Raw genomic sequence first — 57,671 nt, 5'->3', positions numbered from 1 at the left:
AGGAGATCATCCGCGCTGGGCGCATTCCGCGCGAACTGATCGAAAGGAACGACGCCTTCCTGCCCGAGATGATCGGCTTCCGTCCGCCCGGCGGCGTCTACACGCACATCGTCGGCACCGATATCGTGCGCACCGGCGAGGACGAGTTTTACGTCTTGGAGGACAACGCCCGCACCCCGTCCGGTGTCAGCTACATGCTGGAAAACCGCGAAACGATGATGCAGATGTTTCCGGAGCTTTTCCACGCCAATAAGGTCCGGCCGGTCGAGGACTATCCCTACCTGCTGCGTCAGAGCCTGGCGTCGCTCGCGCCTCCGGGCTGCAAAGGCAAGCCGCGCGTCGCCGTCCTTACGCCTGGCATCTACAATTCCGCCTATTACGAGCATTCCTTCCTGGCAGACACCATGGGCGTCGAGCTGGTCGAAGGCTCGGATCTGCGCGTCATCGACGGCAAGGTAAAGATGCGCACGACCCGCGGCTATGAAGCGATCGACGTGCTCTATCGCCGCGTCGACGACGACTTCTTAGATCCCCTTACCTTCCGCCCGGATTCGGCCCTTGGCATTCCTGGTATCATGGACGTCTACCGCTCCGGCAACATCACCATTGCCAACGCGCCGGGCACCGGCATATCGGACGACAAGGCGATTTATTCCTACATGCCCGAGATCGTCGAGTTCTACACTGGACGCAAACCGATCCTGGAAAACGTTCCGACCTGGCGCTGTTCCGAAACTCAGAGTCTCAAATACGTCCTCGAGCATATCGAAGAGCTCGTCATCAAGGAAGTACACGGCTCCGGCGGCTATGGCATGTTGGTAGGACCGACGGCGACCAAGAAGGAGCGCGCCGACTTTGCCGAAAAGCTGAGGGCGAAGCCGACAAACTATATCGCGCAGCCGACGCTTTCGCTCTCGACCGTGCCGATCCTCGTCAACAAGGGAATTGCGCCGCGTCACGTGGACTTGCGCCCCTATGTTCTCGTCTCCGACAAGGTGCAGATCATCCCTGGCGGCTTGACCCGTGTGGCCCTCAAGCAGGGCTCGCTTGTGGTCAATTCCAGCCAGGGCGGCGGCACTAAAGATACCTGGGTATTGGAGGACTGATGCTCGGAAGAACTGCAAACGGACTCTATTGGATGTTCCGTTATATCGAGCGCGCCGAGAACATCGCGCGCCTCATCGATGCCGGTCTGCGTATGTCTCTGACAAGAAGCGGAACCGGTGACGACGACTGGGATGGCGTCCTGCAGAGCGCGGGCGTGCGCGAGACCTACGACGAAGGCCACAGCAAGCTGACGAGCGCCGATGCGATCGACTACCTGCTGCGAGACCGCTCCAATCCCTCAAGTGTCATGTCCTGTGTCGATTACGGGCGAAACAACGCTCGCATGGTGCGCACGGCACTCACTCGAGAGACCTGGGAAGCGACGAATGAGTTCTGGATCGAGCTCAGGTCCCTTCTTTCGTCGCGCCTGAAGGCCGCGGAATTGCCGGAAGCGATTGACGCCATCAAGCATCGCGCCGGTCTGATCCGTGGCGCCTTCCACGGCTCCATGCTCAGAAACGAACTCTACAACTTCGCGCGGATCGGAACCTTTATCGAGCGCGCCGACAATACGAGCCGTATTCTGGACGTAAAATACTACGTGCTTCTGCCGTCAGTCTCCGCCGTGGGCACATCGATCGACAACATTCAGTGGGAGTCGATCCTGCGCTCGGTCTCCGCGCACCGCTCCTACAGCTGGGCTTATGACGGTGAGTATCGCGCGATGAATATCGCCGACTTCCTGATCCTCAACGGCCAGATGCCGCGCTCGCTCGCCTACTGCTACGAGAAGATCGTCAGCGAACTCGGCTATCTTGCCAAGGACTACGGCCAACGGTTGCCGGCACACGACACCGCAGATGCCATCCGCAAGACGCTCCAGACGCGCGCCATCAAGGAGATCATGGACCAGGGCCTGCACGAGTTTCTCGAGGATTTCGTTACGCGCAACAACCAGCTCGGCATGGAAATTTCCGACGGTTACCGGTTCTATGCATAGGCGGGCACGACATGAAACTTAAGATCAGCCACGTCACCGAATACCACTACGAGGAACCGTCCGCCTTCTCGCTGCAGCGGTTGCGCCTGACACCGAAAACCCTGCCAGGACAAACGATCCTCAATTGGTCACTGCATGTCGAGGGGGCCAGGCCGGAAGTCGAATACGACGATCAGTTCGGCAATCACATTAACCTGGTTTCGCTGGAAGGCGAGCAGCGCACGACCCGAATCGTCGCCGAAGGCGAAGTCGAAACCGAAGATCGAAACGGCGTTCTAGGTCCCCATGGGGGCTTTTGCCCGCTCTGGCTGTTCCTGCGCGAGACGCCAAGGACGAAACCTGGAAAGCTCGTCAAGGAACTGATCAAAAGCGTAAACAGCGACAACGAGCTCGCCCGCATGCATGCACTGATGTCGGGGATTCACGAGGCGGTGGCCTACCGGCCCGGAACCAGCAATACCGAGACGACAGCCGAGCAAGCGCTGGAGAAAAAGAGCGGTGTCTGCCAGGATCACGCCCATATCTTCGTCGCCGCCGCGCGCAGTCTCGGCGTACCGGCCCGCTACGTCTCGGGATACCTGATGATGGAAGAGAAGGCCGAGCAAGCGGCAACGCACGCATGGGGCGAGGCACATGTCCCGGGCCTTGGCTGGGTCGGCTTTGATCCAGCCAACAATATCTGCCCTGATGCACGCTATGTGCGCGTTGCCTCCGGCCTCTGCTACCGCGACGCGGCCCCCGTTTCAGGCATGCGCATCGGCACGCCGGGAGAAAGGCTCTCGGTCATCGTCAAGGTCGAAGATCGGGGTCAGATGCAGAGCCAAAGCCAGAGCCAGAGCTGAGGGACTGGCCCAGGAACAATTCGCATCGAGATATTGTCCGAGCCGCATAGCGGCTCGGATCGGTTTGGGGCATCGCTAGGCCAGCGTGTAGGCCGTCTTGACGCTCGTATAGAACTCAGCCGCGTACTTGCCCTGCTCGCGCGGACCGTAGGACGAGCCTTTGCGACCGCCGAACGGAACGTGGAAGTCGACGCCTGCGGTCGGCAGGTTGACCATGACCATACCCGCCTCTGAGTTGCGCTTGAAATGGGTCGCATGCTTGAGGCTTGTCGTGGCGATCCCGGCCGACAGGCCGAACGGCGTGTCGTTGGCGGTCGCCAGCGCGTCATCATAGTCCTTGACGCGGATGACCGAGACAACAGGACCGAAGATTTCCTCTCTGCTGATACGCATCTGGTTCGTGGCTTCTGTAAACAGCGTCGGCTGCAGATAAAAGCCGGGCGTCTCACGGGTGATGAGTTCGCCGCCGAAGGCGAGCTTGGCACCCTCTTTCCGGCCGATCTCGATGTAATCGGTATCCGTTTTCAACTGCTTTTCGTCGACGACAGGGCCGATATGCGTGCCTGGCTTCATCGCATTGTCGACCACCAGCGTATTCAGCTTTTCCGTCAGTGCGGCAACGAACCTGTCGTGAATGCCTTCAGTAACGATCAAGCGCGAAGACGCCGTGCAGCGCTGGCCGGTGGAGAAGAAGCCGGAATTGGCCGCTGCTTCGACAGCGACCGTGAGGTCGGCGTCATCGAGGACGACCATCGGGTTCTTGCCGCCCATTTCGAGCTGGAACTTGCGGTTATGCTCGATCGAGGCAGCTGCGACCCGGCGGCCAGTGCCGGTGGATCCGGTGAAGGTGATGCCGGTAACATCGGGACTGTCGAGCATTGCCTGGCCGACAACCGAGCCTTTTCCCATGACAAGGTTCAGCACGCCCTTCGGCAGGCCGGCACGGTGCAGGATGTCGACGATTGCCCAGGAGCACCCCGGAACAAGTTCGGCCGGCTTGAAGACCACGGTGTTGCCGTAGCAGAGTGCGGGCGCGATCTTCCAGGCGGGAATCGCGATGGGGAAGTTCCACGGCGTGATGATACCGATGACGCCCAGCGGGTCACGCGTGATCTCGACGCCGATGTTGGGGCGAACAGACGGGACGACCTCACCTGCAAGGCGCAGCGCTTCGCCAGCAAAGAATTCGAAGATCTGCGAGGCCCGGATTGTTTCGCCGATCGCCTCGGGAAGCGTCTTGCCCTCTTCGCGCGCGAGCAGCGCACCGAGCTCGTCCTTGCGCGCCATGATCTCGTCGCCGGCCTTCTTCAGGATGACGTGACGTTCCCAGATCCCAGAGCGCGACCAGGCCGGAAAGGCGGCCTTGGCGGCGGCAATCGCATTCTTCGTGTCTTCGGTTGAGCCGTCCGCATAAAGGCCAACGACTTCGTTCGTGTTCGACGGATTGATGTTCTTCGTCGCGTCCGATCCGACCCATTCGCCGGCAATGAGGTTTTGATAGATGGTCATGGCTGACTTAAGCCTCCTTCACCGTTTCTTGGAAACGGCCCGGCCGCCGAAGCGGCCGGGCCTTGCGAAATCAGAGCTGCTTGACGGCGATCTCTTCTTCGGCGGCAATCTTTAAAGGGTTGCGCAGCGGCAGGCCGAACTCGGCGACTTCGATTTCGAAGACGTCGCCTTCTTCGGCCTTGATGCCTTCCGCAAAGGAGAGCGTCGCGGTGCCGAACATATGAACGTGGACGTCGCCGGGCACGCGGAACAGGTCGTATTTGAAATGGTGGTACTCGAGGTTTGCGAAGGTGTGCGACATGTTCGCTTCACCCGAAAGGAAGGGCTTTTCGAAGATCACCTTCTCGCCGCGCTTAATGCGCGAGGTACCGCGGATATCGTTCGGCGCCACACCGATGCGGATTTCTGGGCCGAAGCTTGCCGGGCGCAGCTTCGAGTGCGCGAGGTAGAGATAGTTGATCCGTTCGGTGACGTGATCGGAGAACTCGTTCGACAGGGCAAACCCGATCCGGAAAGGCGTGCCGTCGTCAGCGATGACGTAGATGCCGGCCATTTCAGGTTCTTCGCCGCCGTCGAGGGCAAACGACGGGGACACGAGCGGTGCGCCGGGAGCCGCCGAACCATAGCCGTTGCCCTTGTAGAACCACTCGGGCTGAACGCCCTTTTCACCGGCCTTCGGTTTCCGTTTTCGAGGCCCATCTTGAACATCTTCATCGAGTCGGTGAGCGTGTCTTCAGCGGCCTCGGACGTTTTCTTGTGCATGGAGTCACGCGTAGCGGCGGAGCCGAGATGGGTCAGGCCGGTTCCTGTCAGATGCAGGTGCGCCGCATCGGGATGGGTCATCGGCGGCAGAAACTTGCCTTCAGCATAAGCCTTTTCGAGATCGACGGCATCGCCAAGGCCATGCGCTTCGATCACCTGTACCAGCGACTTGCCGCCGTTTGCAGCTTCCATGGCCAGCGCGTAGACGCTGCCGGCATTCTTGACGGCTTTCGCGGTACCGCTCGGCTCGCGCACGGCGACAATGATCTCTCCGTTCGAACCCTTGATCTGCGAAATGAGCACGGTCTTCATCCTTTTTTTCGATAGCGCGGGAAATGCTTCGCCAACCCGGCTCGGTTAAGAAGCCGGATTGGTACGTTCACATGACTGCGAATGCCTGGGCACGCCGGAGCGCTTAGCCCTTGTTTTTGTTATAGACGTCGAAGAAGACGGCAGCGAGAAGCACCAGTCCCTTGACCATCTGCTGGAAGTCGATGCCGAGACCGACGATCGACATGCCGTTGTTCATGACACCCATGATGAAGGCGCCGATGACGGCACCGGTGATCTTGCCAACGCCGCCCGATGCCGAAGCACCACCAATGAAGCAGGCAGCGATGACGTCGAGCTCGAAGCCGACGCCCGCTTTCGGGGTTGCTGAGTTCAGGCGCGCCGCGACGATCATGCCGGCGAGGCCAGCCAGGACACCCATATTGACGAAGGTGTAGAAGCTCAGCCGCTCAGTGTTGATACCGGAAAGCTTAGTCGCCTTTTCGTTGCCGCCCATTGCGTAAATGCGGCGGCCAATCGTCGTGCGACGCGTCACGAAGGTGTAGGCCGCGATCAGCACAAGCATCACAACCAGAACGTTCGGCAGGCCCCTATAGGTCGACAGCTGAAAGCCGAGGAACAGGACTGCCAGCGCGATGATAGCGTTCTGCGCAACGAAGAAACCAAACGGCTCGACGTCAATGCCGTGGCTCTCGTTCACCTTGCGGCGGCGCCAGGCAAGGAAAAACAGCACAACCGGGATGATGACGGTCAATACCAGCGAGGTAGAATGCAGCGGAATGCCGGCAATATCGATCATATCACCCGGCAGGAATCCCGTCGAAATGACTTGGAAGTCTTTCGGGAAGGGTCCGATGTTCTTGCCGCCGAGCACGAAGAGCGTCAGACCGCGGAAGACGAGCATGCCAGCGAGCGTGACGATGAAGGCCGGAATGCGGTGATAGGCGATCCAATAGCCCTGCGCAGCGCCGATTGCACCGCCAAGGACCAGGCAAAGAATGCCCGCCACGACGAAATTCATCTGCATATTGACGGTCAAAATAGCCGCGACCGCGCCGACAAACGCGACGATCGAGCCGACTGAAAGGTCAATATGGCCTGCCACGATGACGAGCAGCATGCCGAGCGCCATGATGACGATGAACGAGTTCTGCAGGACGAGGTTCGTGAGGTTGACGGGCTTGAAGAGAATACCGCCCGTATAGAACTGGAAGAATACCATGATCGCGACGAGCGCAATGAGCATGCCGTATTCGCGAATGTTGCTTCGGATATAGTCCGCAACGGAAACGACGTTGCTTTCCTCGGTGGCTGAAGGGTTGACCGGAGTCATTGTTTCTTCTCCCCTGAGCGCATGATAGCGCGCATGATGGTTTCTTGGCTCGCCTCTCCCTTTGGCAGTTCCGCAACGATACGTCCTTCATTCATGACGTAGATGCGGTCGCACGTGCCAAGCAGTTCGGGCATTTCCGATGAGATCATCAGAACACCTTTGCCGTCGGCGGCGAGCTGGTTGATGATAGTATAGATTTCGTATTTGGCACCGACATCGATACCGCGAGTGGGTTCGTCGAGGATCAGAACGTCGGGATCGGAAAACAGCCACTTCGACAGCACAACCTTTTGCTGGTTGCCGCCCGAAAGATTGACCGTCTCCTGGAAGATGCTCGAACTGCGGATGCGCAGCTTCGAGCGGTAGTCCGATGCGACCTTCGATTCCTTGATAGTGTCGATAACGGTGGCGCTCGAGACGCCGGCCAGATTGGCAAGCGTCGTGTTGTGAACGATGTTCTCGCCGAGCACGAGCCCCAGATGCTTACGGTCTTCGGTCACATAGGCAAGGCCTGCATCGATTGCCTTGCGAACGGTGCTGACATCCACCGGTTTGCCGTGCATGGACACGTCGCCATGGATCCTGTGTCCATAGGATTTGCCGAACAGGCTCATTGCAAATTCGGTGCGACCGGCGCCCATCAGGCCCGCGATACCGACCACTTCGCCCTTGCGAACGGTGACGTTGATGTCGTGCAGGACCTGGCGATCACGGTGATGCTGGTGATAGGCGTTCCAGTTCTTCACCTCAAGGATCGTCTCGCCGATCGGCACGGAGCGCGGCGGGTAACGATCAGCAAGCTCACGGCCCACCATATTCTTGATGATAATGTCTTCGCTGATCTCTTCGGTCTGACAGTCGAGCGTCTTGACCGTCATGCCGTCGCGCAGGACCGTGATCTGGTCAGCGACCTTGCGCACTTCGTTGAGCTTGTGCGTGATGATGATCGACGTCAGGCCCTGGTTGCGGAACTCGATCAGGAGCTCAAGCAGCGCATCGGAATCCTTTTCGTTGAGCGAAGCCGTCGGCTCGTCGAGGATCAACAACTTCACGCTCTTCGACAGCGCCTTGGCGATTTCGACCAGCTGCTGCTTGCCGACGCCGATATCGGTGACGAGCGTCTCCGGCGACTCCTTGAGGCCAACCTTGCTCAGCAGCTCTTTCGTGCGCCTGAAGGCTTCCTGCCATTTGATGATGCCGCTCTGGGCGACTTCGTTGCCGAGAAAGATGTTTTCGGCGATCGACAGGAGCGGCACGAGCGCCAGTTCCTGGTGAATGATGACGATGCCGATTTCCTCGGAATCCTTGAGTGCCTTGAAATGACGGACGTCGCCTTCGTAGACAATGTCGCCGTCGTAGGTTCCGGCCGGGTAAACGCCGGAGAGAACTTTCATCAGGGTCGACTTGCCGGCCCCGTTTTCACCCACCAATGCGTGGATCTCACCTTGTCGAACCTTGAGGTTCACATTCTCAAGCGCCTTTACGCCTGGGAACGTCTTGGTGATGTTCCGCATTTCGAGGATTGTATTGTCCATGGTCATAATCCAGCGCCAGCAGCCAAAGGGGCGCGGCGATCATAAAATTGAAGACCGGAACCCGCAAGCAGCGGGTTCCGGCCAACGTGGTACAATTATTACTTCAGCTGCTCAGCCTTGTAGTAACCGCCTTCGACGAGAACCTTCTCGTAGTTGGTCTTGTCAACTGCGACCGGAGTCAGCAGGTAGGACGGAACAACCTTCACACCGTTGTCGTAGGTCTTGGTGTCGTTGACTTCAGGCTCCTTGCCTTCCATCAGAGCGTTGACCATGCCGACAGTAACCTTTGCGAGGTCACGGGTGTCCTTGAAGATCGTGGAGTGCTGCTCGCCAGCGATGATCGACTTGACCGACGGAACTTCTGCGTCCTGGCCGGTAACGACCGGGAGCGGCTGATCCGGGGTGCCGTAGCCAACGCCCTTCAGCGACGAGATGATGCCGATGGACAGACCGTCGTAAGGCGACAGAACTGCATTGACCTTCGCGTCGGTGTAGTTAGCCGAGAGCAGGTTGTCCATACGAGCCTGGGCCGTTGCCGGGTCCCAACGCAGCGTACCGACCTTGTCCATGCCGGTCTGGCCGGACTTCACGACCAGCTTGCCGCTGTCGATGTAAGGCTGCAGGACAGACATTGCGCCGTCGTAGAAGAAGAAGGCGTTGTTGTCGTCAGGCGAACCACCGAAGAGCTCGATGTTGAACGGACCCTTGCCATCCTTGAGGCCGAGGGCATCAACGATGGACGTTGCCTGCAGAACGCCGACCTTGAAGTTGTCGAAGGTCGCGTAGTAGTCGACGTTAGCGGAGTCACGGATCAGACGGTCATAGGCGATAACCTTGATGCCTGCGTCGTGAGCCTTCTGGAGAACGTCGGAAAGCGTCGTGCCGTCGATAGCGGCGATGACGAGAACCTTAACGCCCTTCGTGACCATGTTCTCAATTTGAGACAGCTGGTTCGGAATGTCGTCGTCAGCGTATTGCAGGTCGGTGCTGTAGCCAGCTTCCTGGAGCTGCTTGACGATGTTGTTACCGTCATCGATCCAGCGAGCGGACGACTTCGTGGGCATTGCAATGCCGACAGTTCCCTTGTCGGCTGCCATAGCCGGCATTACGAACGAAGCGACGCCAAAGGCCGCCGCTGCCATCAACGAGATAATGGATTTCATATCTCTCTCTCCCTTAGTTAATAAACGCACGGACGAAAAATCGCCCGCTCCGAAACTGTGGCAGGTTCCGTCTTGGATAATACTTCAGATGGTGAGAAACGAAGTAGGTCTCCTCCACGCTCTCACACGTGTTGAGTGCCAACCAGCACACGGCGGCAAACTGGTATGGAATCCTATAACTGTCAAATAGAATAACTGGCAAAGTGCATAACAATTTTGGTATATCGTTAAAAAGTATTACTTTTGATGGAACGCGGTTGGGAGGCCGCAACCATGGCGTTTATTTCAGACCTGCAGACCGATGCCCATGTGGATATTCAAACGGATATCTTCGGTGACGACGCCCTTTTAAGATCGGGGCTTAAACTGAATCACCTGCGAATGATCGTCGCAATCGAAGATAGCGGGCAAATTTCAGCCGCTGCCGAGGTGCTGAACATTTCGCAGCCGGCGGCATCGCGAATCCTGTCGGAAATGGAGTCGATCGTTAAGATGCCGCTCTATGAACGCGTGGCCCGCGGCGTCGTTCTGACGACCTTCGGACAGGCGCTTGCCAGGCGGGCGCGCAAGATCATGCTGGAGCTGCGCGAGGCCGGCCGCGAGATTGCCGAACTGAAGACCGGAAAGGGCGGCGCCGTCTTTATCGGCGCGGTGACTGCTCCGGCCATGAGCCTTGTGGTGCCAGCGATCAAGCGGGTTAGAACAGCCCTGCCGAGCATCGAGGTGACCATTCAGGTAGAGACGAGCAACGTGCTCGCGCGCGAATTGCTTGCCGCCCGGCACGACTTCATCATCAGCCGCATTCCCGACGATCTCAATCCACGTTTATTCCAGGTCCAGGAGATCGGTGTCGAAAAGGCCTGCCTTATCGTGCGGGGTGGCCATCCGCTACTGAAGAAGGAGATCGTCTCTCTTGACGACCTTCCGCAATATGATTGGGTCTTCCAGCCTGCAGGGACGCTGCTGCGCCGGACGATCGAGGACCTGTTCCTCTCTCGAGCCGTGCCGCTACCGGAAAATATCGTCAACACCTCGTCGCTACTTCTCACCTGCGCGACAGTCTGCCAGACAGATGCAATCGCTCCGATCGCACTTGACGTCGCGCAGTTCCTGGCAACCCACAAGGCGAAGGCGTCCGATGTGCGGGTGTTGCCGATCGATTTCGAGATCAATGTCAGACCTTACAGCCTGATCACTGTGAAGGAGCGGGCACTCCCCCCGAGCGCCCGGCTGCTCTACGACCTGGTGCTGGACGAAAGCAAGAAGGCCGCTGCCTGACAAGCCTTGCACCATTTTACTCGCATCTAATGCCAGCCTGCAATGGAGGGCAATCATGCTGTTCGGCCAATCGGTATTCCAGTCCGTGCTCGACCGCTTGAAGGCGGAGGACGAGACTGTCGAAGAAAACGCACCGGCTTCGGCCCGTGTGAGTGGCCTCAATAGCGGACTGGCTTTCAACGTCATGGAAGGAGTCTCGGCATCGTCAGCACGGCCCGATCGGGCATACTTCGAGACCATGGAGTTCGCCCATGAGAAGACAGCCGCCGCGCCCCTGACGCCTCCCGAGCCGGAGCCCGAGCCGGTGATGCCGGATTATCTGGCACACATCACGGCAGACGACATCGCTGCCGAACTGGACATTTCAGCGCTCGATACGGTGCAAAGTCTCAGCCTGAAACGCCGCGCCTTTGCCAAGAAGAACCATCCTGACCGCGTTGATCCGCGGTTCCGTGCGAACGCCACGACGCGGATGACGACAGCCAACCTGTTGATCGACAAGGCGCTGCGTCGCCTCGCCCGCTAGCTTAAGCTAGTCCGCGTCCTTGTTGTCTTCCGTTTCTTCCTCGTTATCGGGCGATGGCGGCGTGGCGGTCTCCAACGATTGCGGTTTGTAGGTCCAAAACAGCATATAGGCCGCGTAGACGCCGGCGCCGCCCGACAACACTGCCCAGAACGGATCGCCGGTGATGATTTCGACCACCGCCCAGCCGAAACAAACGGCCACAATCAGAATGCGGGCCCAAAGCGGGCGATAGGCCGGATGTTGTGGATCAATCAGTTGCATGTCGTTCCCATAGCTAAATTGTCACACGTCTTTAAGGTGGATTTTGAAAATGTGAAAGAGCGCCGGCTTGACGCGGCGGACATAAAATGGAATGAAAATTCCACATTTGATGCAATTCGGTTCGTTTGTTCCGAGTCCAAGGGAGGTTCTCATGACAGTCAGATTTGGTCTTCTCGGCGCCGGCCGTATCGGCAAGGTTCATGCGAAGGCGGTCAGTGGCGATGCAAACGCCAGGCTCGTCGCCGTCGCTGACGCCTTTCCACAGGCCGCCGAAGCGATCGCGTCGGCCTATGGCTGCGAGGTTCGCACGATCGAGGCGATCGAAGCCGCCAAGGACATCGACGCCGTCGTCATTTGCACACCGACCGACACTCACGCTGATCTGATCGAGCGCTTCGCGCGCGCCGGCAAGGCGATCTTCTGCGAAAAGCCGATCGATCTCGACGTTGCCCGCGTCAAAGCTTGTATCAAGGTCGTAGAAGAGACCAACGCCAAATTGATGGTTGGTTTCAACCGCCGTTTCGACCCGCATTTCATGGCCGTTCGCAAGACGATCGACGACGGCCGAATCGGCGACGTCGAAATGGTGACGATCACCTCACGCGATCCGGGTGCTCCGCCGGTCGACTACATCAAACGTTCCGGCGGCATCTTCCGCGATATGACCATCCATGATTTCGACATGGCCCGCTTCCTGCTCGGCGAGGAACCGGTTGTCGTCAGCGCTACCGCGGCGGTTCTTGTCGACAAGGCGATTGGCGACGCCGGTGACTACGACAGCGTTTCGGTGATCCTGCAGACGAAGTCCGGTAAGCAGGCAATCATCTCCAACTCCCGCCGCGCGACCTACGGCTACGACCAGCGCATCGAAGTGCATGGTTCGAAGGGCATGGTCGCAGCGGAGAACCAGCGCCCGGTCTCGATCGAGGTCGCCAATGGCGATGGTTACACCCGCCCGCCGCTGCACGACTTCTTCATGACCCGCTACACCGAAGCCTACGCTAACGAGATCGCGAGCTTCATAGCTGCAATCGAGAAGGGCACGAAGATTGCGCCGTCCGGCGCCGACGGCCTGGCGGCTCTGGCACTTGCCGATGCTGCCGTGCAGTCCGTCAAGGAAGGCAAGCTCATCAAGATTGGCTGACGGCCTTCTCCCGACCGAAAGCCACCTGTGAAATGGCCGGGTCCTGCCCGGCCATTTCTCGTTTCATCGGCACCCGCAGCGGCCCGCGCGTCAATCCATCCCCTGAATGCCGGACATAACCAGTTCCTGATCGATCACGGACAATGCCCTGTCCAGATGTCCCTCAAAGACGAGGATCGGCTCGTCAGGCACGACGCGGATCTCCGGCATCCCTTCCATCCGCACGACGTGCGACTGACCAAGCCCTTCCTCGATCCCCTGTCGCAACAGATCGTAGTAGCGCGTGCCCGGACCCGTGATTGCAATGGGCATGCGCTCCGTGAGGCTGAGGAGACGCGAAAGTCCGTTTCCAAGTGCGATACCGGCCTGCCTGAATGCAAAGGCAGACATCCGATGCCCATGACGAGCCTGCGCAGCGATCTTGTCGAGTTCAGCGACTGGCACGAACTTGGCCGGGATCGTATCGAGCGGCACCTCGAAGGCCATGCGCAGAATAGCGTAGAAGCCCGCGTAGGCCTCGATGCACCCCTTACTGCCACAGCGACAAAGGCCGCCATTCGCCATGTGGAGCATATGTCCGAAATTCGGAGCCGAGATTTCGCGCTCCCCCTGCCCCGTGCGCCTGACAATGCCAAGCCCGATGCTGTGTCCGAGCGACAACGCGGCAAGCGACCGGAAATCGGCCGGCCTCGTGGTCTCTTCGTGCGCGCCCAGTGCGGCTGCAACAAGCTGCGTCTCATTGCCCAGGAGGATTCTCGCCTGCCAGTCCGGTCGCAAAGCCGATTCGAAGTCGATCTGATTGCTGCCGAAAATCGGTGACCAAACCAGGACAGGGTCCGTGGCATGCACGAGACCCTTGCTGCTGATCGATATCAGCAGCACCTTTTCCTGAGGAACCTTTGAACGTGAAAGAATGCGTGCAAGCCCCTCCTTGATAGAGGCTATAAATCGCTCGGCGCCGGCGGGATCACGCGACCTCTCTTCGCTGAACCGGTCGATGAGCTTACCGGCATAGTCGACCAACGAATATTGCACGCCATCAGATGAAATAATCACGACGACGAGGTAACCACAGTCGCGCCTTTGCCGGAACAGCACGCGCGGGCGCCCTCTTCCGCTCGTTGCCTGGTGCTCGGATTTCTCGATGATTTGCGCTTTCTCGAGGTCAGCGGTGATGGCGGAAATCGTCGCCGAGGAAAGCTTCGTAAAGTCGGAAATCTCCGTATGCGCCAAGGCGCCATGTCTTCGAAGCGCGGCGAGCACGAGCACGCTATTTCGCTGCCGGACCAACTCCGTACTCGACTTGGTCAGCATAGATGCCGGCCCCTTCCCCCTCGCATTCCCCCTCGTTCACACTGCATCTCCATCACTTTTCCACTCGGAAAATAGCCGGTAGTGCGGTGTTGACAGTTGAAAAAATCTCTGACACTAAATTTCTCGACTGTCGAGAAAATAATTTGAACCTTTCTCGCCAGCGAACCGCGGCGGCCGGAGGACCACAGGCTGGGGCTGGCCGCTATTCACTCGGGAGGATCTAATGAAATCTATGTTGAAGCTGATGGCCGGGGCGGCCATCTTGGTGTCGGTGCATACCGCCGCGATGGCTGCTGACCTCGTCGTTGGCGTTTCCTGGTCGAACTTCCAGGAAGAGCGTTGGAAGACTGACGAAGCCGCCATCAAGAAGGCCCTGGAAGCCAAGGGCGCCAAGTACATTTCCGCTGATGCGCAGTCTTCTGCCGCAAAACAGCTCACCGACGTTGAGTCGCTGATTTCGCAGGGCGCGAACGCACTCATCATCCTCGCTCAGGACTCCGACGCAATCGGCCCGGCCATCGAAAAGGCCGCCGCTGAAGGTATCCCGGTCGTTGGCTATGACCGCCTTATCGAAAATCCGGCTGCTTTCTATATCACCTTCGACAACAAGGAAGTCGGCCGTCTCCAGGCTGAAGGCGTGTTCAAGGTCAAACCGGAAGGCAACTACGTCTTCATCAAGGGCTCTTCGTCAGACCCGAACGCGGACTTCCTGTTCTCGGGCCAGATGGAAGTGCTGAAGGCTGCCGTCGATGCCGGCAAGATCAAGAACGTCGGCGAAGCCTACACGGATGGCTGGCTGCCGGAGAATGCACAGCGCAACATGGAGCAGTTCCTGACCGCGAACAACAACAAGGTTGACGCCGTTGTTGCTTCGAACGACGGCACCGCCGGTGGCGCCATCGCAGCCCTCGACGCACAGGGCCTCGCCGGCTCCGTCCCGGTTTCCGGTCAGGACGCCGATAAGGCCGCTCTGAACCGCGTCGCGCTCGGCACGCAGACGGTCTCCGTCTGGAAGGACTCGCGCGAACTAGGCAAGCGCGCTGCAGAAGTTGCACTTGACCTTGCTGCCGGCAAGAAGATGAACGAAATCGAAGGCGTTCAGACCTTCAAGGGCGGCGCCAAGGGCGTTCCGATGGAATCGGTATTCCTTAAGCCTCTTCCGATCACCAAGGACAACCTGAACGTCGTCATCGACGCCGGCTGGATCTCCAAGGCTGAAGCTTGCCAGGGCGTCAAGGCCGGCAGCGTCAAGGCTTGCAACTAATCTACGGCCGCAAAGGCATAGATTGCCGGCGCCGCAGCGGCTGAGACCGTTGCGGCGCCGGACGCGGATTTTGAACCGTCGCTCGACGGAAATTTCCGCATCACCCAACCATCGCGGCGTTGATTCCCTGCCGGTTTCATGTCGCGGGACTGAGCGACCGAAATTCGGATGCACGGCGATGGTCAGTACAAGAACGGGGACGAAGGCGCAGGCTTCAACGCGACGCCCGACCATGTCCAAACAGTGGGGGAACGGCAAACCCATGGCCGAAATGGTAAAATCCACAACATCGAGCGGACCGACCGTGGCAGAGGGCAATCTCGTCAGCCGCTTCTTCCGCGCAACCGAAATCGATACGCGCCTTCTCGGCATGATCGGCGCGCTCGTGATCATCTGGATCGGTTTTCACATCATCACCGGCGGACTGTTTCTGACGCCACGAAATCTCTGGAACCTTTCGGTTCAGACGACCGATATCGCGGTCATGACGACAGGCATGGTCTTGATCATCGTGACGCGCAACATCGACCTCTCCGTCGGCTCCGTGCTCGGCCTCTGTGCCATGATCATGGGCGTGACGCAGGCGAAGATCCTGCCGGAATTCATCGGCTTCGACAGCCCCTTCACTTGGATCATCACGCTGATTGTCGGCCTGCTCGCCGGTGCACTGATCGGCACGTTTCAGGGCCTCATCATCGCCTTCCTGAACGTCCCCTCCTTCATCGTGACGCTCGGCGGCCTGCTCGTCTGGCGTGGTGTGACCTGGCTCGTCACCAGCGGTCAGACCGTTGCCCCGATGGACCAGACCTTCCGCATCATGGGCGGTGGCGCCGAAGGCTCGATCGGCGCGACCTGGAGCTGGATCGTCGGCGTCCTCGCCTGCCTTTTCGTTATCGGCAGCATCCTGAACTCGCGCCGCCAGCGCAAACGCTTCGGCTTCCCACGGCGCCCGATATGGGCCGAGTACTTCCTGTCGGCACTCTCCTGCGTCCTGATCCTCGGTGCGGTTTGGATCGCCAACAGCTACTACTGGCCGATCAACATCGCCAAGAAATACGCAGAGACAAACAATATTCCTTGGCCCGAAACCGGCCTGGATATCCCCTACGGCATTGCCGTGCCGGTTCTGATCGCCATTGTGGTTGGCATCATGATGACGTTCATCGCCACCCGCCTGCGCTTTGGCCGCTACGTCTTTGCGATCGGCGGTAACCCTGAGGCGGCAGAACTTGCAGGTATCAAGACCCGCTGGGTCACCGTCCGCATCTTTGCGTTGATGGGCATGCTCGCCGCGGTCGCTGCTGCCATCTCGACGGCGCGCCTCAATGCAGCCACCAACGCTCAAGGCACCCTCGACGAGCTCTACACCATCGCTGCGGCCGTGATCGGCGGCACGTCGCTTGCCGGCGGTACCGGCACGATCGCGGGCGCCATGCTCGGCGCGCTGGTCATGCAGTCGCTGCAGTCGGGCATGGTGCTTGCCCATGTCGACACGCCGCTGCAGAGCGTCGTCGTTGGCGCGGTGCTCGTCGTCGCCGTCTGGCTCGACACTGTCTATCGTTCGCGTGCCAAGTAAGAGGAGTCCCAGATATGACTGATCAACGCACTCCCCAGAACGCTCCTCTCGTCGAACTGAAGAACATCTCGATCTCCTTTGGTGGTATTCACGCCGTGGACAATGCTTCGGTCGATCTCTACCCGGGTGAAGTCGTCGCCCTGCTCGGCCACAACGGCGCCGGCAAGTCGACGCTCATCAAGATTCTCTCCGGCGCCTACAAGCGCGACAGCGGCGAGATCCTGATCAACGGCGAGCCGGCTGACATCCGCAATCCGCGCGATGCGAAGAAGTATGGCATCGAAACGATCTACCAGACTCTTGCCGTCGCCGATAATGTTGATGCCGCCGCCAACCTCTATCTCGGCCGCGAGCTGCGCACCCCCTGGGGCACGCTGGACGATGTCGCCATGGAGGCCTCGGCGCGCGAAGTGATGGGGCGCCTGAACCCGAACTTCCGCCGCTTCAAGGAGCCGGTGAAAGCGCTTTCCGGCGGCCAGCGGCAATCGGTGGCGATCGCCCGCGCGATCCTCTTCAACGCCCGCATCCTGATCATGGACGAGCCGACGGCCGCCCTTGGTCCGCAGGAAACAGCGCAGGTCGGCGAGCTGATCAAACAACTGAAGAAGGAAGGCATCGGCATCTTCCTGATCAGCCACGACATCCACGACGTCTTCGACCTCGCCGACCGCGTCTCCGTGATGAAGAACGGCCAGGTCGTCGGCCACGCCCGCACCGAGGACGTTACCAAGGACGAAGTGCTCGGCATGATCATCCTCGGCAAGGTACCACCTAAGGCCATTCCCGGCCCGGGCGCCATGCAGGTGTAATCCGGCAGATGTGAGACATAAAAGTCCGTCGCTCGCAAGAACGGCGGACTTTTCATTTTGTAGATTGATGCCGGCGAGAAGCTAGGCTAAGAACCACCCATCGGACAGGGCGATTCAAAGGCCTGCGGCATGCACCCGTAGCTCAGCTGGATAGAGTGTTGGATTCCGATTCCAAAGGTCACAGGTTCGAATCCTGTCGGGTGCGCCATTCAATTTCATTCTTGATCGCCACATAAACGCGGACTAGGTGCCACTAAGCGCGGACTGTGAAAACATAATTGCGGATTCTATATCCGCGGATGAGGCCGGGCTGTCCACAGACAGAGCCGACTTTTCGAAGGTCGCAATCGTTCCGCGTGGTACTGTCCAAAGGAGTTTAGACCCCCACTTGGTGTCGACAGCATCACAGCGCCGCACCCTCCCCGCAAAAGACATCATTGTCCGTTGACCTCGCCTATTCTGGCGCGACGAACCAAGACAGTGGCGGTTCCGGCCAATGCTTCCATCCCGCCGCAGTGCGATTTTGCAGGCCTTTCCACGAAGAAGGAACTGCATCATGTCGGAAAAAATCTGGTTTATAACTGGGGCCTCTCGCGGCTTCGGACGCGTCTGGACCGAAGCCGCACTTGCGCGTGGCGACAGGGTCGCGGCCACCGCCCGGGACGCTTCGAGCATTGCGGATCTGTCTGAACGATATGGCGATGCGATCCTGCCGCTGCAGCTCGACGTCACGGACGGGGCCGCCGTACGTAGGGCAGTCGACGAGGCGCATCGTCGCTTCAGCCGCCTGGACGTGGTCTTGAACAATGCGGGCTATGCTCTGGTCGGCGCGATCGAGGAAATTGGCGAGGACGATCTTCAGGCGGAATTCGACACCAACGTCTTCGGGATGCTGCGCGTCATTCAGGCCGCGCTTCCATATCTTCGCGAGCAGGAACGCGGCCGTATCGTCAGCGTTTCCAGCGTGGCTGGCCTTGTCGCTAACCCCATCGCCGGCGCATACAACATGTCGAAATGGGCGGTCGAAGCGATGCACGAGGCACTCGCCTCCGAAGTTATGAGCTTCGGCGTCAGAGTGACGCTGGTCGAGCCGGGAGCGTATGCCACCGACTTCGCAAGCGCGACTTCGCTGAAGATCTCCGAAGGGATCAACGCCTACGCCGAGCTCCGCCAGCACGCTTTCGCGGCGGGAGCGAAGATGAGCTTCGGCGATCCGCAGGCCACGCCCGAGGCCCTCTTCGCGATAGTCGACTCCCCCGAGCCTCCGCTGCGGTTCTTCCTGGGCACGGAGGGCATGCCTGTCGTCGGAGCGGCATATGCTGCAAGGCTAGCCGAGTGGGCGGCCTGGAAGGAACTGTCCGATGCCGCGCAGGGCGTCCCGTCGGCTCGCCAAATGGCATCACCATGACTGCTTCGCGTTGCCCGCTCACGCCGTCGCTATTCGACGGCCCGACGGCGCCCCCGCAAGGCGATCTGGCGACGTTTCTGAAGTCCTGGGCGCGGAATCCGCTCCAGGTCGCCGCGATCGCGCCATCGGGCCGTGCGCTAGCCAAACTGATGACGCGAGACATCGGTCCCAGGACGGGACGGGTGATCGAGATAGGACCCGGCACCGGAGCGTTCACCAGAGCTATCCTCGCCCGCGGCGTCGCGCCGGAAGCCCTGACACTGGTAGAGTACGATCCGGACTTCGTCCGGCTCCTGGGATCGCGGTTTCCTGAAGTCCGCATCATCCAGATGGACGCGGCGCGTCTCAAGGCAGTCGCCGTCGACGACCTTCGAACGGTCGGGGCGGTCGTGAGCGGGCTCCCCCTCCTGAGCATGTCGCTTCGGAAGGTGATGTCGATCCTCACGGGCGCGTTCGCGCATCTTGGACCAGGCGGCGCGTTCTATCAGTTCACCTATGGTCCGCAATGCCCCGTCGCACGCCCGGTGTTGGACCGGCTAGGATTAAAGGCGACGCACGTCGGAGGGACGATGCTGAACATTCCGCCCGCGTCGGTCTACCGAATCTCACGCCGGAGATCGCGTACGACCGCGGCGGCGGAATAGGCATTCGCGCGGAGCGGCGGCGCAAAGGCTGGGCGTCCTTCTGCGAATACATTGGCGCAATCGGCAAGTCATATGGCATATTGCGCCAATGCAGGGAGGGCTAACCATCGATAGTCTGAGTTTCATAAGGACGGCCTCGAGTGGCCGTTTCAACGCGAAGCCAGAAGGAACTGATCGCATGGCCGCCAGAGTCGCACTCGTTACCGGCGCCTCCTCAGGCATTGGGGAAGCCACCGCCCTTGAACTTAAAAGCAGGGGCTTCGTAGTCTACGGCGTCGCGCGCCGCGTCGACCGCATGCGTCACCTGGCAAGATCCGGTATCAAAGTCCTTTCGATGGACGTGACCGACGAAGACTCGATGCAGGCGACAGTCGACGCTATCGTCGCTGAAGCAGGCGCCATCGATGTACTGGTGAACAACGCCGGCTATGGGTCCTACGGCGCGGTCGAGGACGTGCCCATGGACGAAGCGCGAGCACAGTTCGACGTCAACGTCTTCGGAGCGGTGCGACTCATACAGCTCGCCCTGCCGCACATGCGGTTGCGCCGATCGGGTACGATCGTCAACATCACCTCCATGGGTGGAAAGATCCACACGCCGCTCGGCGCCTGGTACCACGGAACAAAGTTCGCGCTCGAAGCCATCAGCGACTGCCTACGCGTGGAACTGCGGCCTTTCGGCATCGAAGTCGTCGTGATAGAGCCGGGTGGCATCAGGACCGAGTGGGCAGGCATCGCCGCAGACAAGCTGCGCCAGACCTCTGGTCACGGTCCGTATGCGGTTCAGGCGAACGCCATGGCTCAATCGATGGTGGGCGAGGCAAGTGTCAAGCGCCAGTCTCCGCCCCAGCTCATCGCCGACACGATCGCGAAGGCCGTCACTGCGGCGAAGCCGAAGACGCGCTATGCGGTCGGGTTCGGGGCAAAGCCGATGATCTTCATGCGGAGCATCCTCTCCGACCGCGGCTTCGACGGAATGATGCGGATGGCCACGGGAATTTCGAAGGCTCTGAAAGCTCGGAGCGCCTAGGAGAAGCGGAAGATGGCGCAGGCCGACAAGTGCAAGATCCCCCAAGCGTTCTGGAGAGCTGCGGAGCGGTTCGGCATCCTGCCTGCCGCGTTGCTCCGGCAGGCCCGGCTGCCAGCCGCGCTGCATCTGGGCGACCAGACCTTCGTGACGACGAGCCAGTACTTCGCGCTCATGCAGGCTCTGACCGACCTCTCCGGCGATCCCGCCCTTGGCATCCGCATGGTGCAGACGGTCGACACTTCGGTCCATCCACCCTCCAGCCTCGCCGCCTTTTATGCACGCGACTATCGCGACGGGCTGACGCGGCTCGCGCGCTTCAAGCGGCTCTGCACCCCCGAGCAACTGCAGCTAGCCGAGGCTGGCGGCGACTGCATGATCCATATCGAATGGCCCTTCGCCCCCGGCGTCGAGCCCGCCATATCGATCGACATCACTTTCGCGACGCTCGTTGAATTGGGGCGGCGCGCCACGGGACAGGAGATTAAGCCGCGCAGGCTCGAACTGACCCGCAGCGGGCCTGTCACGACGACGCACGCGGAATACTTCGGATGCCCTATCCGGACAGGAGCGGCCCGTGACGTGCTCGTTCTTGATGCCTTCGACCTCGACAGGCCGTTTCCCGGTCACAACCCCGAGATGCTCGACATGCTGACCCCGGCACTAAGTTCGGCGCTCGGTGAAATCGAGGCGCATAGCTCGGTCGCCGAACAGGTGAAGATCGTGCTGAAGCGAAGCCTCGCGAGCGGCCAGCCCAGTCTCTCCGACGTGGCCCGGCAGCTTGGGATGAGCGACCGCACTCTGCAGCGCCGCATAACCGAGGAAGGATCCACCTTCCGGGAGCTGCTGTCCGACGCACGACGTGATCTCGGGCGCTACCTGCTGGCCGATCCGACGACCGACATCCAGGAAGTTGCATGTCTCCTTGGATATCAAGACACGACGTCCTTCTACCGGGCGTTCCGCGAATGGGAGGGGATGCCGCCCAACCGATGGCGCGAGATGAATATGGCCAGCCGTGAGGTCGCCGCGGCAAGCGGCCTTCATTGATAGGAAGCTCCGGCGGCGAGCGCGAATACTGCGGGTGCGACAGCACCATCGCCTACAGGAACCCCACGGCTCGCCAGCCGAGGTGCCTGGAATCTTGCCGAGAACGACACCTCCGACCACTACCTCCTGGAGCGCGAGTGGAACGAATGCGCGGCGATGAACATGGCGACGGCCGACCTGCAATAGACTTCGATCTCGTTGTCGTCCTCTGCTTTAGCCTCATCGAAGCGTGCGATAAGCAGTAGATCGGAACCTTTGAAAAGCGCGGCAAACAAGCGAGCAGACCGGGGCGGATCGGGCACGTTAAGAAGTGCCTTCGCGTGCAACTGGCGCAACAGGGCCTCGACCTGGGCAATGATATGAGCGGGCCCGGCTTCGTAATGGAGCTTGCTCAACGACATCTGGCTAGTGATGTCGGCCATGACCATGGCTTCGACACCGCGCACGTCCGGGCGCAGGAGCGTGCGAAGCAGCGACGATCCCACGGCCATGAGCTGATCTTCCGCCGAGCCGTCGATGCCTTCAAAAAGGGCCTGCGGTATTAGCTGCTGGCATCGGGCCGAAAACGCCGCCGCGAACAGGGCCTCCTTGTTCTCGAAGTGCCGATAGATGCTGAGCTTAGATATCTTCGCTCGCTGGGCGACCTTTTCCAAAGTCGTCGCTTGAAATCCCAATTCCGCAAAGAGTTCGCCCGCGGCGTCGACAATCGTTTGGCCAAGCGCCTCATTGGCAGGTCGGCCGCGCCGTGCGCGGATGTTCTCTTCGGGCACGATAATTATGATCCTTGACAGTATCGTTATTTCTTAATTACGATACTACAGAGTTACATAAATTGAAAGCGTGCGTTTCGTCGTGTTCGCCAAATCAGCTTTCTAATCCACGCACAGCGATATCGAATGCGTCTCACTGAACGGTATCGCGCGCCAGACCCAGCCCAATCACCTGCAGACAGGAGCCCTCTACCATGGATGACGTCATAATCATCGGCGGCAGCTTTGCTGGCCTAGCCGCCGCCCTTCAGCTCGGACGTGCCCGTCGCAAGGTCAGCGTTCTCGATACCGGCCTGCCGCGCAATCGCTTCGCCAGCCACTCGCATGGCCTGCTCGGCCACGATCACAAGCCACCGCTGGACATCCTGGCCGAGGCGCGGCAGCAACTGGCGCGTTATCCCACGGTCAGGCTGGTCAATGCGCGAGCAGACAGCATCTCCGGGACCATCGACAATTTCTCGGTCCTCACTGGCGGTGGCGAGAGCGTCGGCGCGCGCCGCGTGATCCTGAGCTACGGCGTTGTTGACCAAATGCCTGACGTTCTGGGTTTCGCCGAGAACTGGGGCACATCCGTCATCTCATGTCCCTACTGCGACGGCTTCGAAGTCGCTGACCAGCATTGGGGCCTCGTCTGGTCTGGCCCGCAGTCGATGAACCAAGTTAGGCTGTTTCACGATTGGACCGACAGGTTGACCGTCTTCGGCAATGGTCACGACATCACCCCCGACATCCGGGCCGATCTGGCGGGCCGCCAAGTACCTCTCGTGGATGGCCGGATCACCGGGATCGGACGTCACGGGAGCCATGGTGCCACCATCAAGCTCGATACCAGCCCCGATGTCGCGGTCGACATCCTCTTCGCACACCCGCGCAACAAGCCGTCCGCAAGCCTTCATGACGCACTGAGCCTCGCTACGGTAAATACGCCAACAGGCATCGCCCTCAGGACGGACGAGCGCCGCGAAACGAGCGTACCAGGCATCTACGCCGCCGGTGACCTTGCCAACCCCGGCATCCCCTCGGTCACAACGGCGATATGGCAGGGCGCGATGTCGGGGATCTTTGCCCAGCAGTCGATGTTGATTTGATAGCTCAAACACGTAGTTCTACGTCTATCTGGCAGACGGGGCGGGTTTTTTTGAAAGACTCCGCCAATTCAAGGACTCGATGGGGTATTATGGTTATTTAAACGTAATCAGCAGGAAGATTCCTCGCTTACCTACAATTGCGTGTTCCAGCAGCGGCTCCGATGCGGCTTCGTCCAGATTGCAGTTCTCAAGAAGGCGAAGCCAGCCGACCTGGAAAAGAAGCTCGCTGAAGCCAACAAGAAGTATCCGGCTGCCCGTCGGCGACGCTGATCACCAGCCGCAGGCATCACAGCACGGAACCGATTCTACGTGATGTTACGGGCCAAGAACTGGTTCGAATGTTATGCTACGGCCGTTTGTGAGAGAGGCCGCCATGACCAGTTCTGAAGCTCCGCATCATCCAAGGGTCCGTACGGCTTGTTCAATGTCATTAATCAGTCCACGGGCCTACCCGTGGAAGTGGAGCAACCGCAATACTTCTGGGAAAGTATCGAGGATATAGGAGGAGAATATGAAAAGAATTGCCGCTGCGTCACTTGCCTTTCTAACGATTGGATTTACGGCGCCGCCCATGGATACCGCAAATGCTGTCGTCTATTGTCAATATATCAGTTATCCGGCGGGCTGCGTCGTAAGACCCGGGGTGGTGCTGAGGCCGCGCCCGGTTGCTCGTGCAGCGCGTGGTACAGTGACGCACGGAACTGCTGTAAATCAAGGTGGTCCAGTTAACCGCGTCGGTCGTCGCTAGTTGTCGATTTCGACGCCATCGACGCGGTCATCGATCGATCAAGGGCTGCGATCAATCAGGCAAAAGCATCGCCGGCGCACCCGACATTGCGCTCCCGGATCCGTCCCCAAGCAATCGGCGGCGCCATGCGATGTAGGAATTTCGCACCAATCCATGAGCAGCCAGATAGATGTTACGCGATGCTACAGGCTTCGACGTGCGCTGCCTGCTAGCCTGTAGCAATGAGATGCCCATTTTTCCGTGGGGATAATCGGAATGCAAATGCTGAAACCTAGTGTCATCTCTGCTCCTCCTCTTTTGACACGTGCGGTCATCCGGCTGGGGTCAAAAGGGCATCTGCACCACGCTCGCAGCGTCGGCGGCAATCATCGAGAAGCCGCACCTCACCAGCACGTCGCAGACCCTGATGCAATAGGATAAGCAAGATGAAATGGATTGTGTCTGTTATCGCCGGACTTGTCTTCGCATTCAACGCCATGGCGCAATCGCCGACGGCCGCACCGCAGCAAAAGATCGATGAGCTCCTCCGCCTCCTTCAGGATCCGGACGTCAAGGCTTGGCTCAACAGCCGAAAGGAAGCTGTGCCTCCGGCTCCGGGCGACACCGCCGCAGCGGGCTCGAACGATCTCGTCAAATGGGAGACAGCAGCCCGCACACGCGTTCATGAGGTGTTCAGCGCCATTCCCGCGATACCGGCGGAAGCGGTGGCCGCCGCCAGCCGAACACGTCAGCAGGCCATCAGCATGGGCTATGCGCCGGTGTTCGTTATATTCAGCGGGCTTGTCGCTCTTGGTCTTCTCGTGGAGGGACTGTACCGCAGACGAGTCGGTCCGCGTGAAACGCTTTTCGGAAGACTGGCCCCGGTCGGCATCTTTGCAGGGACCACGGCGATCGTCTTCTTTGCGGTGGAGTGGCCGCCTCTCGCCAGCGTTGCACTGCTCGCCTATCTCTCTGCCTTCGTGGCGTTCCGCGTCGTAGTGGCACTTCTGTCTGTCGCGGCGATTGCGAGGCCATTGCGTGTCCGCATAAAGATCATCATCGGCCTGATTTGCTTTGCCATTGCCACTGCCACGATTGGGGAGCCGCTCGGCATGCCGCCCCTCGCCAGGGAGGCGCTCAGTTACTGCTTTTCAGTCGTCGGGCTCCTTCTGGTCATCGAAACTGTGTGGAATACGTCGTCGCGAGCCCGTTCTTGGAAGGCGGCCGTGACGGCATTCCTTGTCGCCTTGTGGCTTGTCTGGTGCCTCAACATGCGGGGCCTGTTTTGGATCGGCGTTTATGCGCTTGTTCTTCCCTCGATTCTCAACACCGTCGGCCGCATCGCCGGAACGTTCACGAATGACCCGGCCAGCCTTCGTGGCATCTTGATCGTCCGGGGCGCACGCGCGACGGTAATCGCGGCCGCAGTTGCCTGGCTTGCACTGGTCTGGCGTCTCAATCCGGATACGCTGGGTCAGCGCGACCCCATCGTAGCGGCATTGTTCTACGGCGCCTTGAAAAGCGTTCTCATCCTCGTTTGCGCCGACCTGCTTTGGCAACTGACGAAGGGGTGGATTGATCGAACACTACGCGGGTCGGCGGAAACAGCGTCTCTTCCACCTGCCGATGCCGCCCGGCGGGCGCGGTTCCGCACGCTTTTGCCGATCTTCCGCAATGCCCTGGCGGTCGTGGTGGCCGTCATGGCAGCATTGATTGTGCTTGCTCAGCTCGGCGTGCAGATCGGACCATTGATTGCTGGCGCCGGCATCTTCGGCGTCGCCATTGGCTTTGGCTCGCAGACGCTCGTCAAGGATGTCATCAGCGGGGTGTTCTATATGTTGGATGATGCCTTTCGCGTGGGAGAATACATACAGGCCAAGGACTACAAGGGAACCGTCGAGGGGTTCAGCCTGCGTTCCGTTCGCCTGCGTCATCACCGCGGGCCGGTCTTCACGGTGCCGTTCGGCGATCTGGGCGCCGTCCAGAACATGAGCCGCGATTGGGTTATTGACAAGTTCAGGATCACCGTCGGCTTCAATACCGATATCGACAAGGCCCGCAAGCTGACCAAGAAGGTTGGAGCAGAACTCAAGGAGGACGCGGAACTGGGGCCGCTCTTCATCGAGCCCTTGAAGATGAAGGGCGTCGAGGAATTCGCCGACTACGGCATTGTGTTGAGTTTTGCGATGACTACCGTTCCTGGCATGCAGACCTACATCCGTCGCAAAGCCTACGCCAAGATCCGTGAGTTGTTTCTGGCAAACGGAATTACGTTTGCGCAGCCGACTGTGCAGGTCGGAGGTGACGAGAAGGACGGTGGAGGCGCGGCCGCGGCCGCGCAGGCTATCCGGACGCAACAGGCCTCTGCCGCCACGCCAACCACCTAACGATTCTTGTGCTTCAGGTGCCGAACGGGTTGTCGATGGTTTGCAAAGTCCTCTGCTCCAGGTCGATATATCCGAGATCATAGTGCATGAAGCTGACGTGCCAAATACCGTCGTCGACCTGCTTGAGGCCGAGCCTCTGACCGGCCATGACGGTTGAGATGTTGATCTTCTTGCGATGGATGCACAGACGGCCGCAGTTGGTGACGATGGCATCGCGGTCGTGGAAGGGATAGCTGATCTCGGGCGGGCGAATGGCAAGCCATGTTTCTAAGCCCAGATGGCTCCGCTGCGCACAATGTCGCCCGCCGAACTGATTTAGCTGCTCGAGCTTGAAGCGTTGCTGGAAGGGAAGTCAGCGCAGCCAGATGGCCGTCATTGACCGAAAACATCCAAAGGCTCACATTTCCCAGCGGCGCATCCCTCCCCGGCCAAGATCGAAAGATGTTCGGAAATAAGTGGAGCAATCGACTGAACGACAAAATCGTGTCGCCGATTATTAAGGGTTACCAGTCGCATATTTACGTTTTGAAATGCATGATGGCAAAGTGCCAATCCGTGCGTAAGTGGCACGACTTGATCTCCGATATCGTGCGCGATCGTCCACGGAATCGTAATGAGCCGAGCTTTGGGAGCTGCTTCAAATCGATCTGTAACGAAGCGGCGGATATAGGCGGGCACAAATGCTATGACGGACGCGACAGCATTGACCGTAACCAGACCGGCGATGTCTCGATCTCTTTCGGCGGCAAGCTGGATGGCAATGTTACCTCCAAGAGAATGACCTACAAGTAGAACAGGCAAGTTCGAGACGGCTGTCGCATGTCTATAAAAGGCCCGCGCATCGTGCATCAGCCCTTCTTCCGAGGGAAGCCCCTCGTTTCCACCGTAACCGCGGTATTCCGCAACAATAATTTGGGCACCAAGTTGGTAAAGCGGTGCAACGAGGGTAGCGCATTGAGCTGCACTCCCGCCATTTCCATGGAAAAAGACGATGCAGCATTTGGCGTCGAGAGGCGCTTGCGTCGCCAGTCCCGAAATCGACAAACCGTCTGCGGTTGTGACAGTGATGGTATGGAAGCATACGCCATCGTGTTGACAGTCCGCTGGCGGCACATTTTCGGGATAGTAAAGTCGGGCGCTAACCCTCTTGTTTATCCCCGGTATCAATTTGCTCAAGAACATGTGCGGTTACCCATTTTCCAATGCGTCCTCGAAACGGCCAGGAAGCCCTGGCGGTTTCTCTAGGTCTTCCCACATAAACCAGAATTCAGGATTTTCTATCAGGAGATCCTGAAGGCACCCGGCGCAAAAAGAGTTGCAGGCTTCGACGAAATCTCTGGCGTGCAGAAATCCATAGGGATCAACAACGCCATGTATTTTCATATGATTCCGATAAATGCTCATCGGCCGGCTTTGAAACAGTATTGCGAACCCGCGGTTGAGGACCCGATATATACTCAATTGGTACTGTTATATCAGTGCATGTGATTGGTGAATGGAGGAAGCGAGCTCGACGAGCAGATCGCGCATCCATTGCTGCACCGGGTGAACCTCATTTCGACGGTGCCAAGACATGACGAACGGGACCGGAGGCAACGATAGAGGCAGCAGGATAGGCTCGTTCTTGAAGCCGGAGCGGGTGACCACGCCTTCCATAATCGTCGCGATCAGGTCCGACCGGGCGACCATCAACGGTGCGGCGTACATCTGCGGGAGAGAGACGGCAATGCGACGACGATGCCCGCTCGCCGCCAGCGCCGCATCGACCTGCCCAAAACCGCTCGCCCTCGGCGGCGTTGGCAGCTTCGCCATCCAGTTCGCCCGGGCCGCTGGCGCGCGCGTCATCACCACCGCCTCGGGTGACGGCATCACCATCGCCGACGAGGCGCTTGCCAAGGCGCACGGCGTGTCGGCAGCCTTCGTCTTCCACTCCTCGGATGCTCGCCGCCTTGCCGCTGTGATCGATAAGGTCGCCGGCGGAGTTCAGGTCCTGATCGACCGGGTGATCGATCTGAACGATGGGTCGGCTGGCTTCGCCCGGCAGGCATCGGGCCGCGCTCGCGGCAAGATTATTGTGAGCCCGGAAGCGGCCAATAGCCGAATGGTCCCCTGAGGAAGCTCAACCACACGAGCGTAACTTTGAGGGGCGCGTGTTTGGACTGAGCTCGTTCATCTTGCCGTAATAGAGCCCCCGGCCGTTCCGCCGGGGTTCTGCTTTTGGGGTTCCAGTCCAAAAGGAGGCCCCAACGCAGGACGGAGTGCGCGGGGCCAAGGCTGACAACACGGCTGCTTTGGGGTTGACGCTGCCCAAAGCCTGCGATGACTCTAATCCTTATTTTTAGTGCTGCTAATATATTCTTTCGGCGCATCTGGACGAACGCGAATTGGTCGCCATTTTCTGATTCCTGCTTTGTCAAGGGTGCAGCCATGAATGAAGACCTTCCCGTCCTAATCAAGCCACTCGAAGTGGAACTAAACGGAGTCGGCCAATATCAGCACGCCGAGACAGTGCAGGATTTGGTGAAGATGCTGATGGGCGGGAAATGGCCGGGAGGCGGAAGGAAGTACCATAACGCACTGTGGCGATCGATGGAGGCTATCGACTGGTATATCGATGCCAGTACGGCACGCGCGGCTTTCGTCGATGCGGCGCATGAAGCGGGAATGCACGTTCTCCCTGATGATATGGCCCAAACAGTTATACTCGGAGATAACGCACTGAAAGATCGAACACTCGCCAAGGCATGACGGGGCGCGCTAGTCGGCGGAAAGCTTCATACTTGGCCTCCAGCTTGCGAAGCTTGCCTGCGGCCCTGCCGGTCGATTCTCGTCGGTTGTGTTTCATGTACATAATGTGTGCAAGCCACGCCTCCCGACCCTACGAATGATCATATCACAGCCTTGGATGTGAAGAAGCGTTCCAGCTCCTCGGCAAGCGCTTCTGGGGCCTCCTCCGCCATATGGTGTCCGCAGTCGATGCCGGCCCCTGTTACCGGCCGTGCCGCCCATGGCTGCCACACAGAAACCACATCGCCGTAGAGCTCTTCCATATCGTCCCTTCGAGACCACAGGACATGAACCGGACATTGGAGCTTGCGGCCGGCTGCGCGATCCTCCCGGTCATGCAGAGGATCGACGCGGATACCGGCGCGATAGTCGCCAAGCATTCCTTTGATCGTTTCGGGATCATGGATGGCCGCCCGAAAATCTCTGTAATTCTCAGAGCCCATTGCCTCTGCCGAGCCGCCGTACCAGGCATCGGGATCGGCGAGGATCGCCTGCTCGGGCTTGCGAGGTTGGGCAAAGAAGAACCAGTGCCACCACCTGGATGCAAAATTCGCGTCACATCGTTCGAGCGCTTCCAGGATCGGCACGCTGTCGAGCACTGCAAGTTTCGACACGCTGGACGGATGGTCCATCGCGGTGCGGAAAGCCGTGTTGCTTCCGCGGTCATGGCCTGCCAGATGGAAGCGGTCGAAGCCGAAATGCTTCATGAGAGCCACGCAATCGCGGGCCTTTGCCCGTTTCGACGATGCCTCGTCATTGTCAGCGTCGATCGGCTTGCTAGATTGACCGAAACCGCGCAAATCCGGACAAACCACAGTAAAGCGCCGGACAAGCAGTGGCGCGACCCTGTGCCAGGTCGTATGCGTTCTCGGATGTCCGTGCAACAGCAGAATGGGCGGACCGGAACCGCCGTGGCGCACGCGAAGCGTCGCCTCCGGCAATTGAATCATGTCGAGCTCGAAACCTGCAAACATCGCGCCTCCTGCCTTTGAACAGGTGGAGCAACGTCCATCTTCGTGCTTCGTTCCCCGGTTTAGAGCTTAGGTTCCTGGCCCGAAGGAAAAATGCAATGGCAGACGACAAATCAAAGCGCGGCGCGGCTGATCGCGGCCGGGTTTCAGCGAGCGAACGTTACAAGGCCGCCTATTTCGTGACGAAATAGATGGAAACCGCAAAGCCACTAACGCGGCGGCAACCAAAAAGAAGCCCCGCTGAACAAGAGCAGGGCTTAGTTTGGTGTACTGGAAAGGTCAGAACACGAACGAGAACGTTCAGTATTCCGAGCATAAAAAACGCTTTACCAATTCTGCGGTTCCCGTTCGATAGCATACAAAAAACCCCGCAGACGCGGCTGCGGGGAATTTTGCATTGAAACAGCTTTGCCGGGGATTTTGCAAAGCCAGCGACAAACCCAAAAGCGCCGCCGTTTGCTCCAACTCCTTTTGGATGATGCCTTGACCGGGTCGCGCCGCGCCGCATTTCCAAGCCATTGCCGAGGACACGGCAAAGAAACCGATGCCATCCATATGAACCACTACTGCTCTGTAACCGCGTGCGGGAAATGGGGGCGGTCTCGGTTTTGCCTCATCCAAGACAATCGAAACCCGCTGGTGGTGCCATGTACACTACCTGCAATGGGAAGACATTAAGGCCCGCGGTCAGAGCCGCGCCCGAAGTCCCGCTTGACAGCAACTTCGAGGGGAAGAAGATACCGCAAAGCCCCACCGCAAACGGGTCCGCTGACTCCCCAACGTAACGATCTCGTCTAGGCAGACAGCTCTTTGGCTTGCGCATTGATCTTCCCGTAGGCATCCTCGAACGGATCGCTCATTGGCATCAAAGGCGAGGCTCCAAGAAGAAGAAGGGCTTTCAGATGCTGCCAGCCGCCTTCCTCGCCGAGAACCGTTGCATAGGATGTCATCGGCTCGCGTAGCTCACCGGCATACAGGCGCTCGTAGTCCACGAAATTTGCGAAATTTTCGCAATTGCTGTCCGAGGGGTGGAAGGTCTCTGCCGCCGCACCTTCGGCAATGATTACTTGATGCGTCGCGAGCAGGACGGCGTAATACTCAATCGTCATATCGTCGCGCGGTGCGATCGGCGCAATTGTTGTCCCGTTTACGAGATCCTTCACGCGGATGAGTACGCCATTGAGGAACAGAGCGTGACCGGGTGACAGGTAGAGATCGGAATGTGGCGTGCCGTTGCCGAGCGCATGACGTGCCACTCGAATTGGTACGACGCCTTCCTGCCAGCACCCGCCTTGCTTGGTAAATGCCTGCCGACCGACCCACTTGATGGGGCTGGTTTCTCCTTCCAGAAGGACAACGCCATCTCCAGTCTGAAGATCCTCGACACGCTTTTCGCCGCAATCCGTGAGGATTGACGTCCCACGCAGAAAGCATTGTGCACCGGGCTTGCCATTCCCACCGGCGTTGCCGTTGCCGTTACCCCATCCCAAATGCAGGCCCGCTGCTCTCACCGGCAAAGACGACGTTGCCATTACAAGAGCCGCCATGCTTGCGACCCGAGCAGCGGCAGCGGCCGCCACTCCCAGAAAACGTCGGCGCGCGGTGTTGCGTGGCAGATTTGGATCTTCGCGATTAGGCATCGTGATGCTCCCATTCACAGGGATGGAACTATCGATGGACGGATTAAAAATATACGCCTCCGACCGTTTCTCCCTCAGCTAGCAGAAAGGCTTAGTACGAAACCGTACGGCGAATGAAAAACCCGCAGTCGTCGGCGCAGGATTAAAGGAGAGCATTGAAGCTTCGAGGGGGCATTCGGCAAATAAACGCTAACGACGACGCTGCGCTTCGGTTCCGTTCGCTAGCGAACAAGCGTCGTAGTAGATTGATGTTTGCTGCGACTAAGAACCCGCAATCGATTGCCGGGAAGAAGTTCGACTGCCCTCTCAGTGCCAAGAAGCGTACATTGGCAGCCACAATCGTAGTGGCCGCCAGGATCGTGGATCTTCAGTAGCGCCCCTCTCGGCGTCAGGCGGCAGGGCGAATGTTATGGTTCATCCGGAACAGGTTGCTTCCGTCGTATTTCTTTTTCAGTCGAACGAGACCCTCGTAGTTGTCGCCGTACGTGGCCTTTAGGCGCACATCGCCTTCGTCGTCCATCATGAAGTTCGGGTAAGCGCCGCTAAGATCAAACGGATGGACCGCCTGCCAATAGTCGGTCGCCCATTTCTTCAACGTCCCCGCCTGCCGCGGATCGGCGTCAACACCGGCAATAACCATCGACCACGTAGCATCCCGGCAACTCCATGCCGTTTCATCGCTTGCCTTGCGATGGACAGCGGCATCGATCGGGTAGAGGTGCATGCACGAGGGTTCGCTGGGTGCCTTGGCGACCTGTTCGATGTGCGCTTCGATCGCCGCATCGGGAAGCGTCTTCACGAAATCGCCCTTCCAGTACCATTGAAGGCCTTTCGGATAGAGCCCGTCGAACATGCCTTGAAGTGCCGGGTAAGGTATCGGACCTGCAAAATCGACAATCGGAACCGGAAGCGCCTTGCGAATAGCATTGACTGCCTTCTCCCCGTTGGCGACCGCTCCATTGTAGGAAACGAGAAGCACGCAGATCTTCTTGCCACGATGCTCGACTGGGAACGGATCGGCGGAGGGAACCGTCTGCAGTCCAAGAAAGACGTAAAACTCGTCCGGCGCGGTTGCCAAAAACTCGCGGTACCAGCGCATCACCGTCCCGGCATCCTTCAACTCCCAGAAGATCGGACCGGCATAAACCGTGTCCGCAGGGTGCGCCTCGAACAGAAAACTGGTGACCACGCCAAAGTTGCCACCGCCGCCGCGCAGCCCCCAGAACAGATCCGGGCGCTCGGCCTTGCTGGCGGTGACGAACGTGCCATCCGCCAGCACGACGTCGGCCTCGATCAGATTGTCGATTGCAAGCCCATATTGGCGAGTGAGGTATCCGTGGCCACCGTTCAGCGTCAGGCCCGCCACGCCTGTGGTCGAGACGACACCAAAGGGGATTGCAAGCCCAAAGGCGTGGGTGGCATGGTCGACCTCGCCAGTCGTACACCCGGCACCTACACGAACTGTCCGCTTTACCGGGTCGACGCGCACACCCCGCAGCAGCGACAGATCGATGACGATGCCGTCGTCGACGCTGGCAAACCCAGCTCCGTTGTGGCCACCCCCGCGGACGGCGATTGGAAGCTCGTTGTCGCGGCCGAAGTTCACGGCGGCAATCACGTCTGCAGCATCCGAACACTTTGCGATCAAAAGCGGCCGCTTGTCGATCATGGCATTGTAAAGCCTGCGGGCGTCCTCGTAGTCGGCATGGTCGCGTCCGATAAGAGTACCGCGGAGATTCTGTGTGAGCTTCCCGATGTTTTCGCTGTTCATTACACCCTCCTGAAGCCGAGCCTGAAGCTCCTGACGTCGAATCGAACGCTGACTAGATGCGTTCATGGAACGATGCACTGACGACTTAATTCGCTTCCCACAGCGGTCGATTTCGGTTTCAGAGAATGCGCCGAAAGATGCAAATAGTCCATAATTCAAGGCTAAGGCCCAAAGACTGCGACTGATCAGCAACCGAAATAGGTTTCGCAAATCCATTGGTCAGCAACCTGACGATCAGCGGGGATCTTCGTAAACTCTCGGTCCGCGCAACGGCGTGCAGACGACCGTCGTTCGTGGTATTTTTCAGCAATGGTTGAGCGGATTGAAAGTCGATGCAGACGATTGAGGATTGGCTGGCCCAACTCGGTCTCGGCAAGTACGCCGCGGCCTTCATCGAAAATGACGTTGATCTGCGAGCGCTCCCTCATGTCGCGGAATCCGACCTCCGTGAACTCGGCGTCTCGCTTGGCCACCGGAAGATTATTCTGGCCGCGATAAACGGACTTGCGCACCAACCTTCGGACGAACAGCAACCTGCTCCCAACGCGACGGACGCTGCGGCTGACCGAAGGATACTCAGCGTGCTCTTCTGCGACCTCGTAGGGTCGACTGCATTGTCGGAGCAGCTCGACCCTGAAGACATGCACGAGTTGATCCGCCGTTATCAGGATAGCGTCGCGGGCGCAGTCACGCGGTTCGGAGGTTATGTCGCCAAGTATCTCGGAGATGGCGTGCTTGCCTATTTTGGGTGGCCGATGGCGTACGAGGACCACGCCGAGCGCGCGATCCGGGCCGGTCTCGAGGCGATGGTCGCAGTCGATGCGCTGCAATCGCCCAACCAGCGGGGACTGCAGGCTCGGATCGGCATTGCATCGGGGCACGTGGTCGTTGGCGACACTGACGGCAGCGCGAAGGAGCGTGGATCGATCGCGGGAGACACACCCAATCTGGCAGCACGCCTGCAGGGGGCGGCCGCCCCGGGCCAGATCGTGGTCTCGAACAGCACCCGCCGCCTCGCCGGGAGGTCGTTCGAAATCGCCAGCCTCGGCGAGCGGAAGCTCAGAGGATTCACCTCGCCCATTGCGCTGTTCGAAGTCCGCGGCGAGCGAGAGGTGGACAGCCGTTTCGAAGCCGCGCATTCCAGAAAGCTTTCGAAATTTATCGGACGCGCCAGCGAGATCGGCCTGCTGCTCGAACGGTGGGAGCTGGCAAAGGCCGGCCAAGGACAAATGGTGTTTTTGTCGGGGGAAGCGGGCATCGGAAAATCCCGCCTTGTCGAAGCCTTGGAAGAGCACTTGCACGAAACAGAGCATGAACTGATACGATTGCAGTGCTCACCCTATCACGCCACGTCGGCATTCTACCCAATCGTCGAGCGACTAAGCCGGCTCGCGATGTTTACCCCGACAGACGACCGAAACACGCGGCTCGAGAAGTTTCGCACCCTGGTCAGCCGCTACGGCGAAAGGCCCTCGGACGTTGGCGCGATCTATGCGGAGCTACTATCGTTGGATGTCGGTGACGAGTTCAAGCCGCTAAATCTCTCCCCCCATCAGCGCAAGGAACTTCTCGTCCGCACTCTTGCGAACCGCCTGCTGCTTGCGACCAGAATCGCACCGGTGCTCATGGTCGCAGAAGATGCACACTGGATGGATCCCTCAACCATCGAAGTGCTACAAGAACTCGTCGGCCGACTTCACGGCACGGCCGCCCTTGTCGTCGTGACCCATAGACCGGAATGGAGCGCGGACTGGGCCAGCGGATTGGCGCAATCGACAACACTCTCCCTTGGACGCCTGACCAGGCAACAGATGCACGAGCTCATCGGATCGATGGACTGCGACATTCCCGAACAAGTTGCGGAAATGATCGCAGAGCGAGCGGACGGCGTGCCGCTGTTCATCGAGGAGTTGACCCGCTCAATCATCGAGACCGGAACGTCAACGTCGCCCAACGTAGAGATCCCGGACAGCCTGCAGGGTTCTTTGATGGCTCGTCTCGATCATCTAGCAGCAACCGCCAAGGAGATCGCCCAGATTGCCGCTGTAATTGGCAGGGAATTCGACCGTGGCCTCCTTTCGAAGATTGCAGGCCTCGATGATCGGATCCTTGGGAAGGCACTGCACCAGCTTGTTTCCAGCCAGATCGTCGTCGGAGGCGGTGTCTTGAACGATACCCTTGTTTTCCGTCATGCGCTCATTCAGGATGCCGCCTATAAATCCCTCCTTAACCGACGGCGGCGACACTTCCACGAGGAGATCGCCAAGGTTCTCGTCGACCAGTATGCCGATGTCGCTGCCACACAGCCTGAACTGATCGCCCAACACTACGAGAAAGCGCAGCGGGTCGAACTCGCGCTCCCATACTGGATGAAAGCCGGAGAACGAGCGCTTGCACGATCCGCCAATTACGAGGCGGTCGACCATTTCCAGAACGCACTGTCGATCGCGGAACACTTGCCCAAGGAGCCCGGCCAGCAAATGGACGTTCTCGAAGCAGTCCTGAAACTAGGCGACGCCCTGTACGCTGCGGGCCGTATGACGGATTCGCTGGCGAAATACAGGCTGGCCGCCCCATTGGCACGCAAAGCGGCAGACACGCAGGGCTTCGTTCGCGCAGTGATCGGGCTTGACAGCTCCCAATTTCTCTCTTCGAATTCGCTTGCCGAAACCTTACCTCTTCTCGAGGAGGCCCTGGCGATGGTCGAACCAGCGGACAAGAGGTCTCGATCCCAGCTTTTCAGCCACCTTGCGCGGGCATACGCCTACCTGAGTGACAGCGAGAAGGCAGCAACATGCCATAGCGTAGGAATAGAACTCGCCCGGCAGGTTGGCGACAAGACCTCGCTTGTGGAGCTCTCAGTTCTCCCCCTCCTGACGGCCTCGCCGGTCAAATCCGCCACGGAAAAACGCGAACGGATCGCCCGCGTAGATGAAATACTGCGCCTCGCGGGTGAGATAGACGATGACGACGTGCTAACCAGGGCGCTTTCCATTGAAACCTACGTCTCAACTGAACTGGGCGATCGCGAACGAGCTGATCGGGCGGTCGACGCCCTGGAGGACCTTGGCACCAAGCGGCAGCATCTCAACGTCCAGTTCTACGCCCGGATCGCAAGAGCGATGATGGCTATCCTCGATGGAAGGTTCACCGCCGCTGAGGAGCTCGCCGAAGAAGCGCTGAAGCTCGGCAAGCACACTCTTGGCGTGGCGCCCGAAGGTGTCTACGGCATGCAAATGTTTGCGATCCGCCGGGAGCAGAGCCGTCTCTCGGAGGTCGCGCCTATCATTAAGTTGCTGATCGAGGAAAATCCGCAAGAAACGACCTGGCTACCGGGTTTCGCGTTAATTGCCTTTGACCTGGGCTATCGGGAAGCGGCCCAGCGGAGATTGACTGAGCTTGCCCGCACCCGATTCACCGTTCCGCTTGATGGAAAGCGAAGCGCGTCGCTGTCGTTCCTGGCGGAGGTCGCCGCCGGTCTCGGCGACACGAAAGCGGCCCAGGCTCTCTACAACCTAATGCTCGACTACAAGGAGATGACCGTCACGATAGGAATGGCGACTGTCTGCTTCGGTGCCGCAAGCCGGTATCTCGGCATGTTATCTGCCGCGCTGGGTGAGTTCGACCGTGCGTCCAAACACTATGAGCATGCTTTAGAGATGAACGCGGCAATCGGCTCGCGACTGTGGCTCGCGCACACGCAGGCGGAATATTCAGACTTGCTAATGAAAACAGGTAGCCGATCCACGATAAAGAGAGCAATGTCGCTATCCGAGCATGCCCGGTCAACTGCCGACGAACTGGGAATGGTCAGGCTGCAACAACGCCTGAAGCAGACCATTCACTAGGCCAACAGTTCGCTGCTTACGTGGGAAGAGGGTCTCGTCATGCCACGCTATATCATTGAGAGAAACTTTGCCGAACAACTCAACTTATCGAAGGAGGGAGTTGAAGAAATCAATCTGATCAACGACGAGGAGGGAGTAAAGTGGATCTTTTCATTCCTCAGCGCCGACAGGAAAAAGACCTACTGCCTTTACGAAGCGCCAAATCCTGAAGCCATTCGCGCTGCGGCAAGGAGGAACAATGTCCCCGCGGATGTAATCATCGAAGTTGGCGGGGAGATCGGCCCCAATATGTTCGCGTAGCCACTGCCAAAGCGCCCTCCTGGCTGCACCAGCTTGGATGAAAGGGCTGCTCGTGGCTTGGATCGCCAAGGCGAAGTGCGACGGCAAAACCACGAAAGCATCCTTTATTAGCGGCTTCCTGCATGAAGGCGCGAATTCGCCACGTGGTAATGAGAAGTCGTATTTCCTCCCACTCGTACCATTAAAGAGTGATGGAAGCTCGTCCACAGAAGCTGGTCGGTACCAAACCCAATTATATCGGCGGGAACCCTGCTTCGTTTCGCCCTCGGATCCAGGGACGAGATATCCAAGAGCTGGACGCCTTTCCTCACATGAAGTGAAAAGCGGTCGAGCAGGATCGACGCGTCGGGCGGAAGATCGCTTTCCGGGATGATGCCCCCGCCAAGCGGCATAACCCGCGAACTCGTTCGCGTCGTTGACGTTGACGATGCTTCGCACACGCGACGCCAGTCCATCTGCACCAATGACGGGGTCAAAGTCGACGGTATGCCCATCTGCGAAACTGATTGCCACATGGTCTACGAACTCCTCGACATGCATGACCGGCATTCCCGCACGATAGCGTTCGGTCGGCAGCTTCGAAGCGATCGTTGCGTAAAGAGTATCCCAGGAGATCTGGGTTTGCGGCGTTTCGATGCGTTTCGCGATGCGACCCTCGGCGTCGAGGTATATCCGCTCCCGCGCGACGACCCTACTCGGGCTACATGCTCGCATCCAATGGCACGCAGCATTCGGAAAAGATCACTTTGCCCGACCAGTCCGGCGCCCCGCCCGGCCAAGCCGTGGGCGGAGCGCTCGAAAACGGTGACATCGTGACCGTCGCCATGGAGAATTATCGCGGAAAACAAGCCCGCAAGTGAACCACCGACAATCCCAATCTTCAACGGTTGCATGTCAACATCCTACTTGGCGTGAGCAGCATTTGCTTTGTTGCCATGGCCCAAGGCTTTGAGAGCGAGAGCAGCCAAAGGCAGGACACCCCCAACAATGCTCACTGCGCTCCAAGCCCCTTTGTCCCAAGCAGCGGATGCAATAGCTGAACCGGCGGCACCACCAAGGAACATCCCCGTCATGAAGATGGTGTTCAGTCGGCTACGTGCCTCTGGGTTGAGCGCGTAAATGATGTGTTGATTAGAGACCAGGGCGCTCTGAATGCCAAAGTCCAAAATGAACACTCCGACAACCAGAGCAACGAGCGACGCCCATGCCCCGAAGATCGCCCAAGAGATGACGGTGAGGATCGCGCCAAGCCATACGACGAAGTGCGGTCCACGCTTGTCAGCGATTCTACCCGCAACTGGAGCCGCGAAGACGCCGACCGCGCCAACAATTCCGAACAGGCCTGCAACATCGGCACCAAGTTTGAAGTCAGGGCCTTGGAGGTACAGGGCCAGGATCGTCCAGAAGGTCGTGAACGATGCAAATAGTGCGGCCTGCACAACCGTTGCGGTTCTCAACGATCGTTCGCTCTTCCACAGATGGGCAAGCGACTTTATCGCGTTGTGGTACCGCATCCGAGAAGCCGGCGCATGATCCGGAAGAGTAACGAACATCAGAGCGGCGGCGGTCAGCGCCATAGGAACGCCGATCCAGAACATCTCCCGCCATCCCGCGTGTTCGCCGACAAACCCAGAAAGAGTTCGGCTGAACAGGATGCCTGACAAGACACCGGCCATCACAGTACCGATGGTGGCCCCGCGTTTTTCAGGCGGCGCTAGCGAGGCAGCCAACGGCACGATTTGTTGCGCGACGGTCGAGCTTGCTCCGACGAGCAGCGAACTCGCCACCAGCATCCACGCCGACGATGACACCGCGGCAAGCGACAGCGCGATCGCCAGGATTATGAACTGTCCGATTATGAGCTTTCGACGGTGAACCAGATCACCGAGCGGTAACAGCAGAAATAGGCCCAAGGCGTACCCCAACTGCGTCGCCGTCGGGACCAATCCAGTTGCGGATTGGCCCGGAAAGTTCGCTTCGATTATGCCCAGCATTGGCTGGTTGTAGTAGATGTTGGCGACCGCGATACCGCTGGCCGACGCCATTGCCAGCAAAGCCGTTCTACTGACGCCCACCGTCGTTTTGTGATTGAATGTCGCAATTGTCATTGTCTCTGCCTTTCAAGCTATGAGATGGCAATTGATGTAGCATTTGATCAAAACTCGGTTTAGTATTGGATGATGTTCAGCCCGTTTATCGAATTCCGTTATAATGAACACTGACGACCTTGCCGTCTTTGTGGGAGCAGCCTCTTCAGGGAGCATTTCCGAAGCCGGTCGCCGACTTGGTTTGGTTCCTATGGCGGCCACACGCCGCCTAGCCTCTTTGGAAGCCAGTCTTGGTGTCCGGCTGCTTCACCGAACCACGAGGTCCCTTTCACTTACCCCCGAGGGTGAAGCTTTCCTGCCTTTCGCCATGGCCATCGTCGAAAATGAACAGCAGGGGCGAGCGCGGGTGAGAGCAGACATGCTGGGCGCCGCCGGTCTTCTGCGCGTCTCGGTACCGATAGCCTTTGGCATGAAGATAGTCGCGCCGTTGCTCCCCGGCATTCTGGCAGCGAACCCCGAAATGCAGATCGCAATGGACATGAACGACCGCCTTCCCGACCTCACTGCCACCGGCACCGATCTGGCTATCCGTATCGCGCGTCTGCGCGACAGCAGCCTGATAGCGCAGAAGTTGGCCGACAACCCGCGCACCTTGGTTGCCTCTCCGAATTACCTCCAGCGGCACGCCCCCCCGAAGCGTCTGGATGAACTCGCTCATCACCAGTGCCTTCCAATGACAGGGGTCACACACTGGACGTTCGTGCGAGGCGATGTGGAAACGCATGTTCGTATCGCTCCTCGCTTCTCGTCCAGTAGCATCGCTGGATGCCAGGCTGCATGTGTAGCCGGATGTGGCATTGCTCTACTGTCGGAATGGGCAATAGCCGACGACCTTCAGACCGGTCGTTTGCAGCGCGTTGTCCTTGAAGATTGCGCTCCAGAGGAGATCAGCATTTGGGCCGTCTATCCGACGACCCGAAATGTATTGCCCAAAGTACGAACCTTCGTCTCTGCGGTACGCGCAGCCCTGCAAGCAGGAGCAACAGGGATCTAGAGGTTAAAGGTAGGCGCTCCCAGAATGTCTGCCGTTATTTAATCGATTAAATGCTTTGCTGCTGGCATATTCCGGGTCAAGGACCAAGAATACAGAGTCTCGTTGTATACTCGACGTCGGGCGTTGTAGTATTGGCGGAGTCTTGGCGGGGTGCATGTGATGTCGTACGCGCAAATGCTTCCGGTATACGTTTCCGTTCTGGTGACGGGTCTTTGGGCTCCTCTGTCGTTGTCGGCTGCAGAAACGTCCGCGGCGAAGTCTCCGCACATCCAATCTATATCCCTCTTGGTTAGGACGGATCTGGAGCAGGGAGTACTTTCGGCACCTGCAACCTCAATTGATTGGTGGCTGCGGGAAGACATCGTGCACACCTCGCAGATGACGGAGAAAACGGCGAATGTCTTCAACCGGAACTGGTTGAAGGACGATCAGCTCCGCGGATCTCGATAATCCTGGCGGGCCGGGCCCAATGAACAGGCTCGCCGTCTCCGATCATTGACAAGGCGCGCTCGAAATCAGCGAAAAAAGAGCTGCCTACAACCACCCGCCGGTGAAGCCCGCCCGGCGCAATCCGGAAACGACAGGTTCGCAGTCGCGCATCAGATTCCACAGGAAGCCCGTTCGATAGTTCTCGATCATCAGCGCCACAGGCCCCTGATCGATCCCGAAATGGTAGGGACTGATCCACCAGCCTGTCGGGCTAGTCGCATCCTTGAAGGTTTGATTGAACGAAGGCTTAAACCCGTAAAGCCGGGTCATCCCCAAGTTCATCCGCGCGAAGCTGCGAACGGTCGGAATGACGATCTCAGGCGCAAAAGGTAGTGATGCCACGACAACCCAAGGACATACGGTCCCGTCATCCGGCCCGAACGGCGCGCCGCGAGCAATATAATCGAAAAACTCACGGCGCACGCCACCGATTTCCGCCGTATGCCAGCCGGGGCCGTCGCTTGCGGTAAATCCCCAGCAATGCTCGCCATAGCCTTCAAAACCCATCGGATTTCGGATCGCATATTCCTGCTGCACGAAAGTCGCCTGTCGGCTGTTCTGGAAATAGTCGCTGTTATGCTCGCGCATGAATTCATCGCGAATGCCGCGGAAATCGATCCACATGTGCGACAACTGATGCGTAAAGAGCGGGCCGGAATAGAGCAGCTCGCGCCCGAAGATGTTTCGCCACTCGTAGCTCTCGGTATAGGCCGCATAGCTTTCCGGTGGTAGCGGATGCGTCGGCGAGCCTAGCCCCAGTATATAGAGAAGTAGACCTTCGTCGTAACCGCGCCAGCGATAAGGGATGAAGCCGGACTCCGGCCTCCAGCCGTGCGTCAGTGTCGCACCCTGATCGCGCGCCCAGTTCCAGTCCGCCCGCTCGTACAGCGACGTCGCAAGCGTCCTGATCTTGACCTCGTCGGCCGTGTCTGCATCAAAATAGGTGGCAACAGTCAGGGCACCGGCAAACAGAAACGCCGAGTCGATGGTCGACAATTCGCATTCCCACACCCGGCGGCCGGTCTCAATATCAAGGAAATGATAGAAAAAGCCCTTGTAGCCGGAGGCATCTGGCTCCGGTCCCTGGTGGCATTGCATCAGAAATTCGAGCCGCCGTCGGGTGATCTTGGCGGCAAACTCGCGGATGATGACGCCGCGGTTCACAACCACGGGTATCGTTGCAAGCGCCATACCGATCGCCGCAATACTCGCCGGTGCCCCGTCTTGTGTCTTGTCGCGAACGAGCCCGTTGTCGGGGTTCGTGCAATGCAGATAATAAAGCAGCGTCGTAAACTGCAATCGCGCGAAATCCTCATCACTGACGGTGAACTCTGGATCCGGTGCGGTTGATACCTCGATCATGGCTCCCCCATTCCCAACAGCTTTGCGGTTACTTGGCCGTGGGTGCCGTCTTCGTTCCGACCCGCAAATCACCCTCTGCGCGTCTGCAGGGGCGATTTGCGTATTGCATCGGCATTCAATGCCGCCAGCCGAACAACAATCTGCAAGCCTGGCGCCCCTAGATATTGTCGCCTTCCGTGGATGTCCGGTGCCTGCTGGCTGTCTGCTCTTGGGCGCCCCACTTCCACCCGCTGATTTCAGGCATGTCATCGCCATGCTTCTCGATATATTGCCGGTGCTCGATCAGTTTCTCGTGGAGCCGCTGTTTCAGGTAGGCGGCACTGGCACCGAGTTGCGGCAGCCGATCGATGACATCTTCGACAAGATGGAAGCGATCTAGTTCGTTCAGGACCACCATGTCGAAGGGCGTCGTGGTCGTGCCCTCCTCTTTGTATCCCCGCACATGCAGATTGCCGTGGTTGGTTCGCCGGTAGGTCAGGCGATGGATAAGCCAAGGATAACCATGGAACGCGAAGATGATCGGCTTGTCCTTGGTGAACAGCGTATCGAAATCGCGGTCGGAAAGTCCATGCGGATGCTCGCTCGAAGGCTGCAGTTTCATGAGGTTGACGACGTTGATGACGCGCACCTTCAGTTCGGGCAGGTGCTGCCGAAGCAACTGTACCGCAGCCAGCGTCTCCAGCGTCGGAACGTCGCCGCAGCAGGCCATCACGACGTCTGGCTCGCTGCCCTTGTCGTTGCTGGCCCATTCCCAAATACCCAGGCCCTCGGCGCAATGCTTGATCGCCTCGTCCATGGTCAGCCATTGCGGGGCCGGTTGCTTTCCGGCAACGACGACATTCACGTAGTTGCGGCTACGAAGGCAATGGTCGGTGACCGAAAGCAGTGTGTTGGCATCGGCCGGCAGATAGACGCGGATCACCTCGGCCTTCTTGTTGACCACATGGTCGATGAAGCCTGGATCCTGATGGCTGAAGCCGTTGTGGTCCTGCCGCCAGACGTGCGAGCTCAGGAAATAGTTAAGCGACGCGACCGGCCGCCTCCACGGAATGTCGTTACACACTTTCAGCCATTTGGCGTGCTGATTGAACATGGAGTCGATAATGTGAATGAAGGCCTCGTAGCAGGAGAAGAAGCCGTGGCGTCCAGTCAGCAGGTAGCCTTCCAGCCAGCCCTGACATTGATGTTCGCTCAACACCTCCATAACGCGCCCATCGGGCGACAGGTGATCGTCCTCAGGATAGATTTCGGCCATGTAGCAGCGATCAGTGACCTCCAGAACGTCCTGCCAGCGATTGGAGTTGTTCTCGTCGGGGCTAAACAGCCGAAAGTTCTTACTATTCAGGTTTAGCTTCATGACGTCACGCAGAAACTTGCCCATAACCCTGGCCGATTCGGTCGTTGTCGCTCCGGGTCGCGGCACGGAGACCGCATAATCCCGGAAGTCCGGCATCCTCAGGTCATGCAGTAGCAGGCCGCCGTTTGCGTGCGGGTTGGCGCTCATTCGGCGGTGCCCTGCAGGGGCCAACGAGGCAAACTCGGCGCGCAGCTTGCCGTTCTCGTCAAAAAGCTCGTCGGGCTTGTAGGTCTTCATCCAATCCTGAAGGATCTCGATGTGTTCGAGCTTGTCCATCTCGCCCATCGGGACCTGGTGCGATCGCCAGTAGTCCTCGCATTTCTTGCCGTCGATTTCGCTCGGGCAAGTCCAGCCTTTGGGCGTCCGGAAAACGATCATCGGCCACGCCGGGCGTTTGAGATTGCCCTTTTCGCGCGCCTCCGCCCAGATCCTCTTGATCTCTTCAACGGCGGTATCCATCGCCGCGGCCAATTGCTGCTGCACCTTGTCGGGTTCGTGTCCCTCGACGAAGAGTGGGGCATATCCCATCCCCTCGAAGAACTTCCGCAGTTCCTCTTCGGGAATGCGGGCAAGGAAGCACGGATTGGCGATCTTGTAGCCGTTAAGATGCAGGATCGGCAAAACGCAGCCGTCACGGGCGGGATTGAGGAACTTATTGCCATGCCACCCCGTCGCGAGCGGGCCGGTTTCCGCCTCCCCGTCGCCGACGACACAGGCAACGATCAAATCCGGATTGTCGAAGGCTGCGCCATAAGCATGGCTCAAGGCATAGCCCAGTTCACCGCCTTCGTGAATGCTTCCTGGAGTTTCGGGAGCGACGTGGCTCGGAATGCCACCAGGGAAGCTGAACTGCTTGAAAAGCCGCTGCATACCTTCGGCATCCTGGCTGATGTTCGGATAGACCTCGCTGTAGGTTCCTTCCAGATAGGCATGCGCAACCAGAGATGGTCCGCCATGACCTGGCCCAATCACGTAAATCATGTTGAGGTCGTCGCGCTTGATCACCCGGTTAAGGTGCACATAGAGCATATTCAAGCCGGGCGAGGTTCCCCAGTGACCAAGCAGCCGCGGTTTGATGTGCTCGCGCTTGAGCGGCTCCTTCAGAAGCGGATTGTCGAGCAGATATATCTGCCCCACCGAGAGGTAGTTCGATGCTCGCCAATAGGCGTCCATCAAGCGCAGTTCTTCGCCCCCCAGTGGAGTGGTCTTTGAATAGTCTTCAGTTGAAAGAGTCGCGTTCGTCATCGTCAGCCTCCTAGCGAGTTTCTTGTCGCCTCAATCTTTTGCGATGTATTTCCTCCACGGCCCGCCAGCCGTTATGCTACGTCTGCCAGCGCCAGGTACCGTCATCCGCGAATTGCAGAATGGCGTGATAGAACGATACCTGGGCTGCGTTCCCGATATGAACACAGGCAATGCGGTCTTCCGAAAAGCGTGTCATGATCCGACATAATTGGTCCCACCCCACCGTGACCTCGGTCCGCTCCAGCAAAACGACCTGTGGCCTAGCCGCGCACGCGCTGGCGAGCATCAGCAGTTGTTGTTCTCTCGGGGTGAGAACCGTAAGCCATTCTATTTCCTGTTGACCTCCCTGATTTGTAGAGATGTGTTCGAGTCCGAATTCGGCAAGCAGCGCCGCAATCTCTTCATCCGAAAGAGCGACACTCTTCGCCGGCGGAACGATGATCTGCTGCAACGTACTTGGCGGAAGATAGGGTTGTTGCGGAATGAAGCGGATTCTGTCGGTAGCGGGACGAAAAATTCTGCCGGAGCCGGGATATGCAAGACCGGCGGTCGCCCCGAAGAGCGCGTTTGGCGGGTTCTCGCTCTGGCCGGTGACCAGTACCCGCGAACCAGACGGAATGGTCACTGTAAGCTCGCGGAACAACGGTGAGCCATCGCGCTCCGAAAGCAGGGTCAATCTCTCGTAAGAAAGGCCGTCTCGGTTGCCGTCGATCTCAATCTGCGATTTTGTACGGCGCTCAGAATTTTCGATTGCTTCCTGCAGCATGCTGAGCCGCGTCACAACGGCGGCAAAGTTGGAGATCGACTTAAATTGGTTGATGATCAGTGAGAAGGCCCCGACAAGCATCGCGAAGGCTGCTGCCGACTGAGTGATGACCCCGAATTCGATGTCGCCACGGAAAAACGCCGGTGCGATGATCAGGGCCGGGATGAGCTGGATCAGCCAGTTGTATCCGGTTGTGAAGAAGCCGACATTGCGGTTCACCGATGTCATGGCGCGGAAGTTCGAAACCAGATCATCGAGGCGGCTTGCTAGAAAGGAATTCATTTGGCGCTCGTTGCCGGACAGCGTGATCTGCTCGGCATTTTCCCGCACCTGGATGAGACCCGCCCGGAAGCTTGCCTCCTTGTCGAGCTGATCGTAGTTCAGCTTGATGAGCGGTCGCCCCAGCCGGACCGTCAGAAGGGAGCCACATGCAGCATAAAGGAAGGCAACAGCGAACAACACGGGGCTGATGGATAAAAGTACCCCTGAAAATGAAAGGATCGTCAGGCTGCTGTTAAAGATCATGATAAGGAAGGACAGCGTCGTCACGGTAAACGCACGGATATCTTCCGACATCCGCTGATCCGGATGAGAGAGCTCCCCCGAAAGATCCAGCCGGTAAAAGGCTCCGTTGGAGAGATAGAGATTGATGGCGCGACCCGTGAGGAAATCTCTCCACAGGAGCGCGAGACGCTCTTCAGTGAAACTCGCATATACGGATACGACGGTGGAGCCGATAAACACGATGAGATAGAAGACGGCCTGTCGGGAGAACTCGCTGATCTGCCGGTCGGCGATCGCCGTCATGAAGTTTCTGCCAACAAAGCTATTGAGCACATTCAGGACGTTAATCCCGAAGAGCAGTGCCACAAGGCACGCGATCAGAAGCTTTGCACGGCCACCAACATCCGACGAGATGAAGAGCCTCACGGAACGCAGAAAGCGGCTCGCTGTTACCCTAAAGGGAGCTTGTCGGTTTTCCATGCCTCCCCCCTTTTCCGCGCCGAGCCATGCCCTGGTTTTGTTGCCAATATCCCGGCCTCTCGGACGGTTTGCTCACATTTTGTTCCCCGTTCAGTCCACCTGCGCCATCGGTCCCCCGTGCTAAGCTCTCGCAGACCGATAGCCTGCAAAGGCGTTATGTTGGTGGTCTAAGACTTCAAGTCGTGCGCTTGCCCTGATGCCCGCAGCTCCTTGAGAGTCTTGCCCAAGCATGTTCCGCCGTCTGACCCACCAACCGCTTTGGCTTGGCCGTTCAACGTAATCGTACCGGCAATCCGATCAGAGGCCACGAAAGTCGCCGTACCGTCTTTGGACACTCTCGACAGATAGAACGCGTGATACGTCCCCTTGTATTCACACGTAATAACCACCGGAAAACTGGCAAAGGGATCCTGCGCCTCGGCCGAGCCGGAGCCTTCAGGAAATTGAAGCGAGGCCAATGTAACCGCAAGCGTTGCGACCGGTATCTTCAGCGACGTGATGATTGTCCGCAGCGACGAATTAACCATCAATCGATCCTCATGAAGGGAGGCGAAATTGTTAGAAGTTGCTTAGGCGCCTGGTCGGAGCACTGCTAAAACTCTCGTCAAAAAGAGGTCGTCGCATGCCTCGAGGAAGCGGAAATATATTATATCACTACGTATTTATATGGAGGAGAATATCCACCGGCTCCTGCGAATGCAAGCCCGTCGCGTAGTCCGTCCGGACGGGTTAGCGCAGGAGCCAACCGTATGCCCGTACTAACAGAATGGCCTACGCGGCAGACGTCGCGCAGGCAATTTTTGAGAAGCCAGCTCTCCAAAACCTGTGATCAGGCGGGCTGTGTGGCGGCACCCGCATCGGATGCGGCGCGACTGTCGAGGGGCGCGGCTCCAGAGCGTCAGAGCCAAGGCTCCAACGAAGAGGAATGCGCCAACCCACGGTGTTGTCCCCGAGGCCGAGCGGAGATACAACCATCAGGCCACCGATCCATACGCCGACGGTAATAGCGAAATTGAAAGCCGCGATATTCAAGGCCGACGCAACGTCAACGGCAGCAGGGCGAACTTGCTTTGCAAGATGCACGACATAGATCTGCAGGCCCGGGATGTTTGCGAATGAAGGGAAGCCAAGTGCAGCCAGCGTCGGAACCACCAGCAACAGCGATGCTGCGGTGAAGCTGAGCAACACGAGCACGATTGCCTGCGCGATGAACAGTCCCGCCACGGCGCGTACTGGATTGCGGTTGGCGAGCCTGCCGCCGGCGACAATGCCGATGGCGATCGCAATACCGTAGACCACGAGAATGAGGTTGACGGTACCGGCCGCGAAGCCGGAGATTTCCTGCAGGATCGACGCCAGAAAGGTAAAGGCGACTAAGGTCCCACCATAGCCGAGCGCGGGCCCTTAAAGGCTCGTTGCCATTTGGTAACACTCGCTCAAAACTCGGAATGGGATATGGGCATGTTGTGCGAATTGCACGTAACATCTGCGTGGTTACTGTAAAGTACTTTCACTTTGGTCTGGCTACCGTAAGGTGCTTGCGTTTTCAATTGAGGGGAACCGGAAACGTGATTGCTGCCCGCACTGTTCGGACACTTGTACCGTTGCTCGTCGCCGCAGTTCTTGCCAGTTGTGGTCACCCAAGCGGGGTCATGGCGCCTGTTGCGCTGACGGCTGCAACACGAAACACCGCGAAGGTCAGCATGCTGGTCGCGACCACCCGTCAGCCCTCCGGCGACCCTGCAACGTTGTTCACGGGCGAACGCAGTCCGAAGCCTTACCTGACTGCAGTCGACGTCTCCATTCCGCCGAAACGGGAGCCCGGCACCGTCCAATGGCCGAAGCGGCTGCCGCCCAATCCAGCGACCGACTTTGCAGTAACCAGCGTGAAGGAAATTGACACGATTCCACAGGGGCGCGCCTGGTTCCACCAGAACATCCAGGGTGGGCGAGCACTGGTCTTCGTTCATGGCTTCAATAACAAATACGAAGATTCGGTTTTCCGCCTCGCCCAGATCGTCCACGATTCCGGCATGCAGGCGACCCCACTCCTTTTCACTTGGCCATCACGCGCACAGGTCACTGCCTACGAATACGACAAGGAAAGCACCAACTATTCGCGCACAGCACTCGAGCAGGCCTTGCGGACCCTCGCTGCCGACCCTGATGTCAAGGATATCACGATACTTGCGCACTCCATGGGCACCTGGCTGACGATGGAGTCGCTGCGGCAAATGGGTATCCGTGACGGCCATGTGAACAGCAAGATTCACAATGTCATTCTCGCTTCCCCGGATATAGACATCCAGGTCTTTGCTAAGCAATTTGCCGAAATGGGCAAGCCTACGCCGAAATTCACGATCTTCGTATCGCAGGATGACAAGGCGCTCGCGGTGTCGAGCTTCATCACCGGAAAGGTCTCGCGTCTGGGCGCGATCGATCCGACCGTGGAGCCCTATCGCTCGAAACTCGAAGCTGCGGGCATTACTGCAATCGACCTCACCAAGGTGAAGGGCGAAGGCCTAAACCACGGCAAGTTCGCCGAAAGTCCAGAAATCGTCCAGCTGATTGGCCAGCGCATCATCACCGGACAGACGCTGACGGATTCAAACGTCTCGCTCGGTCAGGGTCTGACGGCCGTCGTCGGTGGAACGGTGACCACCATTGGCAATGTGGCTGCCACCGCAGTCGCCGCGCCGGTGACCGTGCTTGAACAGCCCGCACGACCCAAGAAACGCCCCGTTGATCAAACGCTGCAGGGCGACCTCAAGCCGCAAGCGCTCACCGAATAGGTAAGATGCGTTTCCGCTCGTGTCACGTCTTGGCCACGCTTTAATCCGTAACGTAGTCAGCGGCCGCTCCACAGCCAGTTTCTGCCTGGCTCATTGGTAAGGTCAATGGCTACCGACGGAAGGCTTTTTTCTTCCAAAAGTTTGAAGAAGCGGCCGCATCCAAGGTGTCGCTCGGCGGTCCGGTTGTCCGTGTCGCCTGCGATAAAGCCAATCCGCCGCTAAGTAACGGCAGGACAGGGCGCGCTTCGGCAAGACCACTCATCATACCCATGCAGATCAGGACTACGCATGCGATCGCAAGCCGAGTATGGAAGGCCGCGCGTCATTCGCCGCTCGTCGACATCAAAACCGGGTGGAAGAAGGCTTTTCAGCCAGTTGGTCCGCTCCATATTCTCGGTGTCAAACGAAAGGATCAACCAATGTCGGAACTCGTCGTGATCGGCTTCGATGCAATGGACGAAGCAGATAAGGTATTGCTGAAATTGCACAACCTGAAGAAGGAGTATCTGGTCGACCTAGAGGATGCAGTGGTCGTGGTTAGAGACGAGGCCGGCAAGGTCCACCTCAAGCAGAGTCTCAACCTGACGGCAATCGGCGCCACGTCTGGGCTATTGTCCGGCTCACTCTGGGGCGGCCTTGTCGGCTTGCTGTTCCTCAATCCACTCGCGGGCTTTGCGATCGGCGGTCTGGTCGGCGCAGGCACCGGCGCTATCTCAGGCTCGCTCGCCGACTACGGCATCGACGACGAGTTCATCAAGTCTCTCGGCGCAACCATACCGAATTCCTCCTCCGCTCTCTTCGTCCTCGTGCGCAAGGTGCAGCCGGAGAAAGTGCTTGCCGAGTTCCAGGGATTGCGTGGGCGTGTCCTGAAGACCTCGCTTGCGCCGGATCAGGAAGAGCGACTTCGCAAGGCGCTCTCGGGCAACCCAAGCGAAGCCGGTCCTGCCTAATTCCGGGGTGCGGCCTTGCTCATCGATCCGGGGTAACAGGGCCGCCCGCAAATCTATTGTGGTTCTCACAGGGCCGCGCGATTCTGGTCGCGAGTGGCGTCCCGGGCGGCATTTCGGGAAGAGAACATGACAACAATCTCCACCATGGCAACCCCCCGCAAATGGCGAGCCCTGGCATTCATGGCTCGGTTCGTCCTTCGGCTTGTGATCGTTATCTTCACAGCATGGTTCACACTTGCCGCCTTCTATCAGGCCGCACCCGGCTGGAAATGGCCCGTTATTTCCGCAGGCTTTCTCATCGGTCTTGTCGCCGTTCTGGCTGTCAGACGGCGCCCTCTCCTCGCTTGCGTGCTCCTCTTGGCAGCAATGCTGCTGTGTTCTTACTGGTGGAGCAGCATCAGGCCAAGTAACGATCGGGACTGGGCGGCCGATGTCGCCCACGGGGTCACCGCAACGACAGCAGGCGACCGGATCACCCTATACAACGTTCGGAGTTTCCAGTGGCGGACGACCGAGGACTTCGATCCGGTTTGGCGAACCGAGCAGTACGATCTTGCTTCACTGCAGTCGGTGGACCTTCTTAACTCTGTCTGGAGCAACCCCGCAATCGCCCATACTCTCGTCAGCTTTGGCTTTTCGGATGGCCGCCACATCGTCTTCTCCGCCGAGATCCGAAAGGAACGAAGTGAAGCGTTCTCGGAGATCGGCGGGTTCTTCAAGGAATTTGAGTTGGTGCTAATTGCAGCCGAAGAAAGCGACATCGTCCGCCTGCGTACCAATATCCGCCGCGAGACGGTCTCGCTCTACCCTCTTCTCCTTCCTCCAAAGGTAGCGCGGGCTCTTTTCATGTCCTATATCGACAAGGCCAACGCACTGGCAGCGGAACCCGAATTTTATCAGACGATAACAGCGAACTGCACGACGATCGTCTTCAGGCTCGCCCGACTGATCGATCCAGGCATCCCCTTCGACTGGCGCATCATCGTATCCGGCTATCTTCCGGACTATCTCTACGACCGCGGCCTGATCCGCACCGACCTTCCCCTGTCGCAGGTCAAGAAGCAGGCGGAGATCAGCAGCCAGGCGCAAGCTTCTCCGGCTCAGGGTGATGACTACTCGAGAGTCATCCGGCCGGTACTCAAGGGTGGTTGACAGCGAAAACGAAGCCAAGCTGATTTTGCGCGAAAATATTCATCCATTGCGAGCTGCAACCATCCTGACGCTCTCACGCTCATGTTCGGCATATCCGATGTGGCAATCGAGGCATATTTCATCGTGAATGCCCTACCAGTCCGAAGCGTCGTGGGGACCGAACCCTTTGGAGCTCCCTTTCAGACAGCGGGCATCATCGTAAAGAGTTCTTGGGTTCGATTGACGCCGCGCAACACGTGCAGGCCGATCGAATGCAGGCTATCGATCTGCGATGGCGCAATGATCGCCGCGAAACTCGCAGACATCAAAAGGCGCCGCTGCAGCGACCGACAGAGAGAGACGATGCGGCTAACCTCATTGACCGCAGGTCCGATGACGGTGAAATCGAGCCGATCTTCACTGCCAATATTGCCATAGAACACCTCACCGAGGTGAAGACCGAGATAAACGTCGGTGACGGGCCTGCCCTCGATGCGGCGTTGAGCATTGAGGTCGAGCAGGCGCATGTCGAGCAGCGAGCGGGCGTACATCGCCGCGGAACAGGCCTCGCTCGGTCGCCTGCCCTTGAAGATCGCCAATGTGCCATCGCCCATCAGCTTGAGGACTTCGCCACCCGCCTCCTGGACCGACGAGATCACGGCATCTGCATAGTCGTTGAGCATCGGAATGATTTCTTCCGGATCGATCGTATCCGAGATGTGAGTGAAATTGGCGAGGTCCGAAAACCAGAGGGCCGCCGAGATACGATCGCTTTGACCACGGGTGATCTTGCCGTGCAGGACCTGATTTGCGGCATCCTGTCCGAGATAGACCTTGGCGATCGTGCCGGCCACCCCGCTGATCGTCACGCATTTGACGGCCAGCGCCAGACAGGGAAGCAGATCGCGCAAGACGGCAATATCACCGTGGGAGAAACCGTCTTCGGATCGCGTGGCAAAGTGCGAGAAGAAGCAGTCGATTTCTCCGATCGCCCCACCATCTCCGAAGCGGTGCGCCATCGCAATGAAGTCCGTGAAGCCAGCCGCGTTCAGATCATCAAGCAGGTAGAAATCGGTCGGGTCGCCATTGGTAAGATTTCTGCGCACTTCTCCAAAGCCTGTGGTTTCCAAATGATGGAAGGCGGAACGAAGCCAATTGTCAGCAATCGCGCCGACGCTGGAAAAGCCATATTCCGAAACGCGTTCGACCGGCTCCCTGCTGTCCCAGCGAAAGACGCGCCTTTCATAGATCGGGTGCAGTGTGTCCATGACGGCGACCGAGCGCTCGACTGGAAGTCCATGCGCGCGACATCGTTCGCAGAAGCCGGCGAGCAAGTCTGCTTCGGCCACCCCCTTAAGGCCACTGTGCATCAGCCAGGCGGTGATTTCTATAACGTGGCGATCGTCCACGGCTATCTCCTAGGCGTCTACGTTCATTTTCCGAAAACCGAGCGGCATCGCCCCAGCGGACTCTGTTCCGGGCGTCAGTGGGACACGCTCAGACCGGTGAACTTACAGCTTGCCAAGGCGGCTCTTGGAGCCGGCTCGATCAATTGACGATGGTGACGCTTGCCGTACGACCGACGACAAGCGCGGTATCTTCTGGCAGCGCATCGAGCGCAACACGTACCGGCACGCGCTGAGCCAATCGCACCCAGGTGAAGGTAGGCGTTACATTGGCGAGCTGAGCGCTTGTATCGCTTCGCTCTCGGTCCTCTATACCGCCGGCGACACCGTCGACATGCCCCTTGAGAGGTGTTTTGCTCCCCATCAAATAGACGAGCGCGGGATCGCCGATCCTGATCCGATCCAGCTTGTTCTCTTCAAAATAACCAGCAACGTAATAGGAATCGCTGTCGATCAGTGCGGTAACGGCCGTTCCGGCCGTCACATAGTTGCCTGGCTGCATGGAGAAGTTGGTCAGCACGCCGTTGACAGGCGCCCGCACGACGGAGCGGTCCAGATTAAGCTGCGCGGTGTCGCGGTTGATCACGGCCTGGTTATAGGCGGCTTCGTCCTGTTGAACGGTCGTTTCGGCCTGCTGGATCTTCTGCCGCGTTACGGAACTCTCGCCGAGTTTGCGATAGAGCTCGGCATCGCTTCTCGCCATGTCCAGCGCCGCTTTGGTGCTCTCGATCTGCGCTTCGGCCTGACGCAAAGCAAGCGTAAAGCGTGCCTGGTCGATGCGAAAGATCACGTCCCCCTTGTGGACGGCCTGATTGTCCTTTGCATCTACTTCGCTAACGATACCGGAAACATCGGCTGCGAGTCGTACCACGTCGGCGCGGACTTTGCCGTCGCGCGTCCAAGGTTCGTCCATGTAGTAATCCCACAGATGCCATCCGAGTACTCCCGCCAGGACTACGAAGACACCCGTGAGCAGGAAGCGACCGGAATGAGCGAGAAGCGATTTCATAACGACACCTTATTCAAAGAGAGCGCGATGGCGCCAAGCAGGCAGAAATACATGGCCGTATCGAAAAGCGGTCGATGCCAGACCAGCCGGTAGAAACCGACAGACGCCAGCACGCGTCGCAGGACGGCGTTGAGGACGTAAGCGACGAGCGCGATGGCGCCGAACGTCGGGATGAAGACCCCGTAAATGTCGATATCAGGCCTCATGCGGCATTTTCCTTTGCAGTTCCTCCTCCCGCGCCAGTGGCAGCAACGACAGACAAGGAGGCTGCATCCGGGAAAAGGGTATATCTGAGTGCCGTCATGGAACGGCGTGCGCCTTCAATCGGCGAAGTTTTTCCGGCCTCGAGCAACGCCGCGAGCGACTGGTCAAGTGTCTTGAGCAGGTTTGCGTCTGGTTGCGCGTCCCGGCTCTTCTGCTTCAGCTGGTAATGAGCCGCGACACCCGACAGCACGTTCTCGATCGGCTCTCGCCTGTCACGCGATATTAGCTGCTTGTGTCGCTGCAACTCGAGAGTGTTTAAGCCATTGCGCAGATCCCGCAGGATATCGGTCTGGGCGACCGCTGATTCCGGGGGAATCATGGCAAGGCGCGGTGCAACCAAGCCAAGTCGGTCGACCATGCGGTAGAGGAGCCGAGTAAAGTCGACCTCCTCGGGGCGACGTGCTGCAGCGACAATATCGGTCCAGCCGGACCGCAGCAGACGGTAGGCGGTCCATTCAGCGCCAACCGAACGGACGAGAACTGTCGTGCCGCAGGCGATCACCATTCCGATGATCATGGCAGCATTCGAATTGACGAAAGACGTGAAGTCGAGATTCAGCCTGTCCTGCAACGTCAGCATGTTCGGCAGGTTGACACAGAAACCCATGCCATAGAGAGCGAGAGACGGCTTGGTCATCAACAGCCCCGCCGGCACGAGCACCAATCCAAGAGCGGCGGCGAGTTCGGCATAGCTGTGGATCAACGGCATCAGGCCGTATTGGAAGACGAAAGCAGCAATGACGGTCACGATGGCGACGTTGACGAACTTGATCATCATCGGCGCCGGATCGTCCATCGACGAGAAAATGCAGCAAAGCACGCCAGCCATCATCGCAGCAGCGCTTCCCTGAGGCCAGCCGGTATAGATCCAGAGCGCTGTCGCGATGAACGTCGCGAGCATTACAGACAGACCGGAGTGAATGGCCATGCCGTAATCCTTGTGAATTGGAGCCCGCTCGAATGACGTGCCGAAGCGGCGCCAACGAAGGTCATGACGAGATCCGGATTCGATATCCTGGCGCAGGCTGAGACAGTCTCCCCAGATCTGCACAAGATCCCGGATGCGGGCAGTGAAGTTATGAGCAAGCAGTCCATTCCACTCCTGCTGCTCGCGTCCCTCCTCCTCGGCCTTGCTCATCAGGGTAAGGAGCTGCTGGCGCTTTTCCTCGGCAAGAGGCACGCCGCTTTCGAGCAGCGCCGTGACTTCACTGACCAGCGTGGTAATAGCGGGTGTGAATTTTCCCGCCGTCGCCTTCTCGAGTGCATTCAGCACGTCCGCCAGGCCCGAGACGATCGGCAGCATCGCGACCATGCGCTGCTGCAATATTCTAGTGCGACCAACGATGTCGCGCAGCGCCGAGGTGTCGTAAGCGACGTGGGTGGTGAAGCTGTGAAGATCGACCGCGTCGGCTGCAAGGCGGCGAGCTGCCGCCAACAGCGAGGGATCGCGTCCCCTGCCCTTCAGCGTACCGGTGGCAAGCTCGGCGCCGTCACGCAGCCAGGTATTGATGCGCGTAGCCAGAACCGGGCCGGCATGCCGGGGGAAAATGATGCGATTGACAACCGCAACACAAATGATGCCGAGCGCGATTTCGAGGACACGGGCCGTTGCATAGGTAAAGGCCGTATCCGGGTTTGCGACGATTGGGAAACCGGTCAGGGCGGTCGTATATCCGGCCAGCATGAAGCTATAGCTCCGTGGCGTCCGATCAAGCAGGCTTACGCCTAGGCAAAAGGCCATCCACAGCGCAATCGCAAGCGTCAGCATTTCCGGCGAATTGACGAGGTTGGGGATCAGGATCACCGTAACCGTGCCGCCAAGCGCCGTGCCAATCAGTCGGTAGATGGCCTTCGACGTGCTCGCCCCCGACAACGGATGGGCCACGATGTAAACCGTGCCGACCGCCCAGTAAGGGTTTGTCAGGTCGAAGCAAAGCGCAATTCCAAGCGCCAGCATCGCTGCTGCGAAGGTCTTGATGGAAAAAACGACGTCTCCCAGACTGGGATCGGTCGCATTCTTGTTACTCGTCATTGTCCTTTATTCCGGCTAGGGCCGCGGTTTTCGCCGCGACGGCGCGCAGAACCTCCAGGGCGGCCTCGACCTTCTCAGGATCAAGGTCGCCGAGGATGTGTGCTCGCAGCTCCGCCGCACAGCTTTCGGCGCGTTCTGCGACCGCTGTGCCTCCTCCGGTGAGTTGCACTAGCTTGATGCGACGGTCCTCATCATCGGGGACCCGGCGGATCAAGCCGTCATTTTCCAGGCTATCGAGAACCCGCACGAGGGTTGGCCCTTCCACACCGACCCTTTCAGCCAGAACACCCTGCGGTATGCGGTCGCCGTGCCGAAGCAGCGCTATCAACGGGGCGGCGCTCGCGTCGGACAAGTTGTGCTCGGTCAGAATGTCGTTCAAAGCCCGACGCCACCCGCGCCCGCAGATCATAAGCAAGGGTGCGAACTCGGCCCAAGTTTGCTTTGGATTCGTTGTCATGCATATTAGATAATATCCTATCGATTAGAATGCAATGCTATTTTTGAGGAAAACCCGCGATTGTGGTTTGCGGATCTTTTTGTGACCAGGTACCGCGTCCTCGTTGTCGTAGGTGCCATTTCTTTGGTGAAAAGCCTGCCGAGGAAGCAAAAAATTAACCATAGGTCGTAATAGTTTCTTAGAGAATCGCCGAGCATCCGTTGGAGACCCTATGCGCCGATACGCAATGCTTGCCGCACTGTCTGTTCTGTCA

General features: G+C 58.8%; 47 protein-coding genes, 1 tRNA gene and 4 pseudogenes (1 of these 52 cut by a window edge). 25 read left to right on the top strand and 27 right to left on the bottom strand.

Annotated elements, in window-relative coordinates; translation table 11 throughout:
• The 3 genes in view from BN77_RS16335 to BN77_RS16325 are tightly spaced (at most 11 nt apart) and all read left to right on the top strand, a layout consistent with a single transcriptional unit that may run on beyond the window.
• On the top strand, positions 1-1,106 hold the 3' portion of the coding sequence (locus BN77_RS16335; RefSeq protein ID WP_007533846.1) for a circularly permuted type 2 ATP-grasp protein. 304 nt of this gene lie to the left of the window's left edge; the window shows 1,106 of its 1,410 coding nt (coding positions 305-1,410); its start codon lies off the left edge, out of view; its stop codon occupies positions 1,104-1,106.
• The gene (locus BN77_RS16330; protein WP_007533844.1) at positions 1,106-2,047 is read left to right on the top strand and encodes an alpha-E domain-containing protein; all 942 of its coding nucleotides are present in this window, start codon (positions 1,106-1,108) and stop codon (positions 2,045-2,047) included. The genes BN77_RS16335 and BN77_RS16330 overlap by 1 nt, the downstream gene beginning before the upstream one ends.
• 11 nt (positions 2,048-2,058) lie before the next feature.
• Positions 2,059-2,889 carry a transglutaminase family protein gene (locus BN77_RS16325; RefSeq protein ID WP_007533842.1) on the top strand — a complete coding sequence of 277 codons (831 nt, stop codon included), beginning with the start codon at positions 2,059-2,061 and terminating at the stop codon, positions 2,887-2,889.
• A gap of 75 nt (positions 2,890-2,964) precedes the next feature.
• On the opposite strand, the gene BN77_RS16320 is transcribed toward BN77_RS16325, so the two are convergent.
• From BN77_RS16320 to chvE, 5 genes and pseudogenes are all read right to left on the bottom strand, one after another.
• Positions 2,965-4,398: an aldehyde dehydrogenase family protein gene (locus tag BN77_RS16320; RefSeq protein ID WP_007533840.1), complete on the bottom strand. Its 1,434-nt coding sequence runs from the start codon at positions 4,396-4,398 to the stop codon at positions 2,965-2,967.
• 70 nt (positions 4,399-4,468) lie between these two features.
• Positions 4,469-5,463: pseudogene (araD1, locus tag BN77_RS16315) on the bottom strand (AraD1 family protein).
• Positions 5,464-5,575: 112 nt separating this feature from the next.
• Positions 5,576-6,784 carry a multiple monosaccharide ABC transporter permease gene (mmsB, locus tag BN77_RS16310; protein ID WP_007533839.1) on the bottom strand — a complete coding sequence of 403 codons (1,209 nt, stop codon included), beginning with the start codon at positions 6,782-6,784 and terminating at the stop codon, positions 5,576-5,578.
• Positions 6,781-8,319: a multiple monosaccharide ABC transporter ATP-binding protein gene (mmsA, locus tag BN77_RS16305; protein WP_007533837.1), complete on the bottom strand. Its 1,539-nt coding sequence runs from the start codon at positions 8,317-8,319 to the stop codon at positions 6,781-6,783. Before mmsA ends, mmsB begins: the two co-directional genes overlap by 4 nt.
• 98 nt (positions 8,320-8,417) lie before the next feature.
• On the bottom strand, positions 8,418-9,482 hold the full coding sequence (chvE, locus tag BN77_RS16300) for a multiple monosaccharide ABC transporter substrate-binding protein (protein WP_007533835.1): 1,065 nt from the start codon (positions 9,480-9,482) through the stop codon (positions 8,418-8,420).
• Positions 9,483-9,755: 273 nt separating this feature from the next.
• Here chvE and BN77_RS16295 point away from each other — a divergent pair, with 273 nt between their 5' ends.
• Positions 9,756-10,760, top strand: coding sequence for a LysR family transcriptional regulator (locus BN77_RS16295; protein ID WP_040677846.1), 1,005 nt, complete (start codon positions 9,756-9,758; stop codon positions 10,758-10,760).
• A gap of 55 nt (positions 10,761-10,815) precedes the next feature.
• The gene (locus tag BN77_RS16290) at positions 10,816-11,286 is read left to right on the top strand and encodes a hypothetical protein (RefSeq protein WP_007533829.1); all 471 of its coding nucleotides are present in this window, start codon (positions 10,816-10,818) and stop codon (positions 11,284-11,286) included.
• A gap of 6 nt (positions 11,287-11,292) precedes the next feature.
• On the opposite strand, the gene BN77_RS16285 is transcribed toward BN77_RS16290, so the two are convergent.
• Complete coding sequence (locus tag BN77_RS16285; protein WP_007533827.1) at positions 11,293-11,547, bottom strand: hypothetical protein; 255 nt, start codon at positions 11,545-11,547, stop codon at positions 11,293-11,295.
• Between the two features lie 151 nt (positions 11,548-11,698).
• Here BN77_RS16285 and iolG point away from each other — a divergent pair, with 151 nt between their 5' ends.
• Positions 11,699-12,691, top strand: coding sequence for an inositol 2-dehydrogenase (iolG, locus tag BN77_RS16280; protein WP_007533825.1), 993 nt, complete (start codon positions 11,699-11,701; stop codon positions 12,689-12,691).
• Positions 12,692-12,781: 90 nt separating this feature from the next.
• Here iolG and BN77_RS16275 read toward each other — a convergent pair whose 3' ends face one another.
• Positions 12,782-14,005 (bottom strand): ROK family transcriptional regulator, encoded by a 1,224-nt coding sequence (locus tag BN77_RS16275; protein ID WP_007533823.1) that lies wholly within the window; start codon positions 14,003-14,005, stop codon positions 12,782-12,784.
• Between the two features lie 223 nt (positions 14,006-14,228).
• Here BN77_RS16275 and xylF point away from each other — a divergent pair, with 223 nt between their 5' ends.
• From xylF to BN77_RS16235, 8 genes are all read left to right on the top strand, one after another.
• Positions 14,229-15,269 (top strand): D-xylose ABC transporter substrate-binding protein, encoded by a 1,041-nt coding sequence (gene xylF, locus BN77_RS16270; protein WP_007533821.1) that lies wholly within the window; start codon positions 14,229-14,231, stop codon positions 15,267-15,269.
• A gap of 262 nt (positions 15,270-15,531) precedes the next feature.
• A complete protein-coding gene (locus BN77_RS16265) occupies positions 15,532-16,845 on the top strand; it encodes a sugar ABC transporter permease (protein WP_007533819.1) in 1,314 nt (437 codons plus the stop codon).
• A gap of 14 nt (positions 16,846-16,859) precedes the next feature.
• Positions 16,860-17,654 carry an ATP-binding cassette domain-containing protein gene (locus tag BN77_RS16260; RefSeq protein WP_007533817.1) on the top strand — a complete coding sequence of 265 codons (795 nt, stop codon included), beginning with the start codon at positions 16,860-16,862 and terminating at the stop codon, positions 17,652-17,654.
• A 131-nt stretch (positions 17,655-17,785) separates the two neighbouring features.
• Positions 17,786-17,862 (top strand) — tRNA-Arg (locus BN77_RS16255).
• A 348-nt stretch (positions 17,863-18,210) separates the two neighbouring features.
• Entirely contained in the window at positions 18,211-19,062 is an 852-nt protein-coding gene (locus BN77_RS16250; protein WP_007533815.1) for an SDR family NAD(P)-dependent oxidoreductase, read from the top strand.
• On the top strand, positions 19,059-19,706 hold the full coding sequence (locus tag BN77_RS16245) for a class I SAM-dependent methyltransferase (protein WP_007533813.1): 648 nt from the start codon (positions 19,059-19,061) through the stop codon (positions 19,704-19,706). The genes BN77_RS16250 and BN77_RS16245 overlap by 4 nt, the downstream gene beginning before the upstream one ends.
• A gap of 178 nt (positions 19,707-19,884) precedes the next feature.
• Positions 19,885-20,736, top strand: a complete 852-nt coding sequence (locus tag BN77_RS16240) for an oxidoreductase (protein ID WP_007533810.1) — start codon at positions 19,885-19,887, stop codon at positions 20,734-20,736.
• Positions 20,737-20,748: 12 nt separating this feature from the next.
• Positions 20,749-21,783, top strand: coding sequence for an AraC family transcriptional regulator (locus BN77_RS16235; protein WP_007533809.1), 1,035 nt, complete (start codon positions 20,749-20,751; stop codon positions 21,781-21,783).
• 119 nt (positions 21,784-21,902) lie between these two features.
• Here BN77_RS16235 and BN77_RS16230 read toward each other — a convergent pair whose 3' ends face one another.
• The gene (locus tag BN77_RS16230) at positions 21,903-22,556 is read right to left on the bottom strand and encodes a TetR/AcrR family transcriptional regulator (protein ID WP_425280238.1); all 654 of its coding nucleotides are present in this window, start codon (positions 22,554-22,556) and stop codon (positions 21,903-21,905) included.
• Positions 22,557-22,747: 191 nt separating this feature from the next.
• Between BN77_RS16230 and BN77_RS16225 the strand changes: the two genes are divergently transcribed.
• From BN77_RS16225 to BN77_RS16220, 3 genes are all read left to right on the top strand, one after another.
• Complete coding sequence (locus BN77_RS16225; RefSeq protein ID WP_007533807.1) at positions 22,748-23,641, top strand: NAD(P)/FAD-dependent oxidoreductase; 894 nt, start codon at positions 22,748-22,750, stop codon at positions 23,639-23,641.
• 511 nt (positions 23,642-24,152) lie between these two features.
• Positions 24,153-24,389, top strand: a complete 237-nt coding sequence (locus tag BN77_RS35860; RefSeq protein WP_007533806.1) for a hypothetical protein — start codon at positions 24,153-24,155, stop codon at positions 24,387-24,389.
• Between the two features lie 425 nt (positions 24,390-24,814).
• On the top strand, positions 24,815-26,755 hold the full coding sequence (locus BN77_RS16220; protein WP_007533804.1) for a mechanosensitive ion channel family protein: 1,941 nt from the start codon (positions 24,815-24,817) through the stop codon (positions 26,753-26,755).
• Between the two features lie 13 nt (positions 26,756-26,768).
• Here the strand turns inward: BN77_RS16220 and BN77_RS35660 are convergent.
• A pseudogene (locus BN77_RS35660) lies at positions 26,769-26,999 on the bottom strand (transposase); the annotation flags it as partial.
• A gap of 128 nt (positions 27,000-27,127) precedes the next feature.
• Complete coding sequence (locus tag BN77_RS32230; protein ID WP_007533803.1) at positions 27,128-27,937, bottom strand: alpha/beta hydrolase; 810 nt, start codon at positions 27,935-27,937, stop codon at positions 27,128-27,130.
• A 391-nt stretch (positions 27,938-28,328) separates the two neighbouring features.
• Here BN77_RS32230 and BN77_RS16195 point away from each other — a divergent pair, with 391 nt between their 5' ends.
• Entirely contained in the window at positions 28,329-28,868 is a 540-nt protein-coding gene (locus tag BN77_RS16195; RefSeq protein WP_244426185.1) for a zinc-binding dehydrogenase, read from the top strand.
• Positions 28,869-29,182: 314 nt separating this feature from the next.
• Positions 29,183-29,503, top strand: coding sequence for a DUF982 domain-containing protein (locus BN77_RS16190; protein WP_007533795.1), 321 nt, complete (start codon positions 29,183-29,185; stop codon positions 29,501-29,503).
• Positions 29,504-29,643: 140 nt separating this feature from the next.
• On the opposite strand, the gene BN77_RS16185 is transcribed toward BN77_RS16190, so the two are convergent.
• From BN77_RS16185 to BN77_RS16170, 4 genes are all read right to left on the bottom strand, one after another.
• Positions 29,644-30,516: an alpha/beta hydrolase gene (locus BN77_RS16185; protein WP_007533793.1), complete on the bottom strand. Its 873-nt coding sequence runs from the start codon at positions 30,514-30,516 to the stop codon at positions 29,644-29,646.
• Positions 30,517-30,813: 297 nt separating this feature from the next.
• On the bottom strand, positions 30,814-31,068 hold the full coding sequence (locus BN77_RS33525) for a hypothetical protein (protein ID WP_157224459.1): 255 nt from the start codon (positions 31,066-31,068) through the stop codon (positions 30,814-30,816).
• A 239-nt stretch (positions 31,069-31,307) separates the two neighbouring features.
• Entirely contained in the window at positions 31,308-32,153 is an 846-nt protein-coding gene (locus tag BN77_RS16180; protein ID WP_007533789.1) for a Hint domain-containing protein, read from the bottom strand.
• A 388-nt stretch (positions 32,154-32,541) separates the two neighbouring features.
• Positions 32,542-33,924 (bottom strand): FAD-binding oxidoreductase, encoded by a 1,383-nt coding sequence (locus BN77_RS16170; protein WP_007533786.1) that lies wholly within the window; start codon positions 33,922-33,924, stop codon positions 32,542-32,544.
• Between the two features lie 332 nt (positions 33,925-34,256).
• Here BN77_RS16170 and BN77_RS16165 point away from each other — a divergent pair, with 332 nt between their 5' ends.
• Both BN77_RS16165 and BN77_RS16160 read left to right on the top strand, forming a co-directional pair.
• A complete protein-coding gene (locus BN77_RS16165; RefSeq protein ID WP_007533783.1) occupies positions 34,257-37,772 on the top strand; it encodes an adenylate/guanylate cyclase domain-containing protein in 3,516 nt (1,171 codons plus the stop codon).
• Positions 37,773-37,811: 39 nt separating this feature from the next.
• On the top strand, positions 37,812-38,072 hold the full coding sequence (locus tag BN77_RS16160) for a DUF4242 domain-containing protein (RefSeq protein WP_007533781.1): 261 nt from the start codon (positions 37,812-37,814) through the stop codon (positions 38,070-38,072).
• 42 nt (positions 38,073-38,114) lie between these two features.
• On the opposite strand, the pseudogene BN77_RS35855 reads toward BN77_RS16160, so the two are convergent.
• The 3 genes and pseudogenes from BN77_RS35855 to BN77_RS16155 all read right to left on the bottom strand — a co-directional run.
• Positions 38,115-38,612, bottom strand: a pseudogene (locus tag BN77_RS35855) (FAD binding domain-containing protein); the annotation flags it as partial.
• Positions 38,591-38,965, bottom strand: a complete 375-nt coding sequence (locus tag BN77_RS35850; RefSeq protein ID WP_157224458.1) for an FAD-dependent monooxygenase — start codon at positions 38,963-38,965, stop codon at positions 38,591-38,593. The gene BN77_RS35850 and the pseudogene BN77_RS35855, both read right to left, overlap by 22 nt.
• A gap of 9 nt (positions 38,966-38,974) precedes the next feature.
• On the bottom strand, positions 38,975-40,180 hold the full coding sequence (locus tag BN77_RS16155; RefSeq protein ID WP_007533776.1) for an MFS transporter: 1,206 nt from the start codon (positions 40,178-40,180) through the stop codon (positions 38,975-38,977).
• A gap of 103 nt (positions 40,181-40,283) precedes the next feature.
• On the opposite strand from BN77_RS16155, the gene BN77_RS32220 reads away from it, so the two are divergent.
• Positions 40,284-41,174, top strand: a complete 891-nt coding sequence (locus BN77_RS32220; RefSeq protein WP_007533775.1) for a LysR family transcriptional regulator — start codon at positions 40,284-40,286, stop codon at positions 41,172-41,174.
• Between the two features lie 534 nt (positions 41,175-41,708).
• Here BN77_RS32220 and BN77_RS16140 read toward each other — a convergent pair.
• The 5 genes and pseudogenes from BN77_RS16140 to BN77_RS16120 all read right to left on the bottom strand — a co-directional run.
• Positions 41,709-43,025 (bottom strand): glucoamylase family protein, encoded by a 1,317-nt coding sequence (locus tag BN77_RS16140; RefSeq protein ID WP_007533773.1) that lies wholly within the window; start codon positions 43,023-43,025, stop codon positions 41,709-41,711.
• A 157-nt stretch (positions 43,026-43,182) separates the two neighbouring features.
• Entirely contained in the window at positions 43,183-45,627 is a 2,445-nt protein-coding gene (locus tag BN77_RS16135) for a phosphoketolase family protein (RefSeq protein WP_007533772.1), read from the bottom strand.
• A 76-nt stretch (positions 45,628-45,703) separates the two neighbouring features.
• Positions 45,704-47,377, bottom strand: coding sequence for an ABC transporter ATP-binding protein/permease (locus tag BN77_RS16130; RefSeq protein ID WP_007533771.1), 1,674 nt, complete (start codon positions 47,375-47,377; stop codon positions 45,704-45,706).
• Between the two features lie 167 nt (positions 47,378-47,544).
• On the bottom strand, positions 47,545-47,904 hold the full coding sequence (locus BN77_RS16125; protein ID WP_007533770.1) for a hypothetical protein: 360 nt from the start codon (positions 47,902-47,904) through the stop codon (positions 47,545-47,547).
• Positions 47,905-48,206: 302 nt separating this feature from the next.
• Positions 48,207-48,775: pseudogene (locus BN77_RS16120) on the bottom strand (MFS transporter); the annotation flags it as partial.
• Positions 48,776-49,029: 254 nt separating this feature from the next.
• Here BN77_RS16120 and BN77_RS16115 point away from each other — a divergent pair.
• From BN77_RS16115 to BN77_RS16105, 3 genes are all read left to right on the top strand, one after another.
• A complete protein-coding gene (locus BN77_RS16115; RefSeq protein WP_007533767.1) occupies positions 49,030-50,169 on the top strand; it encodes an alpha/beta hydrolase in 1,140 nt (379 codons plus the stop codon).
• A gap of 419 nt (positions 50,170-50,588) precedes the next feature.
• Positions 50,589-51,119, top strand: coding sequence for a DUF1269 domain-containing protein (locus tag BN77_RS16110; protein ID WP_007533764.1), 531 nt, complete (start codon positions 50,589-50,591; stop codon positions 51,117-51,119).
• Between the two features lie 126 nt (positions 51,120-51,245).
• Positions 51,246-52,271 (top strand): Lnb N-terminal periplasmic domain-containing protein, encoded by a 1,026-nt coding sequence (locus BN77_RS16105; protein WP_007533762.1) that lies wholly within the window; start codon positions 51,246-51,248, stop codon positions 52,269-52,271.
• 179 nt (positions 52,272-52,450) lie between these two features.
• Here the strand turns inward: BN77_RS16105 and BN77_RS16100 are convergent, their stop codons facing one another.
• The 5 genes from BN77_RS16100 to BN77_RS16080 form a co-directional block, all read right to left on the bottom strand.
• Positions 52,451-53,659, bottom strand: a complete 1,209-nt coding sequence (locus BN77_RS16100; protein WP_007533760.1) for an adenylate/guanylate cyclase domain-containing protein — start codon at positions 53,657-53,659, stop codon at positions 52,451-52,453.
• Positions 53,660-53,798: 139 nt separating this feature from the next.
• The gene (locus tag BN77_RS16095) at positions 53,799-54,665 is read right to left on the bottom strand and encodes an efflux RND transporter periplasmic adaptor subunit (RefSeq protein WP_007533757.1); all 867 of its coding nucleotides are present in this window, start codon (positions 54,663-54,665) and stop codon (positions 53,799-53,801) included.
• Complete coding sequence (locus BN77_RS16090) at positions 54,662-54,871, bottom strand: DUF1656 domain-containing protein (RefSeq protein WP_007533755.1); 210 nt, start codon at positions 54,869-54,871, stop codon at positions 54,662-54,664. The genes BN77_RS16095 and BN77_RS16090 overlap by 4 nt, the downstream gene beginning before the upstream one ends.
• Positions 54,868-56,961 carry an FUSC family protein gene (locus BN77_RS16085; protein WP_007533753.1) on the bottom strand — a complete coding sequence of 698 codons (2,094 nt, stop codon included), beginning with the start codon at positions 56,959-56,961 and terminating at the stop codon, positions 54,868-54,870. Before BN77_RS16085 ends, BN77_RS16090 begins: the two co-directional genes overlap by 4 nt.
• Positions 56,951-57,418 (bottom strand): MarR family winged helix-turn-helix transcriptional regulator, encoded by a 468-nt coding sequence (locus BN77_RS16080; RefSeq protein WP_007533751.1) that lies wholly within the window; start codon positions 57,416-57,418, stop codon positions 56,951-56,953. The genes BN77_RS16085 and BN77_RS16080 overlap by 11 nt, the downstream gene beginning before the upstream one ends.
• Between the last annotated feature and the right edge of the window lie 253 nt (positions 57,419-57,671).

Origin of the sequence: Rhizobium mesoamericanum STM3625 (genome assembly GCF_000312665.1) — a bacterium.
Classification (GTDB): Bacteria; Pseudomonadota; Alphaproteobacteria; order Rhizobiales; family Rhizobiaceae; genus Rhizobium; species Rhizobium mesoamericanum.
This window is presented reverse-complemented; position numbering and strand designations above follow the sequence as displayed.

Coding starts and splice junctions, on each gene's coding strand:
- BN77_RS16220 (WP_007533804.1), top strand. CDS start 24,815: ATGAAATGGATTGTGTCTGTTATCGCCGGACTTGTCTTCGCATTCAAC.
- BN77_RS16090 (WP_007533755.1), bottom strand. CDS start 54,871: ATGAGGCCTGATATCGACATTTACGGGGTCTTCATCCCGACGTTCGGC.
- BN77_RS16160 (WP_007533781.1), top strand. CDS start 37,812: ATGCCACGCTATATCATTGAGAGAAACTTTGCCGAACAACTCAACTTA.
- BN77_RS16235 (WP_007533809.1), top strand. CDS start 20,749: ATGGCGCAGGCCGACAAGTGCAAGATCCCCCAAGCGTTCTGGAGAGCT.
- BN77_RS16330 (WP_007533844.1), top strand. CDS start 1,106: ATGCTCGGAAGAACTGCAAACGGACTCTATTGGATGTTCCGTTATATC.
- BN77_RS16135 (WP_007533772.1), bottom strand. CDS start 45,627: ATGACGAACGCGACTCTTTCAACTGAAGACTATTCAAAGACCACTCCA.
- mmsB (WP_007533839.1), bottom strand. CDS start 6,784: ATGACTCCGGTCAACCCTTCAGCCACCGAGGAAAGCAACGTCGTTTCC.
- chvE (WP_007533835.1), bottom strand. CDS start 9,482: ATGAAATCCATTATCTCGTTGATGGCAGCGGCGGCCTTTGGCGTCGCT.
- BN77_RS16155 (WP_007533776.1), bottom strand. CDS start 40,180: ATGACAATTGCGACATTCAATCACAAAACGACGGTGGGCGTCAGTAGA.
- BN77_RS16110 (WP_007533764.1), top strand. CDS start 50,589: ATGTCGGAACTCGTCGTGATCGGCTTCGATGCAATGGACGAAGCAGAT.
- BN77_RS16180 (WP_007533789.1), bottom strand. CDS start 32,153: ATGCCTAATCGCGAAGATCCAAATCTGCCACGCAACACCGCGCGCCGA.
- BN77_RS16295 (WP_040677846.1), top strand. CDS start 9,756: ATGGCGTTTATTTCAGACCTGCAGACCGATGCCCATGTGGATATTCAA.
- BN77_RS35850 (WP_157224458.1), bottom strand. CDS start 38,965: ATGCAACCGTTGAAGATTGGGATTGTCGGTGGTTCACTTGCGGGCTTG.
- BN77_RS16285 (WP_007533827.1), bottom strand. CDS start 11,547: ATGCAACTGATTGATCCACAACATCCGGCCTATCGCCCGCTTTGGGCC.
- BN77_RS16125 (WP_007533770.1), bottom strand. CDS start 47,904: ATGGTTAATTCGTCGCTGCGGACAATCATCACGTCGCTGAAGATACCG.
- BN77_RS16245 (WP_007533813.1), top strand. CDS start 19,059: ATGACTGCTTCGCGTTGCCCGCTCACGCCGTCGCTATTCGACGGCCCG.
- BN77_RS16260 (WP_007533817.1), top strand. CDS start 16,860: ATGACTGATCAACGCACTCCCCAGAACGCTCCTCTCGTCGAACTGAAG.
- BN77_RS16325 (WP_007533842.1), top strand. CDS start 2,059: ATGAAACTTAAGATCAGCCACGTCACCGAATACCACTACGAGGAACCG.
- BN77_RS32230 (WP_007533803.1), bottom strand. CDS start 27,937: ATGTTCTTGAGCAAATTGATACCGGGGATAAACAAGAGGGTTAGCGCC.
- BN77_RS16185 (WP_007533793.1), bottom strand. CDS start 30,516: ATGTTTGCAGGTTTCGAGCTCGACATGATTCAATTGCCGGAGGCGACG.
- BN77_RS16130 (WP_007533771.1), bottom strand. CDS start 47,377: ATGGAAAACCGACAAGCTCCCTTTAGGGTAACAGCGAGCCGCTTTCTG.
- BN77_RS16170 (WP_007533786.1), bottom strand. CDS start 33,924: ATGAACAGCGAAAACATCGGGAAGCTCACACAGAATCTCCGCGGTACT.
- BN77_RS16140 (WP_007533773.1), bottom strand. CDS start 43,025: ATGATCGAGGTATCAACCGCACCGGATCCAGAGTTCACCGTCAGTGAT.
- BN77_RS16105 (WP_007533762.1), top strand. CDS start 51,246: ATGACAACAATCTCCACCATGGCAACCCCCCGCAAATGGCGAGCCCTG.
- BN77_RS16275 (WP_007533823.1), bottom strand. CDS start 14,005: ATGCTGACCAAGTCGAGTACGGAGTTGGTCCGGCAGCGAAATAGCGTG.
- BN77_RS16190 (WP_007533795.1), top strand. CDS start 29,183: ATGAATGAAGACCTTCCCGTCCTAATCAAGCCACTCGAAGTGGAACTA.
- BN77_RS35860 (WP_007533806.1), top strand. CDS start 24,153: ATGAAAAGAATTGCCGCTGCGTCACTTGCCTTTCTAACGATTGGATTT.
- iolG (WP_007533825.1), top strand. CDS start 11,699: ATGACAGTCAGATTTGGTCTTCTCGGCGCCGGCCGTATCGGCAAGGTT.
- BN77_RS16195 (WP_244426185.1), top strand. CDS start 28,329: ATGACGAACGGGACCGGAGGCAACGATAGAGGCAGCAGGATAGGCTCG.
- BN77_RS16265 (WP_007533819.1), top strand. CDS start 15,532: ATGGCCGAAATGGTAAAATCCACAACATCGAGCGGACCGACCGTGGCA.
- xylF (WP_007533821.1), top strand. CDS start 14,229: ATGAAATCTATGTTGAAGCTGATGGCCGGGGCGGCCATCTTGGTGTCG.
- BN77_RS16290 (WP_007533829.1), top strand. CDS start 10,816: ATGCTGTTCGGCCAATCGGTATTCCAGTCCGTGCTCGACCGCTTGAAG.
- BN77_RS16320 (WP_007533840.1), bottom strand. CDS start 4,398: ATGACCATCTATCAAAACCTCATTGCCGGCGAATGGGTCGGATCGGAC.
- mmsA (WP_007533837.1), bottom strand. CDS start 8,319: ATGGACAATACAATCCTCGAAATGCGGAACATCACCAAGACGTTCCCA.
- BN77_RS16085 (WP_007533753.1), bottom strand. CDS start 56,961: ATGACGAGTAACAAGAATGCGACCGATCCCAGTCTGGGAGACGTCGTT.
- BN77_RS16165 (WP_007533783.1), top strand. CDS start 34,257: ATGCAGACGATTGAGGATTGGCTGGCCCAACTCGGTCTCGGCAAGTAC.
- BN77_RS16240 (WP_007533810.1), top strand. CDS start 19,885: ATGGCCGCCAGAGTCGCACTCGTTACCGGCGCCTCCTCAGGCATTGGG.
- BN77_RS16080 (WP_007533751.1), bottom strand. CDS start 57,418: ATGACAACGAATCCAAAGCAAACTTGGGCCGAGTTCGCACCCTTGCTT.
- BN77_RS16225 (WP_007533807.1), top strand. CDS start 22,748: ATGGATGACGTCATAATCATCGGCGGCAGCTTTGCTGGCCTAGCCGCC.
- BN77_RS33525 (WP_157224459.1), bottom strand. CDS start 31,068: ATGGATGGCATCGGTTTCTTTGCCGTGTCCTCGGCAATGGCTTGGAAA.
- BN77_RS16095 (WP_007533757.1), bottom strand. CDS start 54,665: ATGAAATCGCTTCTCGCTCATTCCGGTCGCTTCCTGCTCACGGGTGTC.
- BN77_RS16115 (WP_007533767.1), top strand. CDS start 49,030: ATGGCGCCTGTTGCGCTGACGGCTGCAACACGAAACACCGCGAAGGTC.
- BN77_RS16250 (WP_007533815.1), top strand. CDS start 18,211: ATGTCGGAAAAAATCTGGTTTATAACTGGGGCCTCTCGCGGCTTCGGA.
- BN77_RS32220 (WP_007533775.1), top strand. CDS start 40,284: ATGAACACTGACGACCTTGCCGTCTTTGTGGGAGCAGCCTCTTCAGGG.